Below are 57,169 nucleotides of genomic sequence, written 5' to 3' on the forward strand. Positions count from 1 at the left end.
CATCGTCATTCCTCCTGCTATCTTTTTCTATTATTCTACCTTATTTGATAGTAGATTTAAAACTTTGCAACAGAACCCATAAAACTCCTTTCGCACTACGATACATCGAACTTCGATACATAAAGTGTATCGCATCTCGATATATAAATCAAGAAAAAAATCAGAGAATATCCCTGATTTCATTTCTTGATTGTTTTAGAAAATGGTGTTTTATGTGTCGTGATAAAGTTCTCAAGCCAGCTAGCATCATCGCTCTCCGTCGCTACTTCTTCCCTTCCCTCATCCGTGTCCTGTTCTTCATCGTCTGAAAAATCGACTTTCCCAAACAGAACTACCTTGTCCTCCGTTTCAGCACTTGCTGAACTGCTATTAGTTGTTAGAAGCCCAAAAGTTACAAAACCTAGCATTGCAAGAGCACCTAAAACAAGTAATTTCTTCATCATTATTCCCTCCAAGATAATTAAGAAACTGTATTCACAGTTCAGCACTTCTAGCTAAGGCTAGTTTTTCAGCTTCTCACCGCTCGTTTTTTTCAAAATACAGTTAGTATTCCCTCAAAAAACTGCCTTGATTAGCGAAAAACCATCTCTTCTCTAAAAGCACTTTTCTTGTGAATACAATTTCTAAACATTGTTTTGTAAAGTTGTAAAACTCACAAGTATTATCTTACAGGAAATGACGAGCCGCTTAAAATTCATTACATATCTGTAACTTTCTCAATTTCCTTATTGACCTGGTGGATTAAATCATAGCAATCTAAAAATTTGGCAATATGCAGGCATTCCTTCATTATTTCTAGGCCACCATCATTTCCATTCATGTAGGACAAGCGTGCTTTTAGGAGCTTAAGCAGCAAACGATCTCGCATATTCTTTTCCATGATATTGACAGAGTCAAGAATTTTGAGAAAGCGAATCGCAGCAATCTCCTCTCCCCTATCTAACAAACTACTCGAAATATTGATGAGTACCTTATAGACATTGTCTCTGTTTTCTGTGATGTCCATATAAAACTTTGTTCGATTGAGAACTTCCATTCCCAACACCTCTAACATCTTGCTAGGAAGACCTCTGCTACAATTTCCGAAAATCCAGAGTTCAAATTTCCCCCAATCATCTATGGACATTAAATAGTCCGATAGAATAGCTTTTTCATCCTCTGAAACATCATAATCAGGATCGCACCATTGCTGCTTGAAGATGTGAAAGGCCGCGACCATCACCCTATCAAACTGACGACCATCCCTATCATACTCTGCTTGATGGTACAAAATTTTATCATCCATATACTGAGCGTTGTGACTATAAACTGCACGGACAAATTCTTCTGAAGAAAACAAATTATCTATCTGAAAGTAGGACTGGTAGAGGGTAGAAAATTCGCCCTCTACCACATTCATCCGTCTCAAACAATTAAAAAATGTATCTACAGAAAGATTACTCTTTCCATTTTCAAAGCGTGATAACTGAGCAGGTGTCACGAAATCCCCAGCCACTTCTTTTAGAGACATATTTTTTGATTCACGAATGATTTTAAAAATTTTTCCGTAAGTTCCCATTATATTCTCCACTCGTTACATTTATGTAACGAAATTTGCTAACTTTTGAATCTAGTATATCATAGATTTATCATTTTTTTATAGAAAGGCAGGTAGTTATGGCATCTCTCTTATCTACCCAAGAATTATCAAAGCAATACGGGAAACAAAAGGCCGTTCATCAGGTTTCTTTAACGATTAATAAAGGAGAAATATGTGGCTTAGTCGGTGAAAATGGTGCTGGGAAAACAACGCTTCTCAGAATGTTATCTGGCCTCATTTCCCAAACTTCTGGTACCATTACTAGCTCAAAAAATTGTCGTATTGGAGCTTTAATTGAATCCCCTGCTCTACAACCCAATTTATCTGCGATCGATAATCTTCGTTACATGGCTCTACAGTTAAACCTTAAGCAAGCTGATGAAAAAATCTTAGAAGCATTAGCAATTGTTGGTTTAGAAGATGTGGATCCTAAGAAAAAATCCAAAGATTTTTCACTGGGAATGCGTCAACGTTTAGCTATTGCCTTAGCTATTCTAGATAAGCCTGATTTTTTAATCCTAGACGAACCGATTAATGGTCTTGACCCTGTTGGAATCAAAGAAATGAGAAGCATTATTTTAAATCTTCGCAATCAATATGGGATGACCATCCTTATCTCCAGTCATATCCTATCGGAGCTTGAGATGGTGGTTGATCGATACATTATTATGCATAAAGGCCTTGTTGTCAAAGAATTCTCAAAACGAGAACTTGAACAAACCTTAGCAGAACAACTCTATCTACAAACGAACAACCATCCTAAGACCTTTACTATCCTTGAAGAGCAGGGCATCGCTTACAAAATAGATACGGATTATATCAGTCTGTCATCAGATACGAATGTTATGAGCCTCATTCATCTCTTGATAAACCATGAGATTGAGGTCAAAGAATTTTTTAAACAACAAATGTCATTTGAAGATTATTATCTGACATTGCTTCAAGAAGGAGAAGAGCATGATACATTACTTTAAAGCTGATTTATTTAAGATTCAAAAAGAACAGAGATTAACGGTTTCATTGGGAGTCTTGGCTTTCCTGTCCTTTTTATCCGCTTTTTTGCTACATGGCAACGAAGATTTCACTAGCTCTCTGATTCAATTGCTTTCTCAATTTATCACACTATTTTTTATCGTCCCAACAAACCTGTTCTTTGGAGAAGATTTTACTTACCGTACCATCAATCATATTATTATCAAGCAACAAACAAGAAAAGGAGTATTTTTCTATAAAGTCTTAGCAACCCTTGTCCTAGATCTCGCTTATATCCTTCTAGCCTATTTATTGAGTAGCAGTGTTGGTTTACTTCTAGGTGATCCTGTTGATTTTGCTGCGATAATACAAAGTTTCATTGTTCAGACACCTTTATTTATCTGTATCTCTCTGTTGTCCATCCTGATATTTGTCAAGTCTAATAAGGTCAATCAAGCCTATCTTGCCTTTAGTTTAATTAGCCTTCTTTTTGACAATATCTCCAACCTCATTACTAGTAACCTACTCCATATGAAATTACCAACAGATTATTTTCTATTCCTTTCCCTCCAACAAGGGGAAAATATTTCAAGGCTATCCATGAGTGTTAGCTTTATGGCTACTATACTATATCTCTATCTGAGTTACTTTATCTTCAGCAGGAAAGAGTTAAAATGATGTAACTTAGATTTCATATATAAAAAACATGTATGTCACACATCAGAAAAAACGTATGACATACATGTTTTCATTTCTTTATTTCCCTTGGGCAATCAACTCGGCTCCACGTTTTCGGTAGGATAGGTCGCCAACTGCTTCAATTAAAAGCTTGCCATTTTCGTATTTGAGGACGGTGATTGAGCCGTTATCGAGAAAGACATTAGCACCACGCTCTGGCTCCAACAGATGAGCCAGGGTTGCAATAGTCATACCGTGGCTGACCACAAGGGCATTGCCTCCGCCTTGTTTTTCCAAGTCTTGGGCGATGGATTCAAAACCTGTTAAGATACGATTGCTCAAAACCTCCCACGATTCCGCCCAGCCAGCGGTGTCTGCCTCTTGGATACCTGCTGCGATTTCCGCAAAGGACATACCCGTCGCATCAACTGTCCCTTTCAAACGAGGCAGGACACCTTGGAAAAGCTCAGCATCGTACATGCCTTCAAAACTACCAAAGCACCATTCACGGATACGCTTGTCTTGGTAATATGGGATTTTCCCCAAAATTCCCAACTCACGCTGGGCAATGGTCATGGTCTGAACGGTCCGCCCCAGGTCACTAGAAACAGCTAGCTTAAAATCAATACCCGCATCCTTTAGCCCCAAGCCCAGTTCACGAATTCCTTCCTCACCAGCCTTGGTCAGCGGTGTGTCACACCAGCCCTGCACGCGCCCAATGGTATTGAACATGGTTTTCCCGTGACGAGAAATATATAATCTTACATCTGCCATTCGTTTTTCTCCTTGTCATTTCTTACTATTAGTATAACAAAAAACCGACTGCTTGTGACAATCGGTCTACGTTTTTTAGTTCTTAAAGCTATGAATCGGTGCCGGAATCTGTCCGCCACGGTTGATAAAATCCACAGACGAAGCCTGATTGACCTTCATGACAGGAGCTGTTCCAAGTAGTCCACCGAATTCGATCATGTCTCCTTCTTTTCCAAGTGGAATGATACGGACCGCAGTCGTTTTCTGGTTGATGACCCCTATCGCCGCTTCATCCGCAATCATAGCTGCAATGGTTTCAGCAGGCGTTGTTTCTGGGATGGCAATCATGTCCAAACCAACAGAACAGATAGCCGTCATGGCTTCCAATTTTTCAAGGTTAAGGGAGCCATTTTGCACCGCCGCAATCATGCCCTCGTCCTCAGAAACAGGGATAAAGGCACCTGACAAGCCACCGACTTGGTTGCAGGCCATGACCCCACCCTTTTTGACTGCGTCATTGAGCAATGCCAGGGCAGCAGTCGTTCCGTGCGTACCTACGGTTTCTAAGCCCATTTCCTCCAAAACCCGTGCCACTGAATCGCCAACCGCTGGCGTTGGAGCAAGCGACAGGTCCACGATACCGAACTTGACACCCAGGCGTTCACTGGCCATATTACCAACCAACTGACCGATACGGGTAATCTTGAAGGCAGTCTTTTTGACGGTTTCCGCCACCACATCAAAGCTCTCACCACGCACTTTTTCAAGGGCACGCTTGACCACACCTGGCCCAGATACGCCAACATTGATGACCACATCCGCCTCACCGACACCATGGAAGGCACCCGCCATAAAGGGATTGTCCTCAACCGCATTGGCAAAGACCACCAGCTTGGCCGCCCCCATATCAGAAGCTTCCGCCGTCTCCTTGATGATCCGCCCCATATCCCGCACAGCCGTCATGTTGATGCCCGTCTTGGTCGAGCCGATATTGACCGACGAGCAGACCTTAGAGGTTTGGGCCAATGCCTGCGGAATGGAGTTGATGAGGATTTCATCACCTTTTTGGTAACCCTTTTGAACCAGAGCTGAAAAACCTCCGATAAAATCGATGCCGATCTCATGAGCCGCCTTGTCCAAGGCATGAGCCAAGGGAAGATAATCCGTGGCATCTGTCGCCGCACCAATCAAGGCAATAGGCGTCACCGATACCCGCTTGTTGACAATGGGAATTCCTAATTCCGCCGCAATCTCATCACCGACCGCTACCAAGTTCTTGGCCTTGGTTACAATTTTGGTGTAAACTTTCTCAGCAGCCTTATCAATATCCGAATCGATACAGTCCAAAAGGGAAATCCCCATGGTAATGGTCCGAATATCGAAGTGCTGTTCCTCGATCATCTCAATGGTTTCTCTAACCTGTCTAATATCCATGACCGCTCTCCTTACAAGTTGTGCATAGCATCAAAAATCGCCGCACTTTGAATGTTGATTTTCACGTTCAAGGACTGACCAAAAGCATCCAATTCTGAACGCAACTGAGTGAAATCTTTCTTCTCATCTGATGATACCACCGCCATCATGGTAAAATACTCATCCAAAACTGTCTGGGAAATATCATCAATATTCAAACCCAACTCCGCAATCTTAGTCGCAACACCTGCCACGATACCTGTCTTATCTTTTCCTACAACAGTAACAATTGCTTTCATGTTTCTACCTCATAAAATTTTCTCCTATTTTACCACAAATAAGAGGAAAACGGAATTGCTAGGACATATTGACCTCGAAATGTTCGCCTCTCCAGTTTATCTGAAAGACAAGGACAATCTCAAAAAATAGTCCTCATGGCTACTTACTTTCCTTTTTCTGAATAGTATGTTACACTGGAATGTACATTTATAACCTGTATGACTCCACAGTCTGGGGAGAGACTGTTGGAAGTTGGAGAGGGAGCGAACAGAGTCCGTATCATTCGTTATGACCGGTTCGGAGCCTATAACGCGAATAAACGGAGTTTGCTACGCTACCTCAATCTCTAACAAAAAACAGGAACTATCCGTTGGAGTCTTAGAAAGGATATCCAACCTTTATTTTGCCCAAACTCTATGAAATAAAAGAAAGGATGATTATGAAAATTGTCAAACAACTCTGGTGGTTTTTTAAGCTAGAGAAAAAGCGCTACCTCCTTGGCATTATCTCTCTGTGTCTGGTCAGTCTCCTCAACCTGCTGCCGGCCTATATTATGGGAGAAATCATTGACCAAATCGACAGCCGTGCACTGACAGGACAGGGACTCCTCTTGGGCGTACTGGGGCTTATCCTATCTGGCTTTGGCATGTACGCCCTCCGCTATGTCTGGCGAATGAATATCCTGGCCACCTCTTTTCGTCTAGGAAAAATTATGCGGGCTCGCCTCTTTGAGCATTTTATGAATATGTCGCCCTCATTTTTCCAAAATCACAGGACCGGTGACCTCATGGCCCATGCCACCAATGATATCAATGCCTTGACCCGTCTCGCAGGAGGCGGTGTTATGTCCTTCGTCGATGCGACTGTGACCGCTGTGGTGACCCTGGTAACCATGAGTTTTCTGATTTCTTGGCAAATGACCCTGGTAGCTATCCTGCCCCTGCCCTTCATGGCTATGACGACCAGCTATCTGGGCCGCCGCACTCATGAAAATTTCAAGGCCTCTCAAGCTGCCTTTTCAGAGCTGAACAATAAGGTCCAGGAATCTGTGTCTGGTATCAAAGTCACCAAGTCCTTCGGCTACCAAGAGCAGGAAAGCAAGGCCTTTCAAGAGGTCAACCAGGCAGCCTACCTCCAAAACCTCAAGACCATGCGCTACGATTCCCTCTTCGACCCAGCTGTCCTCTTCTTTGTCGGACTCTCCTATGTTCTCACCTTGATTTTTGGCTCCCAATTCATCGCCCAAGGCCAGGTTACCTTAGGGCAATTGGTCACCTTTATGACTTACCTGGACCTGCTGGTCTGGCCCCTCATGGCTATCGGTTTCCTCTTTAATATTACCCAGCGTGGTGCTGTTTCCTACGACCGCATCCAGAGTTTACTGGATGTTCATTCTGATGTAAAAGAGGCCAGCAAGCCTCTGTCAGCACCAGAAAATGGACAAATCTCCTACAAGGTCGACCGCTTTTCTTACGATAAGGATTCTGAGCAGCCTACTTTAGAAGATATTCACTTCAGCATTGAAAAAGGTCAGACTATCGGCCTGGTTGGTCCAACAGGTTCTGGTAAGACCAGTCTCATCAAGCTCCTCCTACGGGAATATGATGTAGACCAGGGCGCTATTTCCCTAAACGGGCAGGATATCAAAAACTACCGCCTGGCAGACCTGCGTGCCCTTATGGGCTATGTTCCCCAGGACCAATTTCTCTTTGCGGCCAGTGTTGCGGACAATATCTGCTTTGGCGACCCTGATTTGGAATTGCAGCACATCAAAGAGGCGGCCAAAACTGTCCATGTCTATGCAGACATCGAAGACATGCCTGACGGCTTTGCGACCATGGTCGGTGAGAAAGGGATTTCCCTATCTGGTGGGCAGAAACAACGTCTAGCCATGGCCCGTGCCATGATTCTCAACCCTGACATCCTGATTTTGGATGATTCCCTATCAGCAGTCGATGCCAAGACAGAACATGCTATTATCGAAAATATCAAGAGCAGCCGTCTGGACAAGACCACTATCATCACAGCCCACCGGCTCTCAGCTGTAGTCCATGCTGACTTGATTTTGGTTATGGAAGACGGAAAAATCGCCGAGCGGGGTACCCACCAGGAACTCTTGGAAAATCAAGCCTGGTACTACGACACCTACATGATGCAACAACTGGAAATGGAGGAAGAAAATGCAAGCTAAATCAAAAGAAAAAGGCGTTTTCTGGCGCCTCCTATCCTATCTCAAACCCTACTCGCTCCTAACTGCTGCAGCCCTGACCTTTCTCTTGCTGACGACTGTTGTTCGCAGCATCATTCCCCTTCTAGCCTCCCACTTTATTGACAATTATATCGGCCATATCTCCCAGTCTGGGACCATGATTCTGGCTGCCTACTTTGGGCTTTATCTGGTGCAGATGTTCTTTCAGTATCTAGGCAATATTTGGTTTGCCAAGGTTTCCTATAGCGTAGTCCGAGATATTCGTCGGGATGCCTTTGGCAAGGTCCAATCTCTAGGCATGGCCTATTTCGACCAAACACCGAGCGGTTCTATCGTGTCTCGCCTGACCAATGACACAGAGAGTATCTCAGAGATGTTCTCAGGAATCCTATCCAGCTTTATTTCAGCCCTCTTTGTCATCGTGGTTACTCTCTATACCATGTTTGCCCTGGACTGGAAATTGACCTCCATGCTGGTACTTTTCCTGCCCGTCATCTTCATCCTGGTCAATCTTTACCGCAAAAAATCCGCTCCTGTCGTCGCTAAGACACGCAGTCTCCTCAGCAACATCAACAGCAAGCTAGCAGAGTCTATCGAGGGCATCCGGATTATTCAGGCCTTTTCTCAGGAAAAACGTCTAACTGAGGAATTTGAGGCTATCAACCAGGAACACCTGGCCTATGCTAGCAAGTCTATGGCCCTGGACAGTCTCTTCCTCCGTCCTGCCCTATCGCTGATTAAGATTTTGACCTATGCCCTGCTGATTAGCTACTTCGGCTTGGACTGGTCAGACGCTACTGTATCTGCTGGGATGATTTACGCCTTCATCCAATATGCTAACCGCCTCTTCGACCCGCTTTTGGAGGTCACCCAGCATTTCTCTACCCTGCAAACCTCCATGGTTTCGGCCGGTCGTGTCTTTACCCTTATGGACCAGACCATTGAGGAACCCCAGCAGGTTGACCAGGGAGCCTGTATCAGCCAGGGAGATATCGTTTTTGAGGACGTTTCCTTCTCCTACGACGGCAAACGGAAAATCCTTGACAAGGTTTCTTTTCAGGTCAAGAAAGGCCAGACTATCGCCTTTGTCGGCGCGACCGGTTCTGGAAAATCGTCTATTATCAACGTCTTCATGCGTTTTTACGAATTTGAATCCGGGCGGGTTCTGATTGACGGTCAGGATATCCGAACCTTCCCTGCCCAGGAATTGCGGTCAAATATCGGTCTGGTCTTGCAGGACCCCTTCCTCTATCACGGAACCATTGCCTCCAATATCCAGATGTACCAGGATATCAGTAGAGAGCAGGTCGAGGAGGCAGCCCGTTTTGTGGACGCTGCTCCCTTTATCGAAAAATTACCAGACGGCTATGACCACCTGGTTACCGAAAAAGGTTCCGCCTTCTCAACTGGACAACGTCAATTGCTGGCCTTTGCTCGCACCATGGCCAGCCAGCCTAAAATCCTGATTTTAGATGAGGCCACAGCCAATATTGACTCCGAAACCGAGCAAACTGTCCAGTATTCCCTGGAAAAAATGCGACAAGGACGGACAACCATTGCCATCGCCCACCGCCTATCCACCATCCAAGATGCCGATTGCATCTATGTCTTGGACAAGGGCAAGATTATCGAGTCGGGCAACCACGAACAACTCTTGGCCATGAAAGGCACCTACCAACGCATGTACCAATTGCAAGCAGGCCAATTGGCAGAGTAAAGATTGTAAAAGGAGCACCTCAGCCAGGTGCTCCTCTTTCTATTCTATTATATTCCATAAAAATCAATCTAGCCTATCTCCCTCCGAGTCTTTCAGTCACCAAGGCTCTCGACAAGGATAAGATGATTTTCTAAGAGTATTATTTTTCTGCTGACCGTCTTGCATAGGCCGTCCAGTCAATACCACGTGCCTGACACCAATTCTGCACAGCCGGTGCTAGAATCAGGTCGGTCTTTCTCAAGTCTGCCACAGTTTTAGCACCCAGCATGGTCATGATTTCCGCAATCTGTGTCTGGTAGCGGTCGATAGCCTGCATGGCCTCTTCCAGGCGGTCTGCCTTGCCGTCTTTTACAAATTGCAGGAAGTGATTGGACATCCCGACCAGGTCAGCACCAAGGGCTAGGGCTTTGACAATATCTAGCGGATTTTTAATACCACCTGAGGCGATGACCTGAGGACGACGGTCAGCCGGCAGAGACATGACCTCCACCAGAGATACCACCGTCGATTGGCCCCAACCCTCCAGGTAGTCGTAATCATGAAAGGCCCGACGGGCATTCTCAATCTTGGCAAAATCCGTCCCACCAGTCCCCGAAATATCAACTGTCTGGACACCAACCGAGGCCAATTTTGCCACCGTTTCCCGGCTCATACCAAAGCCAACTTCCTTGGCAATGACAGGCACATCCAGCTCTCGCACCAGGATCTCGATATTCTTCAACCACATAGAGAAATCTCGGTCCCCCTCTGGCATAACAATCTCCTGAGGAGCATTGACATGAATCTGAATGGCATTGGCCTCCAGCAAATCTACAGCCCGCTTGGCATTGTCCACATCGTGGTGGGCACCTAAGTTAGCAAAAATGATTCCGTGAGGATTTTCTCGACGCATGACAGAAAAGGTCTCCGCCACAGAAGGATCCTTAATGGCCGCACTAACAGAGCCCGACGCCAGCGGAATCTTCCCAAAGCACCCCAAAATCCCCAGCATTTGATTGATTTTCCCAGTCCTTTCACTTCCGCCAGTCATGGCATTGATGAAAAATGGGTGGGCAAAATCCAAACCAGCCACACTGGTTGCAAGGGACACATCCTCCAGCTTAAGCTCTGGCAAAGAATGGTGCACAAAACGAGTCTGGGCAAAGTCCGACGCCGACTGACTACTATACTGCTGGTTGGCCAGCCCCACATGCTGGTCCTTACGATCCAAGCCAAATTGTCCAAAATAATACATAAAATCTCCTTATTCACGCATGGCGATGTTTAGTTGGAGTGGAAGAATCCCGGCTTGTCGCCAAGCCATCTCAATGATCTCTTTTTGTTCCCTACTGTCTACCAGGCAGATGCCGCAGTCACCTCCACCTGCACCTGAGGATTTGGCCACCGCCCCATAAGCCTGGGCCCGATTAGCCAGTTGACTCAGTATAGGCGTCTCGATGACCAGGCCCATATCAGCCGAAAAATCCTGCAAGAGCCTGCGATTTTCTGCCACAGCCTGCTTGACCGCTGCCACTTGTCCTGTCTGACAGGCCAGGATAAACTGCTCCACACAGGCCTTTGAGTCGGCCAGAAACTGGCTATGGATACGATCCTTCTGCTCCTGGCTTTTCTGACTTTCCAGCTGCTGGACCAAACTGTCAGTCGAGGCCGCCGACCCCGTCCAACCAACCAGGAGTTGCAGGGGAGCGGGTAGCTGGATGGATTCAATCTTCAGGCCCAGCCAATCAGAGACTAACAAGTCCTCCAAGGACTGCTCTACCATTGCCTGCAAAAGCCAAGCCCGGTCCAAAGAATGGTAGGCCACAAGTCCCCCAAAGCTAGAAGCTGCCAGGTCACCAAAGGAACCGGTCATGCCCAGTTGGGTCTGGGCCAGGGCAGCCAACTTGTAGACCAAGAGGGGCTCAGCTGACTGTTGGTAATAGGCCAAAACCGCCTTGACCGTCGCCACCGTAACCGCACCTGAAGAACCCAGTCCGTACTTGGTACCTGATACCTGGTCGTCCAGGTCTGACTGGATGCCTAGGGCATAAGCTCCTTGACAGGTCAAGCCCTTGGTCCGCAGATAAACCTCGGTCACCTGCATGGCCATCGTAATCAGTGGATAGGGATTTTCCCCATGGGTAACAATAGTCGCTCCCTGACGGCTCCAAGGCAGATAGAGGTCTGCCTGCTGGCTAGAATGAATACTGGCCTGGTCTGACGTTTGAACGGTCACGGTCAGATACTGGTCCACTGCCGCAATGACAGCTGGCTGACCAGCCTCGACCACCGCATATTCCCCTGCCAGAAAGAGCTTGCCTGGTGCTTGTACTTGTACCTGCATCCTAAGACCTCTCTTCAAATGCCTGCTGGGAGCCTTGCCAGTCCTCATCTGTCAGAACATAGGCCGCAGGACCTGGTAGGCTGGTAATGATTTTTTCTTTGGGGAGGTACTGAGATAGGCCATCGACCAGCTCTGCCATTTGACTGGCTCTGCAAAGAACCTTGACATTTGGTCCCGCATCCATGGTCATGTAGGCTGATAGGCCGCTTTCCTCACGGACCTGACGAACAGCCTCCTGGGCCAGCAAACTATCTGCCGACCAATAGGTAAACGGCGGATTGGCAGACAGGGTGGTAGCATGCATCTTCATGCCATTATGCTCGGTAATCTGACCGACCTGTTCAAAATCCCGGTCCGCAATAGCCTGCTTAATAGCCTGCAAATCTTCCTTAGCAGTGTCCATCCAGGCCTGGTAAAAGGGGGACGTTGCGACCGTATGGTCCATGCCTTCACGGCTGGCAATCTTTTTCTGACCTGTATTGACCGCAAGAACAATCATGCCAATATCCCAGTCCGCATCATCGATGGGATGGGCCATAGAATCTGCCGAACCTGTCCCCATATCCCACTCGACAAAACCTCCGAAAAGGCTACGGGTGCTGGAGCCTGAACCACGACGGGCAAGGGTTGACAATTCCTCTCGACTCAAATTCAGACCTAGAGCTGTCGCGGTAGCCAAGGTCAGGGCCGCAAAGGCTGAGGCTGAGCTGGCTAATCCTGCCGCAGTCGGAACAAAATTGAGACTTTCCACTCGGGCAAAAGTCCTCTCACCTATATATTCGCAAAATAAATCCAAAAATCGCGAAATTTTTAAAATTTCTTTTGAATCTTGCAAGATTCCATTTAAATAAAACTCATCAGCCGTCAAATCGCTGTCAAAAATCACCTTGGTATCTGTGTAAAAGGCATCCAGGGTCAGTGACAGGCTGGAGTTCATGGGCAAGAAGAGTTGCTTGTCTCGCTTACCCCAGTATTTGATCAGGGCGATATTGGTATGGGCACGGGCAATGCCGATTTTCTGGCTCATCTTATTCTCCTAAGTATTGGATCCAGGTTTGCTTGGCACCTGCTTGGGCGAGGATGCAGGCCAATTCCTGGGCTTTTTGTTCTGTTTTTACAAGGGCAATCATACAGCCGCCACGGCCACCTCCGGTCAGCTTGGCTCCTAGAGCTCCATGGGTCTGGGCTAGGCTGACCAGTTTATCTAGGCTGGGGTCTGACACGCCTAATTTTTGTAAGAGGACATGGGCTCGACTCATCTTTTGACCTAGAAGCTCTGCCTGATCATGGGCTAAATCCTCTCGAGCAGCCTGGGTTAAAGAACCTAGTTCTTCCACTAGCTGAACGGCCTTTGGCTCATTTTCCAAAAGAGTCGCAACATCAAGGATAGCCTCAAGGGTATTTCCGGTAACGCCGGTGTCAGCCACGACCAAATAGGCATGGAGGTTGAGGGTCAAAGGTTGGATGGGCTGGTTTTTGACGAAATAAATGGGGAACTTGCCGCTAGTCGTCGCTGCATCAATTCCTGAGGGGTTACCGTGGGCAATCTTTTCCGAGGACTGGACGATGTCCCAGAGCTCGCTGTCGGTCAGCTCCTTTTGGTAGTAGGCAAAGAGGGCGCGTGCCACCGCTACTGCCACTGCGGCACTGGAGCCCATGCCCCGCTCTGCTGGTATAGTGGAACTAATCTGGATATGAATGGCCGGGTCGGTCGGTGCTCCGATGCGGTAGAGGGAAAAGCGAATGGCGTGCTTAAGACTCTCCCAAATCTTGGGCATCTTGTGGACAAATCCCTGATAAAAATCACAGGTCACGGTTAGAGCAGTCCCTTGGGCCGCAACGGTCGCAGTAATCTGGACAGCAGAAAAAGGCATGGCAATGGCCGGCTGACCGTACACCACCGCATGCTCTCCCATTAAAATAATCTTTCCTGCCGAAGCTCCTACTGCTGTCATATCTGCCTCCTTGTCAATCAGCTCTATTATACCACTTTTTTAAATCAATAGAAAATGTGAAAACAGCCGACCATCGCCGACTGTTTTCCAGGAGATTATATGAAAAAGATTTCGCTATTTCTAGCTTGACTATAGTATACCCCTTCAAGCTTAAAGAAAGCTAAAGCCATTTTTTATAACAAATATACAAAAATCCAGCCCGAAAGGCATTGTCCAGGATAGTCGCAATCCAAATGGCATCTAATCCTAGCTTGAAAACCTTGAACAAGATTAGGGCGCCAAGTATCCGCACCAGCCACATGCCGAGACTAGTGGCAAAAAATGGGAGCTTGGCATTGCCCAATCCCTGACAAAGAGCCGTCAGAATCAGAGTAGCCGCCGTAACCGGCACACCGAGCAGGGAATAAAACAAGACAGTCTGACTGGCTTCCGCCACTAGAATGTCTTCGGTATAGAGTCTAGTAAGCTGCGGGCCAAATAAATAGGCTAATCCAGCAACCAAAACCATACAGCCGACGGACAAGAACAAACCTGCTTGCAACAATTGAGCAACCTGTGTCTTATCCTTACGGTATCTAGCCGTCAAGATGACCAGGGCCGTCGCCAGTCCCATGGCTGGTATGTAGTTAAACTGGGTCAGGGTTTCCCCGATAGCATTTCCCGCTAGAACAGCCGTCCCCAGACTGACAATAAGGCTGACCACCACGACATCCCCCGCCCGCATCATCAGCCTTTCTCCAGCAGCGGGTAGGGCAAGTCTGACCAAATCCTTATCCATGGATCAGGTCCATTCTGCCAGGGGAACTGGCAACTGCGACCAAAGGAGCAGGCAACCTATGAGACGAGATAGAACTGTTCCGACAGCAATTCCAGCCACGCCGGCATGGAGCACAAAAACGGCGAAAGCGGAGAGCAGGATGTTGAGGAGATTGCTCAAGAGGCTGACATACATGGGGAGGGCAGGCCTACCAAGAGACCTGAGAATGGCGCTGAGGCTGGTCATAAGACCTAGAAAAACGACAGCACCGCCGACTAGGATCAAATAGAGACCGCCCGTTTCTACGACCGCTGCCTCTACTCCCAATAGAGCCAGCAAGCTAGGGCCTGCCAAAATAGCGACTAAACCCAAAATACCGCTGACAAGTAGGGTCAATTTGAGACTTTCCGTCATCCTGGTTCCGACCACTTGCTCACCTTGGTTGCTGGATTGGGCCAGACGTGCAGAAATAGCAGCAGCCAGGGCGATGAAAAGGGCCTGGTAAATAGCCAGAATATTGTTGGCGACGGAAACACCTGACAGGGCAACCATCCCCAGACCTGCCACCAGGTAGGAATCTACCATTCCCATCAGCATCTGCAGGACATTTTCTCCCATGGCAGGTAGGGCAATAGAGATTATTTCTTTATAAATTTTTTTCATAAGGCATAGAAAAAGGGAGTGGGCAAGAACTCGACAAAGCTAAGAAGAGTTCGTCTGCCCACCCCCGCACAGCTCCAACGGTTTGGGGAACCTTTGGAGGTTGAAAATAGAGCGAACAAAGTTCGCATCATTCATTAGGTCTGATCCGGAGCGTAAAACGCGAACGAAATGAGGTTTGCTACGCAATCCTTATTTCCAACCTTTCACAGTTCCCCAAACTGTGAAAGCCAATCAACCACTGCGCTGAGATGTTGACATGAACTATAAAAATCGAGTCTAGGCTTTTGCCCACTCCTTGAATATTCCAATTATACTCCCAAATAACGCTCGACTTCGACCTGCATATCCGCTGCTGCAACGATTGTTGTGTGGCGGACAGGAGCTATTTCTAAGCCGTCCACCGCCGGTGGCAAGGCAACACCTGAAATTTCATGGAGTTTAGCCAGCGCCTCAAAGTCTGATAGACCTGTTTCCCCTGTCACAGACTGGACTGCCACAACTGGGAACTTGTAAGGACTAGCTGTAGAGGCGATAACTGTCGGTGTCTGGTCGCCTGTTTTCTCCACATACTTCTTATAGACAGCGGAGGCAACAGCCGTGTGTGGGTCCTCGATATAGTCTGACTCTTCATAAACACGCTTGATTTCCGTCGCTGTCTCCTCTTCCGTCGCAAAGGCGGCATCAAAGAGAGATAGGATAGACGCGTCAGCCCCTTGGATGTCATACTGGCCATCTGTAGCCAAACGATCCATAAGCTCAGCTGTTTTTGCTGCATCATTTCCAAAGAGATGGAAAATCAGGCGCTCCAAGTTAGACGATACCAGGATGTCCATGGACGGGCTAGTCGTCACGCGGAAGGTGCGTTTCTTGTCGTAAACACCGGTCGTGAAGAAATCAGTCAGGACATTGTTGTCGTTGGACGCACAAATCAGTTTGTTAATCGGCAGGCCAATTTGCTGGGCATAGTAGGCAGCCAGGATGTTTCCGAAGTTACCAGTCGGTACAGTAAAGTTGACCTTGTCGCCAGCCGCAATCTCGCCAGTCTTGACCAGCTGAGCGTAGGCGTAGACATAGTAGACAATCTGTGGCACCAGACGGCCGATGTTCATAGAGTTGGCTGATGAAAATTGTAGTTTCTTTGCTGCCAATTTTTCACGCAAGTCCACATCGTTGAACATGTATTTGACCGCTGTTTGGGCATCATCAAAATTACCGTCAATAGCTACAACATGAGTATTATCACCAGTCTGGGTCGTCATCTGCAGCTCTTGCACCTTGGAAACACCGTCACGTGGATAAAAGACCACGATACGGGTGCCAGGCACATCCGCAAAACCTGCCATGGCCGCCTTCCCAGTATCGCCAGAAGTCGCGGTCAGGATGACAATTTCATTTTCCAGACCATGCTTTTTGGCGGCCGTCGTCATCAGATAAGGCAGGATAGACAGAGCCATATCCTTAAAGGCAATGGTCGAACCACGGAAGAGCTCCAGGTTGTATTGGCCCTTTAGTTTTACCACTGGGGCAATGGCTGGTGTGTCAAACTTGCTGTCGTAGGCATTGGTGATACAGTAATCCAGCTCATCTGCGGTAAAATCATCCAAGAAAGCCGACAAAATCAGCTCAGCCACTTCTTGGTAGGAAGCGTCCTTGAGCTGGTCAAAATTCAAGTCAACTGCTGGTGCAGAAAGCGGTGTAAAGAGACCACCGTCTGTCGCCAAGCCCTGCAAGATAGCCTGGCTGGCAGAAACACGGTTGTTAGCATCTCGGGTGGATTGGTAAACTAAAGTCATGGGCGAATATCCTCTAAAAATCTATTTCCCCTATTCTACCATAAATTGACAGAAAATTGGAAAGATTTGAGAAAAAACCGAACAGCGGTTCGGTTTTCAGGCTTTATTTGTCCTTCAACAAGGCCAAGCCTCCGAAGAAAGACCAGTTGAGGAGGGACAGATAGGCTAGCCCTCTCAAAAGTCGAAGGCTGCTGAGCGTGTCAAAATCGATACCATCTTTAACAGCCAGCAGCCAGTCCCCAGCAAATAAAAGATAAAGTGCCCCAAGACAAGCTACGGCAATTAAAATAAAACCAAGTTGCTTCTTCATATCCTTCCCCCTCCTATCCTGCCTTATAAAATGGCTTCCGCAATCAAGCGGTCAAAGCGTCTGATATCAATTCCTTTTTTCAGATTTATCTTGATATGACCTGCCCTAGTCCAGAGTTCAACTTCCGCATTGAAATCTAGGAATTTTCCTGCATTTTCCGTTGACCACATATTGATAGAACTGTAAGGGAGCGAGTACATCTCTACTTTTTTACCCGTTAGCCCCTGTGCATCACGGACAATCAAGCGACGATTGGTAAAAATAGCACTGTCTCGTATGGTTGCATAGGCAGCCTTGGGCTCCTCACCCGGCAATAAAATCTCAAAAACATCAGCTGGCACTGGACATTCACGGACAAAAGTCCAGGCTAAAGGGGTTAATTCTGCCATAGGAGGCCTCCTTGTTTTTATTTTAGTATATCATAATATAAATATTTCCTCAATAACCAAAAACACCAGCCTACCTTGTGTAAACTGGTGTTTGAGAAAGTTTTGGAGGCTGGTCCATTTGTTTATACAACGGTTGTTGAGGAACGATTTTCTAAACGAACCTAGATAGATTACCGAAACCGTTCTAGCCCTAAGTCTTTCTAGGCAGATAGACGAAGACTAAGCCTATTCAGTTTTGAAATCAGTTTTTCCTAAGAGAATCTAGGCGGCGAAGGTGACGGTTGAATTCAAGTTCACCTAGTCAACAACGAAGATATCCCAAATCATCAAGGAATGATTTTCTAAATGAGGCGAGGCAAAGCGACGCAGGCGTAACTGAAGTTAGGCAAGGAGCTTTAACGACGGATCATGACGAAAATCATTACTTGATGCGACCTGGACGTTCTTTGTAGCCGTAATACGCATCTTCGATGATTTCTTGCATATGGTCAACCATGGCCAAGCGTGGGTTAGCAGGTGTACATTGGTCTTCATAAGCAAGCAGCGCCAATTCACGAGAGTACTCTTTGAGTTCTTTCTCATCAACACCTTGGTCTTTCAAGTTCATTTGGATACCGATACGCTCACCCAATTCGTAAACTGCTTTCGCGTAAGATGCCACACCTTCTTCTGGTGTTGAAGCTGGAAGTCCAAGCATTTTAGCGATGTCTTGATACTTCTCGTCCGCACGGTAGTAGTTGTACTTAGGCCATGTAGCGGTCTTAGCTGGACGAGTACCGTTGTAACGGATAACGTATGGAAGCAAGATAGCGTTGGTACGACCGTGAACAGTGTGGAAACGTCCGCCAAGTTTGTGGGCCATTGAGTGAGAAATACCGAGGAAGGCGTTGGCAAAGGCCATACCTGCCATTGTTGAGGCGTTATGCATTTTCTCACGAGATTCCCAATCTGCTTCTTTGACAGATTTTTCAAGGTTTTCAAAGACCAACTTGATGGCTTGAAGAGCCAAACCGTCTGTGTAGTCATTGGCAACTGTTGATACGTATGCTTCTGTTGCGTGAGTCAATACGTCCATACCTGTATCTGCTGCTACAAAGTCAGGCACACTCATAACGAATGCTGGGTCAACAATGGCAATGGTTGGTGTCAATGAGTAGTCAGCAAGTGGGTATTTACGGTTGTTTTTCTTATCAGAAATAACGGCAAATGGCGTAACTTCTGAACCGGTACCAGATGTGGTTGGGATACCAACATATTTTGCTTTTTCACCCAATTCTGGGAATTTGAAGGCACGTTTGCGGATGTCCATGAATTTTTGAACAAGATCACGGAAGTCCACTTGTGGTTGCTCGTAGAAGAGCCACATGATTTTCGCAGCATCCATTACAGAACCACCACCGATAGCGATGATTGTATCTGGTTTGAAGGCTTTCATGGCCTCTGCACCGCGTTCAACTGTTGTGATATCTGGATCTGGTTCGATGTCTGAGAAGACAGTGTACATGACTTTGTTTGAGCGAAGTTGCAATTGTTCAATTACACGTTGAACAAATCCAAGTTTCACAACGACTTCATCAGCTACGATCATGACTTTCTCAACATTTGCCATTACTTGCAAGTATTGAATGGAGTCACGTTCGAAGTAAATTTTTGATGGAACTTTAAACCATTGCATATTATTTCTCCGTCTTCCTACTTTCTTGATGTTGAGCAAGTTAAGAGCACTTACATTGTCACTCACAGAGTTGCGTCCATAAGAACCACATCCCAAGGTAAGAGATGGAAGGAAGGAATTGTAAACATCACCAATACCACCGAAGGTTGATGGAGAGTTCCAGATAACACGGATAGCTTTTACACGCGTACCGAACTCTTTTGCCAAATCTGCATCCGCTGTGTGGATAGCTGCTGAGTGTCCAAGACCATGGAATTCAACCATTTGACGTGCTGCTTCCAGACCTTCTTCACGACCTTCTACTTTCAAGACAGCGATAACTGGTGACAATTTTTCACGTGTCAATGGCTCTTTTTCACCGATTTCAGCCACTTCAGCCGCCAAGATGTTGGTCCCTTCTGGTACTTTGAAGCCAGCTTGCTCTGCAATCCATGCAGCTGGACGACCTACGATGTCCGCATTCAATTTTCCTTCTGCACAGTTTTTGCTGTTAGCCTTCACGCCAAAGCAGAATTCTTCCAGAAGGGCTTTTTCTTTTTTATTGACAAAGTAAGTGTGGTATGATTTGAATTCTGCCACGAATTCATCATAGATGTCTTTATCCACGATAACCGCTTGTTCAGAAGCACACACCATACCGTTGTCAAATGACTTAGACATGACGATATCATGAGCAGCTTGACGGATGTTTGCTGATTTTTCAACATAGGCAGGAACGTTACCCGCACCTACTCCAAGTGCTGGTTTGCCGCAAGAGTAAGCTGCACGCACCATTGCGTTACCACCTGTCGCAAGAATTGTTGCGATACCGTCGTGCTTCATCAACTCTGAAGTTGCTTCCATCGATGGTTTTGTAATCCATTGGATACAGTTTTCAGGTGCACCTGCTGCTACAGCTGCTTCATAGACAACACGGGCCGCGTGTGCTGATGATTCTTGTGCAGATGGGTGGAAGGCAAAGACGATTGGGTTACGTGTTTTAAGAGCAATCAATGATTTGAAGATGGCTGTTGAAGTTGGGTTGGTTGTTGGAGTAACCCCACAGATAACCCCTACTGGCTCAGCAATCAAGGTCAAACCAGTTACTTCGTCGTCTTCAATCACGCCAACAGTTTTGACACCACGCATGTTGTTCACAACGTGTTCGCAGGCGAAGAGGTTTTTAGTCGCCTTGTCTTCAAAGACACCGCGACCAGTTTCTTCATGGGCATGCATAGCCAAGACGCCGTGTTGATCCAAGGCAGCTACTGACGCTTTCGCAACGATGTAGTCAACCTGCTCTTGATTGAGAAGACGAAATTCTTCCAGAGCCACAAGCCCTTTTTGTACAAGCTCATCAACGTGTGCACGAGCTTCTGCCAATTTTTCTTCTGGTGATACTACTTTTTTATCAGCCATGATATTCCTCCAAAAATTCCGTTAATCATTTTGTTAACTTTTTCACAATGTTATTGTACACTAAGTTTTTTGTTTTGTAAAGTCTTTTTGTTAAATTTTTCACAAGTTTTTTAAAAAATTTTTGAAATAGTAAAGAAGGACAAATTATTTCTGGCTAGACATTTAATTGAGCAACAAAAAGAGCCAGGCAACTAAGCCAAGCTCTTCATCTAAAATCTTTCTTAATCGTGCTAAAAGCCGTCTTGTTCTTCTTTATTTTTTAACAGTGTGACTTTCCAAGCCTTCTTCTTCCAAGAAGATGCGGAATGGCACCAATTCTTCTGCTTCGTAGCGTTCTTTGAAGGCTGCGATTTCTTCTTCAGAAGCGAGAGCTGGGTCCAACTTCATGGACTCTACAGGTATTGGACGTTCTTTGGTAATTTTGGCATCAATGACGACCGTTTTACCGTTTTTATTGTCCTCAACCGCCTTGCGCATGACTTCGTCCATTTCTTCAATCCGACGAACAGTGTAACCAACGGCACCTTGGGCTTCACCAATTTTGGCATAATCAACATCAATAAAGTCTGTACCGAAGAGGTGTTTGTTGGTGTCCTCGTATTTATTCTTAATATATCCGTACTCTGTATTAGCAAAGACAATATTGATGACAGGCAGATTGTACTGAACGTTGGTCACGACGTCTGGATAAGACATGTTGAAGGCACCGTCAAAGAATTCGGCATTTTCCCAGAGGATGTTTACAAAGACCAAAAGGTGACGGTGACTGACGACAAGCAGAGTCTTACCGTTGGCAATAAAGACAGCAAAAATAAATTGACCATCACCGCCACAAACGGTACAATCAATCTTGGAAGGAAAATAATTCCCTAATGAATAAAGGAGGTAAAGTCTTTTAGTTTACTTTTAGTACTAGGCAGCGAGGTGTAGGCATAACTGGGGTTAGGCAAACCGAGCTAACGAAGTAATAAAAGAAAAACTAAATGACGTTAATAAGATGAAAACACAAGCACTAACCCTACTAGACGAACGTGGCGTACCACTCGAGCGCATTGCCGAATTGGTCATGCACCTGCAAAACAAATACATTCCTGATTTGGAATTTGCGGAGTGTTTGGAAAATGTTCAGGCCGTCCTAGAAAAACGCGAGGTACAAAATGCTATCGTGACGGGGATTGAAATAGACAAATTGGCTGAACAGGGCTTGGTATCCCAACCCCTTCAATCCGTCCTCATGAATGACGAAGGACTCTACGGAATTGATGAAATCCTCGGTCTCTCCATCGTCAATCTCTACGGGACTATCGGTTTTACCAACTATGGCTTTCTGGACAAGTCCAAGCCTGGCATCATCTCTGAACTTAATAGCAAGGATGGCCAACATTGTCATACCTTCCTAGACGACATTGTCTGTGCCATTGCTGCGGCAGCAGCCAGTCGGATTGCCCACAACGACCCCGATAAAAGTGCTATTACCAATCAAAATTAACTGAAAAACCAACTGTTCAACACATGGAGCAGTTGGTTTTCTAATTATTCATTATTCTGATTATAAATCAAGAGACCTAATCCCATGAAGCCTATTAAGAAGAGGCTCAGCATCCAAACTTGATGACTGCTATTTCCAACCATTGAAATGGTTTGACGAAGTCCTGAAACAGAATAGGTCATTGGAAGATAGGGCTGAATGACTTGGAAGAAGCGTGGGCTAAGTTCGATTGGGTAGGTACCTGCGCTTGATCCAAGCTCTAGTAACAAGAGAATTAAGCTGGCAAAGGATCCGAAACGATCGTTCCACCCCACCAGGGCTGTAACGAGGGCCATGAAGGTCCAAGAGGCTAAGAGGATTAATCCCAAGGTTGCCATAGGATGAGCTGGATCGATTCCAATCAAGCGAAGAACACCGTACAGAATCACTGCTGCTAGGCTGGCTATCGTACCATTCAGTAACAATTTCCCTTTAGCCCAATCCCAACGATTCTTGTAGGAACGATTATCAAGATGTTTAACGAAAATAACATTCGCTGATAAGGCTACAACCATCAGTGCGACTGATACCATATAAGGAGCCATTCCGACACCGTTGGTCTTCACATCATCTTGGTCGCTGTGTTCCAAGGTGACTGGTTGAGAAACTGCTTGTGCATTTTTGTCTTCTACAGAGACGACTGATAGTTGTTGACTGGCTGAGCTGAGTGAATTCGTTAGGGTTTCACTACCTGTACGAAGACTGGAAATACCGCTTGTAAGGGTTTGACCGCCACTAGCCAACTGTTCTGCACCAGAAATCAATTGCTGACTACCAGAAGCCAGTTGTCCTGAACCACTGACAAGTTGACTGGAGTTGGATGCTAAGGTTGCCAATCCTGATGTTAACTGGCTACCTCCTGATTGGATGCTGCTATTGTTTGCAACCAACTGGGCTCCACCTGCTGCTAATTGGGAAACACCAGCGGTATAGGCTGTTACTCCTGACATGAGCTGACTTGCTCCATTTGATAATTGCGTTTGAAGTTGACTCACACCACTCGTCAAGGCTTGAGTTCCTGGTAGAACTTGTTGGTTCAAGGCGGTGTTGACCTGACTCAAGCCACTTGATAGGTTTTCAATGGCTGTTGTGGCGCCTGGCAATGCTTGATTGGCAGCCGTGTTGATCTGACCGACAGCTGATTGTAGCTGGCTCATTTGTGTTGCCATGCCAGAAAGACTTTGCAAGCTTGATAGGGCTTGACTGAGTTGCGACAATTGACCCAGAATCGTTTGGGCTAATGTCACTGTTGTCGAAGGTGAATTTTGAAGGGCACCAACCAATTCAGCTTGCTGATCAGCTGTCAAGTTTTGATAGGTAGCCGTTGCTTGCAAGGCTTCAATGCTGGCTGTTTTATCCGCTTGCGCTGCTGTCAACAATCCTTGAGTTTGGCTCCCCATCTCTGTCAAGAGATTGGATAAACTGCTTGTATCTACTGTAAGTCCTCCGATACTTGATAGGCTATCATTTAATTGATTGATGGCCGCCTGCAACTGTGGAAGCCCTGTCAAGAGTGCTTGTATCTGACTAGACTGTTCAGCAGACAAACTAGTTGAACTAGCGAGTTGCTCCAAGCCTGTCTGCAATTGATTGGCCCCTGTTACCAGTTGTTCAACCTGACTTGCTCCTGATTGCAATTGTCCCACTCCAGCGATGAGCTGAGAGGAATTGGCATTTAATTGCTCCGCACCTGAAGCAAGACTAGCTACCCCATTTGTGTAGGTGGTTAAGCCACTGGTCAGTGTTTGACTTCCCGTTGCAGCCTGATTGACTCCATCTGTATAAGACACTACTCCAGTGGCCAATTGGTTTGCTCCTGTCACGAGTGCTTGACCCGAAGTCGTTAAAGTAGTCAGTCCATTTGAGAGTGTTTGACTGCCTGATTCCAATTGAGTAGCACCATCTGTTAATTGTTGGCTACCATCTGCCGCCTCGACCATGCCATTTTGAATTTCTCTCATACTATCAAAAACGGCAGTTGTGTAGGTTTCAGTAATCGTCTCTGAAACAGATGTCTTTAATTTCTCCATAGCTGATTCACCCATCTTAGAAGCAACAAAGCTGTGACCTTTGGAGGTTTGATAGGAAATCGTTAGTGGTTTAGGCTGATCCGTCAAGAGACTGGAGGCTTTTTCCGATAAATCTTCTGGTAGGGTAATGACCATATAATAGTCCCCTTCTTCCAAGCCTTTTTCCGCATCTTTTTCTGATACAAAGTGGAAATCCAGGCTCTTGCTCTCTTTCATATTATCCACCATATCATCACCAATGGTGAGGGTTTTATCTTGAAAGCTCGCCGACTGGTCTTGATTGACAACTGCCACAGGCAACTGGTCTAGTCGCCCGTAAGGGTCCCACATAGAGGTTAGGAAACTAATGTTATATAAGGCTGGGACACAGGAAACACCGAGAATGGTGATCAAGGTCATTGGTTTTTTGAAAAAATTCTTTACTTTTTCCGACATAAGAAACTCCTTTAGACATCCTGTCCAAAAACTGATAAAATATATTATACAAGTATCATTTTTAAAATCAAGTAATAAGAATCATTTTTTGGACAATGTGTCTAAAAATGTTCAAAAGGAGAAAATATGGGAACAGATAATCGAAAAGAACGGACACGTCAAGCCATTTTAGAAGCAATGGTGACTTGCTTAGAAACTCAAGGATTTAACGAGATTACAACCACTCATCTCGCTCAGACAGCAGGAATTAGTCGCTCAAGTTTTTATACCCATTATAAGGATAAGTATGAATTGATTGACTCCTACCAACAAGGCTTATTTCACAAGTTAGAGGCCATATTTGATCGCTATGATGGAAATCGACAGTCCTCTTTCTTAGAAATTTTTGAATTGCTCTACCGAGAAATATTACTCTCATCCTTATTGACCCATAATGGTACTCAAGAAATACAGAGTTTTCTAATAAATAAAGTCCGATTACTTATCGCAAATGATTTGTCCGAGCGTTTGGGAAAAGAAGATTTATCACCACTTGAAAACGAGTACCGTAGTATTTACTTTTCGCATGCCTTCTTCGGAATTACACAAGCATGGATAAAAAATGGGAAGCAAGAATCTCCTCAATATATGACCGATTTTTTCTTGAAAATGCTACCGCGAGAATGAAGAAAAGCCACTCATTTGACTGGCTTTTTAGTGTGTTTGTAAAAATTCTTCGATAACCTGCAAGACGCCACTGTCCAAATGGCTGGGAGCGCGGTATTTGGCAACGGCCTTGACCCTATCCGTCGCATTTTCCATAGCGTAGGAATAACCTGCCTGCGCCAGCATTTCAAGGTCATTGTCAGAATCGCCGAAAGCCATAACCTGAGCCATTGTAATGCCCAACGGTTGGATGACCTGCTCGATGCCCCAAGCCTTGTGAATACCAACTGGCAGGATGTCAATAGAGCCATAACCGCTGGTCACAGCCGTCAACCTACCCTCAAATGCCCGATTAAAGGCTGAGGTCAGAACCTCGACCTTACCTTCCTCCACCCAAATGCCAGCCTTGTAGATAGGCTGTTCAGCTGGCAACTGGCTCAAATCCGCTAGGAAGGTCACCTTGTCCAAGAAAGCCTGCATTTGCTCTGGAGCAATCGGCAAATCAGAACCTGCGAAGGGCTGATTGGCCCCCTCCTGCATAAAAATGGTCTGATCATTGGCTAGCATCAAGCACACCTCTCCCCAACTACCTCTAAAGTAGTCCAGAATAGCTGCCACCAGGTCCCGGTCCAACATATGCCGCACCCTGGTTTCCCCTTTTTCAACCACACGGGCCCCGTTGTCCGATACAAAAATCAAGCGGTCCTCAAAGCCCTGACACAATTTCAAGAGCCGGGCCATACCATTGCCGCTAGCGATGACAAAGGGGATGTCACGCGCATCTAGCTGGTCCAAGATTGCTGAAAAGCGCGCTCGGTCAATCTGACCATTCCCATCTAAGAGGGTTCCATCCATATCTGTTGCTATTAGTTTTATCATACATCAATCCTTTCCCTTTCAATGGAATTTCAAATCAAAGGCCCACAATTCTTACCTCATTATATCAGTTCTTAATCTGTGCTTTACAATTATAATACAGAAAACTCTCTTTTGTTACTTAATAAATTTATAAAGTAATGCATTTGTAGTAAAATATGATAAGAAAGAGGTGTATCAAATGGCCACAAGTCCAACTCAAATCAGAATTGAAACAACCGTTAAAGAAGACGCTAATGCCTTGTTTGCAAGACTGGGCTTAGATATGTCCAGTGCAGTGAATATCTTCTTACGCCAATGCGTATTGCGTGGCGGTTTACCATTTTCCGTAGAGCTACCAAAATACAATCAAGAAACCTTGGAGGCAATGGAAGAAGCACGAAAGATTTCACGTGATCCAAATGTACTAAGTTATGCAACTGTCCAAGATTTATTTAAGGCATTGGATGAAGAATAATATATCAAATAAAGTTCACGAACAAATTCAAAAAAGCTACAAGTTAATGAAGAAACGTGGATACGATCTGGGTTTGTTGGAAGAAATTATTACGAAACTAAGCCAAGGTATCCCACTTGAAGACAAACATCAAAATCATATGCTGACAGGAAATTTTTCCGGATATTATGAGTGCCATATTAAACCAGATTGGCTCCTAATCTATTTAATAGAAAATGATATTCTAAGCTTGACCTTGATTGATACTGGCACACACTCAGATTTATTTTAGTCACTCATTAGAGTGGCTGTTTTTATTTTATAACTCATTCCAACTAGTCGACTAGATAAAATCAGCCTGTATAATTTCTGAAATAGCACTGCAAAGCTGGTCAAATGTTTTTGGATAAGCATTCGAACCTTCAATTCTCAACGGCGCATTTCTTTTAAATAGAATGTCTACATACCATTGAGTGCCATCTAGAACGTATGGATTTATGTATTCTTCGTCCCACTCAAGCAGTCTACAATTTTCTAAATCGTGTTTAAATTGAGAGGCTGAAAAACTTAATTCTAGCTCACTCCTTGAATCATGGTCATCTATATGAGTATAAATAACTTCTTCATCTTCAAAATCCATTTCAACAAAATTAATCGGACCGAAATATCCTCCAATCCAAACCCTCATACATTGTATATCTTGATAGCCCCTACTCATGTTTAACTCCTTCTTATCTACAGGAATTTCAGACTATACCTATTTATCTTATAACTGTCTGGCATCGTTTTGCTGAACCTTACTTGGTCAACTGCAGATGTTCTTCATTCAGAATTTAGATAGACTCTACTATTCCTTCTCCTCAGTTACCCAATCCAAAGCCATAAATTCATTCATCTCAGAATAGGCTAAATCTACCCGCTTCTGGGTTACTGCATCCAGTTGACCATAATGCTTGCCACCCTGGACAAAATCTTCCAAAATCAGGGTTTGATAGGTATAGAGCTCGTAGCCTTCCGGTGAAAAACGTCCCTTAGGTTCCTTGCTGACCCAGGTCGGATGGGCCTGGGCTGTTTTGATGCGGGTCACACCGTCCTTCTTCTCTATCGTCACGTCCATCAGCACCCCACGCTCGGTCCACTGGGCATTGGCAACACCCGCCATGGTCTCAATCCGCTGGTTAGAAATAAAATTCCCCATAGAGTAGATGATTAACTTCTTCTCACCGTCTTTTTCAACCGTCTCAGAAGGCTCCGCTACATGGGGATGCCCGCCAAACACCAGGTCTGCTCCCCAGTTAATCATGTCATGATAGAGACTAACCTGCTCCTCCGTCGGCTCCAGCTGGTATTCGACACCCGTCTGAGGCATGACGATAGTAATGTCCGCCTCTTTCTCAGCCAGTTCAATCTCAGCCTTCATCTTCTTGCGGTCAAAATCCGACAGATAGGCATTGTATTCTTCCTGGGTCAATGATGCCTCCATCCCATTGAATCCATATGCATAGGCAAGAATTGCTACCTTGATACCATTGACATCACGAATATAAATGGGAGCTGTCGCCCGATTGCCCTCCGCATAGACACCAACTGCATCTACATTGACATTCTTAAAGGTCTCCACTGTGGAAATGAGGCCCGACAACTGCGAATCCAGAATATGATTATGGGCCAAATCCACCACATCATAGCCTGCACCACGAATATCCTTTGCCACCTGGGCCGGCGCATTAAACAAAGGATAGCCAGCCAAAGGAAAATCAGGAGAAATAGTCCCCTCAAAGTCCGCAATAGCCAAATCAGCCTGCTCAATCCAGGGTTTCACATAGGTAAAATTCTCAGAAAAATCATAGGTCCCATCCGCCTGGAGAGCACTCCAATAGAGGATATCATGGTAAAGCAAGTCCCCATGAGCCATGATACGGGCGGTCTGCACCTCATCCTGCTTGCCTGAAAACCAAGAACCTATCCCAGATGATTGCTGGCTGGTCCTATCCGCCTTACCAAACAAGGGCAAAACATGGTCATGCACGAGAATAATGGACAGGATGACCGCAGCCAAAAGGCAGATAAACATAAATTGGCGCTTGTTCCGTGCCTTTCTAGCAAGTTTCCGACGTTCCTGTAATGATGTTCTAGACATAGAAGGCGACCTCTCTCTTTCCTATAATCCCTTTCATTATACGCCTTTTTACCTCAAAAATCCAGACAATACCTGTAGACTTTTACAAGAATTTTACACATATTTCTAATAGATTACCTGGTTAATCTGTCAATTTATGATAGACTGAAATAAGAATAGATTTGGAGAACACTATGCCGCAACACATACAAAACAAACAATTTTTAAAAGATGTCTTTCTCTGTTCACTAGCCTCCTACGGCGGGCCCGAAGCTCACTACGGTGTCTTTAGCAGGGAATTGATTGACAAAAAGAAGTATATCAGCCAGGAGGAGATGACGGAACTCATCGGAATTTTTTCGCTCTTGCCTGGACCTTCCAGTACACAAACCATTACTGCCATCGGTTATCGTGTAGGCGGGCCATGGATTGCCTTGGCTAGCTTTCTCATCTGGATTCTTCCTGCCTTAGTCATCATGACCAGCTTAGGAATCGGTCTGGAATGGGTAGCTCAAAACCAGGCTTGGAACAAGCTACTGATTTTCTTACCTGCCGTAGCAGTCTCCTTCATTCTCTACGCAGCCATTCAACTGACCAGGAAGGTCGTCACGTCCAAAAAAGACCTCATCCTATACATCTCTTTCTGTCTTCTGAGTTTTGTTCTTATTCCACTTTCTAGCTGGTCTATTCTCTTGCTTCTACTTGCAGGAGGTCTAGCAGGCTTGGTGCCCGTCTGGGGGCAAGCCGGACAAGAATTGCAAAATATCCCCAAAACCAACAAGGTCAGATGGCAATTACCAGCCACCATTATCATCCTAGCTATTCTATTTTCTGCAATGGCAAACTATTTTGGTGGCGATAGTCGCTTGTTTGCATCTATTTATCGCTATGGCTATTCCATCATTGGCGGTGGACAAATCATGATTCCGCTAATGATTCAAGACCTGGTCAAACAAGAAGGATTTCTCAGCCAGGCTGATTTTCTAGCGGGCTATAGCTTGGATCAGGCAGTTCCTGGGCCACTCTTCAGCTTTGCTTCCTTTGTCGCTGACCGCTCTGTGACAGGAGGAATAGTGGTAAAATTCCTAGCTGGCCTATTGGGTGGAGGACTCATTTTCCTTCCTGGAATCCTGCTTGTCTATTTCGCAACCCCCCTTTGGCAGGTCTATCGTCAGTTACATTATGTTTCCTCATTCTTAAAGGGCATCTCCTGGGCAGTCGCTGCCATCATCAGCTGGACAGCTTTGAATCAGTTGCAGGGCCTATCATCAGGAGGGGAGTGCTTCATCTGTATTCTGGCAACCCTACTCCTCCTATCCAAACGCATCCCGTCTCCACTACTAGTCATCGCCGTTATGCTATTAGGATTTTTCATCGGTTAAAAGTGTTGGGTAATGACTAATTAGTGATATAATAAGAGATAGATAAAACTCGACTTGAGGTGCATGAGTCCCAAGCAGTCACGAACGGAGGTCTATTATGTTACACATTCGGTATTATCAATCACAAATTGCCCATCCATCAGAAAAGCAGTATGAAAGTCCAGAAGAATTTCTGATGCTACAATCTCGGGAAGTTCCGCAACTACAGGATTTCTTCGTGATTGAAAGTGTCACCCTTGATGGCCAGGAGCTAGTGAATATGCACCAAAAAACCATCGGTGATTTGTTTAATTATTTTAACCGTAAGTAAAAGAGTTTGGAAGCCCCAAACTCTTTTACTGTTTCTTTTTTACGTAAGGTCATCCAAATGGTGCAATTTCCCACGGAAATCTTCAATGGTTTCATAGCCTTTTTCAGCCATAATGTCTCGGAGTTCTTGGGTAATACGGTCAAAGGCTGCTAGCCCTTCTTTTTGCAGAGTTGTCCCGATTTGAACCATGCTGGCACCGCAGAGAATGTGTTCAAAGGCATCGCGTCCTGTCAAGACACCACCCGTTCCTACGATTTGAATTTCTGGCTTAAGGCGTTGGTAAAAGGCATGGACGTTTGCCAAAGCAGTCGGCTTGATGTATTCGCCACCGATACCACCAAATCCATTTTTAGGCTTGATAATCACGCTCTCATCTTCTATATAAAGACCGTTGCCAATCGAATTCACACAGTTGACAAACTTGAGCGGAAATTGATTGAAAATCGCAGCAGCCTGGTCAAAATGCACAATATCAAAATAAGGTGGCAACTTGATGCCCAGCGGTTTGGTGAAATAGGCAAAGGCTTCCCGCAAGATGGTTTCTGTCGTTTCAAAATCATAGGCAATCTGCGGTTTCCCCGGAACATTCGGACAAGAAAGATTGAGTTCAACTAACCCTTGAAAGGCACTATCCTGCACTTTTTTGAGAATGGTGTGGGTCTCATCTGGCGACATGCCTACTAATGAAAGAACAAAGGTACGTTCTGGTTCTTCTTCCTGTAACTCCAAAAGATAATCTAAATAATAATCTAGGCCTTGATTGGGCAAGCCCATGGAATTAATAGACCCCAGCGGTACATTTTTGTAGCGCGGCTCTGGATTCCCCTCCCGGTATTCCAGTGTAGCGGTCTTGGTGACAAAGGTTCCTGCTGCTGAGGTTTTCACACCATCCAACTCTTCCTTGGTCATGCACCAGACACCTGCCGCATTCATCAAACAATTGTCAAAAGAAAATCCACCCAATGTCGTCGCTGTTGAAACCATTCTATAACTCCTTTTTGCGTTTTCTAGCTTGATTATACCATAGAAAACATACGGATTTTCCCTATTTACTGCCATTGTTCGGCTTTTATCAGGGAATTTTGAAAATTTTTAAAAAATTTTGCATTTTCTTCTTTACATTTAAAAATCATAGTGCTATAATAATTTTCATAAATTAAATTGTCAGACAATTTAATAAATAAAAAAGAAATCAGGTGGCCCTATGTCAAATGCAAAAGCTTATATTCAAGCTTCTTTTGAAGCAGTCAAAGCCCGCAACCCTCACGAAACAGAATTCCTCCAAGCGGTTGAAGAACTCTTCTCAACACTTGAGCCTGTTTTTGAAGCACATCCAGAATACATCGAAGAAAACATCCTGGCTCGTATCGTTGAGCCAGAACGTGTAATCAGCTTCCGTGTTCCTTGGACTGACAAAGACGGCAATGTGCAAGTCAACCGCGGCTACCGCGTTCAATTTAACTCAGCTGTAGGTCCATACAAGGGCGGTCTTCGCTTCCACCCAACTGTTACACAGTCCATCTTGAAATTCCTTGGTTTCGAGCAAATCTTCAAAAACGTCTTGACTGGTCTACCAATCGGCGGTGGTAAAGGTGGATCTGACTTCGATCCAAAAGGCAAGACAGATGCTGAAATCATGCGTTTCTGCCAAAGCTTCATGACAGAATTGCAAAAACATATCGGCCCATCACTTGACGTGCCTGCTGGTGACATCGGTGTTGGCGGTCGCGAGATTGGTTACATGTACGGTCAATACAAACGCCTCCGCCAGTTTGATGCAGGTGTCTTGACTGGTAAGCCTCTTGGCTTCGGTGGTTCATTGATCCGCCCAGAAGCAACTGGTTACGGTTTGGTTTACTTCACTGATAACATGTTGGCAGCAAACGGTAAATCCTTCAAAGACCAAACAGTCCTTATCTCAGGTTCTGGTAACGTTGCCCAGTTCGCTGTTCAAAAAGCAACAGAGCTCGGCGCAAAAGTCATCTCTGTCTCAGACTCAAATGGTTACATCATCGACGAAACTGGTATCGACTTCGACCTTCTTTGCGACGTCAAAAACAACCGTCGTGCTCGTTTGACTGAATACGCTGCAGAAAAAGCAACTGCCACTTACCATGAAGGCTCTGTATGGAATTACGACGGCAAGGCTGACATTGCCCTTCCATGTGCGACTCAAAACGAAATCAACGGCGAGCAAGCTGCTGCCCTTGTGAAAAATGGCGTTTACTGTGTGGCTGAAGGTGCCAACATGCCATCTGACCTTGATGCTATCAAAGTTTATAAAGAAAATGGCGTTCTTTACGGTCTTGCAAAAGCTGCCAACGCTGGTGGTGTAGCCGTATCTGCCCTTGAAATGAGCCAAAACAGCCTCCGTCTTTCATGGACTCGTGAAGAAGTAGACGGTCGTCTCAAAGACATCATGGCAAATATCTTCAACACAGCCAAAGAAACTGCTGAAAAATACGACCTTGGTACAGACTACCTCGCAGGTGCTAACATCGCAGCCTTCGAACAAGTTGCAGATGCTATGATTGCCCAAGGTTTGGTATAATCACACACATATTTCATGATAAAAATACACCACAATTGACGTGTCAATTGTGGTGTTCTTTTCTTCTAAGAGACTTCCAGACATGGAAAACCTCCAAAAATCATATTAAAGATTATCAACTTATCTTGACGGGTGAAAAACTTCCGCGAAGATTATCTGCCTATTGACTTGCAAACAAGCCAGTAACTGAGTTCAATTATCGACTTGTTGTAGCCAACAGGATTACCATATTTCTTCCAACCTCCCAGTCCCCAGACTGTGATAAATTTCCATTAAGAGCCACATTTCTCTTATCAAGAATGGAGAAGCATGGACCAGAGATGCAAAGGATAAGAAAAGCAGGCTAGTTCAACTAACCTGCTTTGTAATCTTTATTCTTATTTACCAAGAGCTGCTGCCATTGTCGCTGCAACTTCTGCTTCAAAGTCATTTGAAGCTTTCTCGATACCTTCACCCACTTCGAAACGAGCAAATTCTACAACTGAAGCGTTGACTGAGTTCAAGTAAGCTTCAACTGTTTTGCTGTCGTCCATGATGTAAACTTGAGCAAGAAGAGTGTAAGCTTGGTCAACTTGAGTGTTGTCAAGCATGAAGCGATCCATTTTACCTGGGATAATTTTGTCCCAGATTTTTTCTGGTTTGCCTTCTGCTGCCAATTCTGCTTTGATAGCTTCTTCAGCTGCTGCAATCACTTCGTCAGTCAATTGAGCTTTAGAACCATATTGCAAGAGTGGCAATGCTGGTTTGTCAACCATTGCACGGCTTTCGTTATCTTGTTCGATTTTGTGGTTGATTTGTGCCAACTCATCTTTAACGAATTGCTCATCCAATTCAGTGTAAGAAAGAACAGTTGGTTTCATCGCAGCGATGTGCATTGAGATTTGTTTTGCAAGAGTTTCGTCGCCACCTTCAACAACTGAGATAACACCGATACGGCCGCCGTTGTGTTGGTATGCACCAAATGCTTGAGCATCTGTTTTTTCAACCAAAGCAAAGCGACGGAATGAGATTTTCTCACCGATTGTTGCAGTTGCGTTTACATATGCTTCTTCAAGGGTTTCACCTGAAGGCATTGTCAATTTAAGAGCTGCTTCGTTGTCCGCTGGTTTACCTTCTGCAATTACTTTAGCAGTAGTGTTTACCAATTCAACGAATTGAGCGTTTTTCGCAACAAAGTCAGTTTCAGCGTTCACTTCAACAACTGCTGCTACGTTACCATTCACGTAAACACCAGTCAAACCTTCAGCTGCTACACGGTCAGCTTTCTTAGCTGCCTTAGCCATACCTTTTTCACGAAGCAATTCGATTGCTTTTTCGATATCACCTTCAGTTTCTACCAATGCTTTTTTCGCGTCCATAACGCCAGCACCTGATTTTTCACGCAATTCTTTAACGAGAGCTGCTGTAATTTCTGCCATGTCTATTCTCCTTGTTTGTATTTATAAAATAGAGGAGCGGGCTCAGCCCTGCCCCTCTAGGTTTTTACTTATTTACCTTCTACAACTTCAACCAATTCTTCGATTGATTCTGTAGATGCTGGCTCAGCTGCCAATTCAGCTTCAACTGCTGCTACGCTGTCTTCACCTTGGTTGCCTTCGATGATAGCATCAGCCATTTTAGCTGTGATCAATTTAACAGCGCGGATAGCGTCATCGTTAGCTGGGATGATAACATCAATATCATCTGGATCAGTGTTTGTGTCAACCATCGCTACAACTGGGATACCCAATTTTTTAGCTTCTTTGACAGCGATTTGCTCTTTATGTGGGTCAACAACGAACATTACATCTGGAATGCGTGGCATGTCAGCGATACCGCCCAAGAATTTTTCAAGACGAGCACGTTGTTTGTTCAACAATGCTACTTCTTTCTTAGGAAGCACGTCGAAAGTTCCATCTTCTTCCAGACGGTTGATTTCTTTCAAACGAGCGATACGTTTTTGGATTGTACCCCAGTTTGTAAGAGTTCCACCCAACCAACGGTGGTTGATGAAGTATTGACCAGCGCGGATAGCTTCGTCTTTAACAGCTTCAGCAGCTTGCTTTTTAGTACCTACAAAGAGGATAACTGCGTCGTTTGCTGCAGCGTCACGGATGAATTCGTAAGCTTGGTCAGCCAATTTTACAGTTTGTTGCAAGTCGATAACGTGGATACCGTTACGCTCTGTGAAGATGTATTTAGCCATCTTAGGATTCCAGCGACGAGTTTGGTGACCGAAGTGTACACCAGCCTCAAGAAGTTGTTTCATTGAAATTACTGCCATGAGTATTTCTCCTTTTTGTTTTTTCTCCTCTCCCGAACTTCGACTTGCAGCCCAACCTTTCGGCAACAAGACCACAATTGATTCAAGATGAGTATTTGTTGCACAGCAACTCTATCAGTATATCAGAATACCTGCCTATTTTCAAGTAAAATAGTAGATAAATTCGTCAAAATCCTACCTTTTCTCCTATTCAAAGTAGGTTTCAGCTACTACTGAATAAGACCCTGCAACAACATCCATTTTCTCTAACTGACCATTAGCATTGACACGGTAAAAGGCTGCTCCAGAGGAAACACTCCTATCCGCTCCTGCTGCCTGCATATTTGCACTATTATGGTCTTCTCGAACTTCAATGTAGGCCAAACCATCCGATGATTGATTGTTAGAAATTACTTGTGAGATGAAATCCGATTTATTATATGGACTTCCATATTCTGATGCTCGATGTGCCTTGGCCCAATTAGCCGCTTGCTCGACGGTCAAATTCTTGGTGTCTACTGAAGACTGAGTAGCCGTCGCTGAACTGGTTTCAGTCGCTGCAATCGAACTACCATCGAGAACCAAGTTTTCAAAGAAGGCTTGTAATTCCTGGTTTTTGGTTGGTCGGAAATACAAACGTTTTTCTGGATTGCCCTGATTTTGCTCGGTAATCCAAGCAATACCTTGGCCATCCTTGATAGTAAAGAGATAGAGGTGGGCTAATTGGGATTTTGATGCTTCAATATCTGAATAGATTCCGACCACAGCTGTCTGACCTGCCTCCACTTGACCATTCTCGCTCCAAACCAATTCCGGAGTCTCCCCTTGAAAATCGGGTGTCATTTGCTGACCAGGACCACTTAGAACCCCTGACGGCAAGCTCACCCCAAAAAAGCTTCCCTCATTTCTTGGATGATAGGATAAATAGTATTGAGGAGGCGAGAACGATGGTCCCCATTGGTCTATCACAAAACTTCTCAGCACTTCTGCTTTACCAGCATCCCACAAGCCCGTTTGGCTACTTGAACTACTGACTACAGAGGTGGTCGAAGAGGTGGTTGATATGCTAGAACTAGAACTAGTCGAACTTATAGAAGTAGATGAAGATGTCGGGGTTACTTCCCGCTTCTGACTACCGCAGGCCGCCAGCAAGCTGACACTCGCTCCCAAAAGTAAGCCTGATATAATTCTATTCTTTTTCATCCCATCTCTCCTAATCATCCACTCGATAAAAGACACCTTGGCTAAAGCTTTCTGTCGTTGCAACACTCTGGGTAGTAAAAATCCTATCCTTGCTAGTGTCCGTCTGATCGCAATGCCCTTCTAAAAATCCATAAGTATTCTGTACCCCTTTTGGAATCAGCAAAGTTGGTATGGTAGGTGACGCCATAGCATTTGGATTGGTAATTCCTGCTAAAAGAACTTCACCTTCAAACTTGGCATTTTGTACATCAACAAAGGCAGTATTGCCACCACCATTTACAGCCACATTTCCTTGACTATCAATCTCAATCCGATCACCGCGTTCATTGACCCACTCTCCTTCCAAACTAGAAAAGTTTCCAGCTAGGATTTGTTCCAAATTCATGGACTGGACACCATCTGTTTGATCTGAACTGCTCATTTCTGTTTCTGATTCTGTTCTGTCAATCTCAAATTCTTCCCAGTCAAATTGATTAGGATCTAGAATTTCTGACTCTGTCTTTCCAAAAACAGAAACAAGTTCATCTCTCATATGAAAATCTTGCGCGACTCCCTCAATCAATTGACCATTTGCATCTAACTTATTAAGCGTACCTACGGCATCTCCTGTCCCTGAACTCCAACCATAGCTAATAAATTCCCCATCATTGAACAACGCCACTGCGCTCCTTGCACCACCATGTCCAGCCACAAAACCTTCCGCCAACAATGAAACCTGACCATCAATAATCGCGTAGAATCCCGTTACAAATACTGACCCGTCTGTATTTTCAGATCCGATAAACAGTTCATGCTGACCATCCTGATTAAGATCATAAAAGGCATATCTTAAATGGGGAGCAGTTTTTACTGCACTTTCCATAACCCAAGAATTCATCGGAAACTGAAGTTCATTCAATACCGTTAGCACACCATCTACATTACTTGGATCAGCTGTAGCTGCAAATTCCACGATTTTCTGATAGTCAGCAAAGACTGCCTGATACAACTCTTTATCGTCTATCTTTAGCTCACTTGAACTGGTAGAACTTTCCTGACTTGTCGAAGAAGAGTTCTCTGTTTCAGCCGGAATGTTGGATTGAGCACAAGCCGATAAAGTCATCAAGCACACCAGACCTAGTAAAAAATGTTTTTTCATTCTAACCCCCAAAATAAAATATGCACCGACAAAAAATCGAAATCTTTTGTTAAACTCTCGGACTCTCTACATACGACATACTTCCAAACGCCAATTTCCTTTTTCAATAATATCTAAATATTGATTTTACCACTTGACCCTTTTCGCTTTTTAAGGTACAATATTCTTTGTTATGGCGGTATAGCCAAGTGGTAAGGCACGGCTCTGCAAAAGCTTGATCGTCGGTTCAAATCCGTCTACCGCCTTTATTATAGGATTTTATCCGAATTTATACAAGTCAAAAGCTCGATTTTTCGGGCTTTTTTGATTTTTTATTCGGTTAAATTCGGTTAAGTTTGGTAAAGTTGGTGGGCAAATGGTGGGCAAATTTTTCTTTGATTTATTAAAATGACTCTATTTACTCTTGCCATTTATCCCCAATCGACTTATACACAAAAAGCCCTCGGATTTCTCCAGAAGGCTCAATTCAACATACAATGATAGCGGTTGGGCGGCGCATCCAACATCTCAGGTACCCTCACAGGTGCGTCAGGATCCTTTCTGACCTCGTCATCATCCCAATACCTGGCTCTCCACTATATAGTATAGGAGCGCCAAATCCGTCAATTCCCTCAGCTGCAAGCCTGTCAATTCGAACCATTTGTCCAATCGGTACAGCAAGGTATTCCTATGAACAAACAAACTTTGCGCCGCCTTGGTCAACACTGCACCATTGTCCCAAAGTGCACGAATTACATCTTCCATCTCATGTTTCGCAATCATATCCGATAAAATGCGCATGATCGCCTTGTCCTTAGCCCCATCCAAAAAGAACAATTGACTAAAGGTTAAAAAGCTAGCAGAAAGATTCTTTTGCATCCAACTACGGAATAAATCCATTTCAGCCCTTATGGCATCTGGCCACCATTCTTGAACCTGACCCGGCCAAATTTGCCCCAGAAAAGCAGTCATCTTTATGCCAAAGTCATATTCCATGACTCCAATTGTATCTCTGAGAATCTCCTGATAGTCAATAAAAGGACGCTGATCCATGATAAATACAAAATAATCCGATGCTGAGGCATAGTGACTAACCAAATTCGGTAACAAGGTTTCCATGAATTCTAACCAGGCCTGCACAACCTCCTCGCTGGGATTGGACCATAACTTTATTTGAAGGACCTGCAACTGCCCAACCGAAGTCGGCATCGGACCTTGCCCATCAAAAAAATCTTGCCACGGAGCGCGAGGAATATTGTCCTGATTTTCCTGCAGAAGTTCCAACAAATAGCGCTCTCTATCTGTCAGACTGTTTAATTCTAGATTCAAGAAAAACCGTTCTCCCAAGCTCAAACTAGCCATCCCCTCCCTTTTCTGAGGAGAATCAGCAAGTGATGCCGTCGGAAAATATTGCTTTAACTTATTCTTATCCACACTTGCCTCCATGAAATAGTCCCTAGTCACTCTCCACCTGCGCGATACACCAAGCCACCAGCTCCTCCAGGCGCTCCAACTGATCGGTCATGTGCAGGTATCCCAAAACCGCCTCGAAACCTGTGGACATCCGGTAGGTCACTACATCTGCATTCTTGGCCTTGGTGTGGCTATTGGCATTGCGGCCTCGCTTGTAGATTTCTTCCTCTTTTTCGGTCAATAGCTGAGCTTCTAAGAGGGCAGAGATCAGACTTGCCTGAGCCTTGGCCGAGACGTATTTGTTAGCCTCACCGTGCAATTGATTGGGCTTGGTCAGCCCTTTGAAGATCAAGTGCCGTCTGATATACATGGAATAGACAGCATCCCCTTCAAAAGCCAGGGCAATTCCATTGATGAGATTGACATCTACTGCCTTAGTCACGTGCCCACCTCACACCATCTTTGGTATCCAAGAGCTTGATGCCCTGGGCTGCCAATTCATCACGAATACGGTCAGCCGTCGCAAAGTCCCGATTGGCACGCGCTGCTTGACGCTCTTCTATCAAGGCTTCAATCTCGCTGTCCAAGACTTCTTCTTCAAAGACAATACCAAAGACGGCGAGCATCTTGCCAAAGGCTTCTTTTACAGCTTCATCGTAATTGCCTGAGTTGATCCATTTGGCAAAGTCAAAGATAGCCGTAATCCCATTTGCCGCATTGAAATCATCATCCATTGCCGCTTCAAAGGCCGCCAGATGTAATTCAAGAGCTGACTTATCCACAGAGTTTTGCATAGGTTGTGTATAAGTATTTTTCAGATATTTGAGATTGATTTCCGCATCTGAAATCGCCTTTTCTGTATAGTTAAGCGGACGACGGTAGTGCTGGGTAGATAGGAAGAATCGCAAGACCTGACCATCAATTTGTTCCAACATATCATGTGCTGTCAGGAAATTGCCCAAGGACTTGGACATCTTCTCATCATTGATGTTGAGCATGGCATTGTGCATCCAGTAGTTGGAAAAGGTTTGACCTGTCTTGCACTCTGACTGGGCAATCTCATTGGTATGGTGAGGAAATTCCAAGTCCGCACCACCACCGTGAATATCAATGGTAGCTCCCAAAATCTCTGTCGCCATGACCGAGCACTCAATATGCCAACCTGGACGGCCTGCTCCCCAAGGACTTTCCCAAGATACTTCACCTGGCTTGGCAGTTTTCCACAGGGCAAAGTCGAAAGGATGTTCTTTCAGCTGACCTTCTCCCTCAACCCGGCCAGAAGCCCCAGCCTCCAAGTCAGACAGGGTTTTGTTGGCCAAACGAGCATAGTTTTCAGCCTTTTCCACACGGAAATAAACATCTCCAGAAGCTTCATAGGCGTAACCCTTATCAATCAAGACCTGCACAAAAGCAATGATTTCATCCATATAGTCGATTACCCGAGGGTTTTTGGTAGCTCGCTTGACACCTAACTTTGCCACATCTTCCTTGAAGGCTGCTATAAATTTATCAGACAGTTCCTTGGTTGTCATACCAGCTTCATTAGCAGCTTTGATAATCTTGTCATCCACATCTGTAAAGTTGGAGATGTAGGTCACATCAAAGCCACGATATTCAAAATAGCGGCGGATGGTATCAAAAGCCACAACGCTACGGGCATTACCGATATGGATATAGTTGTAAACCGTCGGACCGCAAACATACATCTTAACCTTACCCTCTTCCAAGGGCACAAAGTCACGCAGACTGCGGGTCATGGTATCGTAAATTTTAATCATAGTTTCTCCATTACTTCTGAGTATTCTTTAGGACTTGATACTTTTGATACAATTTTACTAGCCAATAAGCTGTCGCGGCCAACCAAATCATCCCTAGCTGCCAGTTTCCTTGGGAAAATTTAAGGATAAATAGAATTGTTCCACCGATGGCGGTCAACACATAAGGCCAGTTTTGTCTTACTAATTTTTTTAACATGATCTACTTTCTAATGTTCTTGCAATGGCCATGGCCACTTCAAAGAAGGTCATACTGTCAACCGTCCGTTCTTCCCGACGGGCATCCCATTCATTCTTGTGGTGGTCCACATAGTCCGCCGTGTAGAAAAACTGATAGACCTTGGCCTGACGATAATTGGCCCAAGCCATGATAGCAGAAGCCTCCATATCGACGACCATAGCACCAGCCGCTAGGCGGCGTTTGACCTTGGCAGCCGTTTCCCGATAGAAAGCGTCCGTGGTCCAGGTCTTGGCCCACACGTATTCGATTCCTGCTTGGTCCAAGGCCTTTTCCATGGTCAATAGCAGAGCAGGGTCATAGCTGATTTCCTCGCTAGCAGGAGCGTAGTGGTAGCTAGTTCCCTCATCCCGAAGAGCAGAGCTAGGAAGGATAATCTTATCCGCAGCAAGCGACTTATCCAGCACACCGCAGGAACCAAGAACTATAAAATTCTCAAAGCCACAGGCTTTCAGCTCTTCCAGATGACCAACTGCCATTGGAGCACCGATTACTGCCAACATGACCGCAACCTGCAGTCCATCTCTTTCCAAAATATACCAAGGATGACGACCATTTAGGGTCTGTAAATGACCACCTTCTCTGCTCTCAGGTAGCTGACGGACACAATCTACAATTTCCCCATTGAAGGAGAAAATCATGGTCTCACATACCTCACCGCCACCACGGATAGCCTTATCCGTCGGTTCAATAACAGCAGAGGTGTTTTCAAATTCTTCTAGTAGCATATCATTCTCCTTTTGGGTCTAGGTAAACTACTTGTGTCTGCTTTGTAAAACCGATAGTTTCATACAGCCGCTTAGCGATGAGGTTGTCATCTTCGACAGCGATTTGAAAAGGTTTGTCGTTTTTCCTGATAAGGTCATTGATGACAGCTTTGACTAAGTAAGTGCCGTAACCTTTTTGTTGCTGATCTGGTGCGATAGCTAAACCGTAAAGATAGTTATCATCGGTCGATATATCTACTGTGCAAGAGCCGATAACCGCTCCGCTATGTTCCAAAAGATAAAGCAAGCTGTCTGCATCAGCGATAGCCTCACGTGCGTAACGAAGAGCCACCTCATAGTCGCTATCAAAGACCTTTGTCTGGAAACACGCAATGTCGTCTGCATGGTGAGCCTGTGCCAAACTTACTGTGAGTTCAGCCTGTTGTGAGAACTGATAAGGCTCTCGCTCACGTCCCAGCCATGTCTCAGTATCCGTATCTTCGACCAAGTTCCATGCTGTCACAAGGTCTGGGTGCTTGTCCAGAAAGACACGTTCGGTCTGAAAGGTCACACTAGCGATAGGATAGTTTGCCGTCTTCATCTGGTAGCAATCATAAAGCTGGCGTGCCAGACCCTGTCTGCGGTAGTCTGGGTGTACGAGAATTGCAAGTTCTACATCCTCATCATCGGCATACACAGTCAAGAGCCCCACCAACTGTTCGCCTTGATAGGCCAAGAAAAAAGCTGGCATTTCAGGGTCAAAGTTGAGCATATTTGACAGGTAAGGGTCACGATAGGTTCCGTCATGGGATTGTACAGTACTTATCAGAGTTTTTGCTGCAGATAACTGCTGGGAATTTAGGACATTAGTGGCTATTATCATGCTTATTTTTCCTCTCTATGGCTAAATCACATAGAACTTACCATATGTGACTTTCCTACAAATGCGACGAACGGTGACTAGCCTCTCTCAACTCTGCTAATTTAGTCGTGTAGTGTTCACGGCCACCTTCCATGTCATGAATGACCTTCTCATCTTTTTGACCGTGTACACGGACGATTTTGGCTGGCATACCGACCACTGTCACATCTGCTGGAACATCGGCTAGGACAACGGCAGCTGCACCCACTTTAGCATTTTCCCCAATCTCAATAGGGCCAATGACTTGGGCGTGAGCAGAAACCAGAGCCCCTTTTCGCACAGTCGGATGGCGTTTGCCACAATCCTTACCCGTACCACCAAGCGTCACCCCGTGGTAAAGCATGACACCTGATTCAATAATGGCGGTCTCTCCGATAACCAAACCAGCTCCGTGGTCAATGAAGACCCCTGAAGCAATCTCAGCACCTGGATGAATTTCAATATTGGTCCAAAAACGCCAAAATTGGCTGTGCATCCTAGCTAGTAATTTAAAGCCTTTTTTCCACATCCAGTGGGACAGACGGTGGGCAGCCAAGGCCTTGACACCTGGGTAGGTCAAAAGAACTTCCAAGGTCGTCCGTGCTGCCGGATCTTTTTCTTTTACAATCTCAATGGTGTCCTTCCACCAACCCATAGTCACTCCTTCTAGCGAGAAGACAAGCCCGCTACCGAACTTGTCTACTCAGCTTATTTCTTTTCAACCTTGTGGAATTTGAATTCGCCAAAGTTGTTGTCTTTTTTCTCTTTGTGGTCTCTTGGACGGCGAGGTTTGTCAGAACGCTCGCGTTTTTCTGGCTCCACATAACCTTCTGGTTTTGGAAGAAGAGCCTTCATAGAAGCGTCAATACGTCCTTTATCATCAATCTTGATAACTTTGACATCAACAATATCACCAATTTCAACCAAATCTTCTGGTTTATTGACACGGGTCCAAGCCATTTCAGAAACGTGAACCAAGGCATCTGTCTTGTCAAAGAGGTTGACAAAGGCACCGAATTTCTCCAAACGAACGACTTTTGCTTGGAAGACTTCGTCCACTTTTGCCTCGCGAACAAGACCTGCGATGATTTCTTTGGTCCGCTCAATCGCATCGCGATCTGGTGAGAAGATAGCCACAAGACCGTCTTCGTCAATATCGATTTTCACGCCAGTTTCTGCAATAATCTTATCAATAGTTTCGCCACCCTTACCGATGACAATCTTGATCTTATCTACATCAATCTTGATGGTATCAATCTTCGGTGCAGTTGGTGCCAAGTCAGGACGAACTTCTGGGATAGTTGCTTCAATCACATCGAGGATTTCAAAGCGAGCTTTCTTAGCCTGTGCCAAGGCTTCTTCCAAGATTTGCGGTGTGATACCGTCGATCTTGATGTCCATTTGAAGGGCTGTGATACCGTCACGGGTACCAGCTACCTTGAAGTCCATGTCGCCAAAGTGGTCCTCAAGACCTTGAATATCAGTCAGAACAGTGTAATTGGTACCGTCTGAGATCAGACCCATGGCAATCCCTGCAACTGGTGCCTTGATTGGTACACCACCTGCCATGAGGGCAAGGGTACCAGCTGTGATAGAAGCCTGTGATGAGGAACCGTTTGATTCCAAGACTTCTGCTACCAAGCGGATAGCGTAAGGGAACTCTTCCAAGCTAGGCAAGACTTGCTCAAGGGCACGCTCACCAAGGGCTCCGTGACCAATCTCACGACGACCAGGTGCTCCATAACGACCAGTTGAGCCGACTGAATATTGTGGGAAATTGTAGTGGTGCAAGAAGCGTTTCTTGTACTCATCATCCAAACCGTCGATGATTTGGGTTTCACCCATTGGTGCCAAGGTCAAGACAGAAAGGGCTTGCGTTTGACCACGAGTAAAGAGACCTGAACCGTGAACGTTTGGCAAGAAATCTACTTCTGCGTCTAGCGGACGAATCTCATCCACACGGCGACCATCTGGGCGGACCTTGTCTTCTGTAATCAAACGACGAACCTCTGCGTGCTCCATGAGTTCCAAGATTTCATGAACGTCACGCATGATGCGGTCAAATTCTTCGTGTTCAGCGTATTTTTCTTCGTAAGCTGCGATGACCGTTTCACGCACCGCATTGGTCGCATCTTCACGGGCCAATTTTTCTTCTACCTGCACCGCTTTTTTCAAATCGTCATTGTAAGCTGCAACAATCTCAGCCTGCAATTCTGGATCCACTTGAAGAAGCTCCACATCTGCTTTTTCCTTGCCAACTGCTGCTACGATTTGATTTTGGAAATCAAGCAGTTCTTGAATGGCCGCATGACCTTTCAAGAGGGCTTCCAACATGATGTCTTCTGACAATTCTTTGGCACCCGATTCAACCATGTTGATAGCGTCCTTGTTACCAGCCACTGTCAAGTCAAGGAGGGACTCTTCCATCTGAGCCTTGTCAGGGTTGATGATGAGTTCACCGTTGACATAGCCGACCTGCACACCTGCGATTGGGCCGTTGAATGGGATGTCTGAGATTGCCAATGCCAATGAAGAACCAAACATGGCTGCCATTGGAGCAGAAGCATCTGGATCGTAAGAAAGCACTGTGTTGATGACTTGGACTTCGTTACGGAAGCCTTCCGCAAACATTGGACGAATCGGACGATCAATCAAACGGGCTGTCAAAGTCGCATCGGTTGATGGACGGCCCTCACGCTTCATCCAGCCACCTGGGAATTTCCCAGCAGCGTACATTTTCTCTTCATAGTTGACTTGGAGGGGGAAGAAATCACCCGTCGCCATTTTCTTGGACATAACTGCCGCAGTCAATACTGTTGAATCGCCATAGCGAACGACCACCGCACCGTTGGCTTGTTTGGCAACCTGGCCAGTTTCAACGACCAATTTCTTACCAGCAAAAACCGTTTCAAATACTTGTTTTGACATGAATTGTCTCCTATTTTTTCTGAAATTTTTCTTGCGTGTTTTCTACAAAAGACAATCAAACAAGCTTGTTTCACTCTCTTTTGCACAAAACCACGCATACCTCATATTTTATCATATTTGATGGAAAATGTGGGAAATTGAGAAAGTAATTTCTGCTAAAATAAGTTGAAAAACGAATGAGTAACTCAAAAAAGAGAAACAGAACTAAAAATCAATACCTTACACAACCTAAAAACGCGGAAAAATGAGAAAACGGGAAAACAAAAAAGAACCTGAAAAACAGGCTCTTGCTGAATTGAACTTCGGCTAGAAGCTGTGCGAAATAGATAAATTTTTGACAAGTAAACTTGTTGCAAAAATTTCCTAATTTCGCTGTGCTTCTCACGCCTCCGTATCTTATCTTAACGACGGAGTCCGAGTGAGTGAATCAATTCACGGTAACGGTTTACGTCTGTGCGGCGTAGGTATGCCAACAAGTTACGACGGCGACCGATTTTTTTCATCAAACCACGGTAAGTTGCGTGGTCTTTTTTGTGTTGTTTGATGTGGTCGTTAAGGTGGTTGATTTCCCAAGTAAGTACTGCTACTTGTACTTCAACTGAACCTGTGTCGCCTTCATGACGAGCATATTGTGCCATGATTTCATTTTTTTTCTCTTTTGAGATTGCCATGATATGTTCTCCTTTGTTTTTGAGCCTAATCCGAGTGACAGGTTGGCGACCTGTAACCAAGAAAAAGCTAGATTTGTCCTTTTGGACCTCATTTATTCTATCAAGGAATATCTCTTTTGTCAACTGATTTGAAAAATAGCTGAGCTGCTCTGCTATTTTTCCAAAAGACCTGCTTGTACCCTTGTGATAAGGGCATTTCTCCAAGCCTCCACCGCATCGAGATGCAGGGCAAAATCAAAATCCTTGAGGTTGACCTGAACCTGCAAGCTACCCTGCTGGTAGCGGGCCATGAAGAGGATTTGATCCAACCCCTGGCCCAGATACCAAAAGATTGCCTCCACCTTTGGGTTATCTGCCACATCTTCCTGCAATTGGGCCGCCACTTTCTCCAGACTAGCCTGGCTAGTGTCGAAAATCCGACCATAGGCATGTTCTGCCGTCAGATCTGTCTGGTACCAGATGTGGAGGGTGTTGCTGTAAACTTCTTTAGCTAATTCTTTCATGTTTGCTCCTTTTCACCCCTACTATATCATAATTCACCAAAAAGCCAGCTAGAGCTGACTTTCTGCTTGTATATCATCACATTTACTCAGCCTTTTCTGCCTTTGGCAAGATAAGGTTGAGGACGATGCCGACAATGGCTGAGAGGGCTGTTCCTGACAGAGTGATGGCACCGATGTTAAGCACTGCACCACCGAGGCCCAATACCAGCATTGAGCTTGCAATAATCAAGTTACGAACTTGACCGAAATCAACACGGCTTTCAATCAAAACCTTCAAACCGTTTGAGGCGATAACACCGTAAAGCAAGATAGACATACCACCAAGAACGGCACTTGGAATGGTTGAGATAAGGGCTGTAAATTTACCCAAGAATGAGAAGGCAATGGCAATCAGGGCTGCGTTACGGATAACAGATACTGATGCGATGCGGGTCATACCGATAACCCCTGTGTTTTCACCGTAGGTCGTGTTAGCAGGTCCGCCGATAAAGGCAGATACGGCAGTCGCCACACCGTCACCAATCAAGGTACGGCTGAGACCTGGATCTTTCAAGAACTGGCGACCACAGATTTGGCTGAGAACCGTGTGGTCTCCGATATGCTCTGCGATGGTCACCACTGCGATTGGCAAGATGGCAATCATTTCTGGACCGAAGTAGAAATTGTAGGATTTGAAAGTACCTGTTTCAAATGGTAGATAGAAACCTGGTAATTCAAACCAAGCTGCTTCCAAAACGGGTGTAAAGTCAACTAGTCCGAGGAAGATGGCAATCACGTAACCACCGACAATGGCAATCAAGAAGGGAACAATCTTGGCGAAGCCTTTCCCTTTGGTATTGACAAAAGCCGCAATCAAGAAGGTAGCAATAGCCGCTACGACATTTCTCCAGTCACCGTCTGCGACAAAACCTGCTGAAGTCACGGCAGAGTTGGCGAGACCCAGACCGATAACGATAATCATAGGTCCGATAACAACTGGTGGCAAGAGACTGTCAATCCACTTGGTGCCGATAACTTTAACAAGTGCAGCAATCAAGACATAAATCAAGCCGACAAAGAGAATACCTGTCTGCGCAGCTGACACATCGCCACCCATTTCCTTGATAGCAAGAGCCATAGCTGAGATGTAGGCAAAGGATGAACCCAAGTAAACCGGCACCTTAAACTGTGTCGCTACTTGGTAAATCAAAGTCCCGACACCTGAGGCGAAGAGGGCAACCGAAACTGGCATGCCGAGGATAAGCGGCACCAAAATCGTCGCACCGAACATGGCGAATACATGCTGGAAACTCAACAAAATCCCTTGAAGCGGGGCTGGTTTCTCATGGACATCAAACAAAAGATTGGCTTTTGTACTCATAAATCTCCCATTCTGGGCACACAAAAAGACCCAGACTTTCTAAATATACATAGTCATAGGCCCTTAATGAATTATCCTGTTGTCTTTCTCACCTCACGGGATGAGTTTAAAAACCTACGCTTTTGGTATTGTAGCATAAAGAGATAGTTTTTGGCAAGGAATTTTCGAGACTTTTTAGCGTTGCTCGGGAAAATAGCAGAGCAGTAACCTTAGCTATCACCTGCATCTCTTATCCGTTTCTTAATCTTCTGGCTAAACTCAATCATCCTCCGCTTTTCGTCTGGCCATATTTTAGTCACACGGTCCACGGCAATAATAAACACAATGACCACCGCATAGTCTTTGGCACTATCAATCACACCTAGGTTTTCCAAAATAGTCAAGAGCAGGTAAAAGCTAAACAAGATGGTCCGTTTGGGCAGAGCCATCAGGAATTCAACTCCAGCCTTGTAGCCCAGATAAATCTGCCGATTGAGCCCTCTGGCTTTTTCCAAACGACGATTTAGAAAGGAACGGATACGACTATAAAACCAATCGGACGTAAAAAAGAGGGACTGAATGGCGATAGCAATAAGCGCCAGATTGTTAGCATGTTTTTCAGTCATACCAGACACTCTGGCAATGATGTAAGTCCAATCCCCGTTATCAATCCACATCCAAATTGAAAGATAAACAACAGCACCTGCCACCACAATCAAGGGAAGAGCACGAAGGTATTTAAGCATGAGCAACTACTCCACTATCTTTTTTTCTATTATCAACCAAGAAACCAAACAAGTCAAGAAAAAAGAAGGAGACATCCCCCTCTTAAAACTTCCCTAGATTGGTCAAGTCTTTTTTGTCTGGCATAACTTCCTTGTTGTCCCAATGCTCGACAATTTTTCCGTCATTGAGGCGGTAGATGTCAAAGTGGGCGTAATCCTGACCTGCAATCCAGACTTTTGAATAAGCCACCACATAGTTACCCTGTCCCATCACTTTGAAGACAAAATCGTAGTTAATAGCCTTATCGACCAGATAGTTTTTATAGGCCACACCGCCTTGGGCAATCTCTTGGTTGTGCTGAATCAGGTCCGCTGCCACATAGTCGTCAAACTTGTCGATTTCCCCATTTTGAAGGACATCGACCAAGAAACGACGGACAATTTTCTTGTTGTCCTCGGTCTTGTCTAGGTCTGTCAACTCAAAGTCGGCATAAATCGGGTCTGTTTGGCCAATGTTTTTTGGATAGGCATCAATAACATCCCAATGCTCGACGATACGGCCGTTTTCATCTGAACGGAAAATGTCCGCCGTCACCCACTCATCCTCACCGTCATTGAGTTTCTGGTGGACATGGACAAAGACAAAATTTCCGTCTTCAATGGCACGAACAATATTTATTTCCCGCTTGGGATTGCGTTTGAAAAAGTCCTCAAAGAAAGTCGCAAAGCCCTCTTTCTCATCAGGCACACCCGTACTGTGCTGGGTGTAAGTAGCACCCATATAGTTTTCATGGACTTCCTTGATTTCCCCGTCGCGAATGCCACGGAGGTAAAGATTTTTAGCATTTTCTAGTTGATGTGACATGATTTTCTCCTATTTTAGTAGATTTTCTTTCTCGAGGTATTCCCTCGCCACTTGCTCTGCCGACTTGCCTTCCACATCGACCGCATAGTTCATCTGGGTCATTTCCTCGGTCGAGATTTTGCCTGAAAGAACCCCCAAAACTTGCTCCAACTCAGGGTATTTCTCTAGGGTTTCTTTGGACAATAGCGGAGCGGCCTGATAGGGTGGGAAAAGCTCTTTGTCGTCTTCCAGGATTTTCAGCTTGTAAGTGACCACCTTGCTATCTGTCGAGAAGGCCTCGACAATCTGTACATCTCCGTTTTTAATGGCTTCGTAGCGAAGGGCAGGCTCCATGGTTTTAACAGTAAGATTGAGCCCGTACAGATTGGTCAGACCGACATTCCCGTCCTCACGATCATTAAACTCCAAAGAGAAGCCTGCGACAGCTGTCTGCCGCACTTTTGCCAAATCCGAAATCTTTTCAAGACCATGATCTTGAGCATAGTCTTCCATCACCGCCAAGGCAAAGGTATTTTGAAAATCCGTCGGAGCCAAATAAACCAAATTATCCTGCTCCAAAATCGCCTCCTTGGCGTAGCTGTAAACCTCCTCAGGATTGTTGGACAGATCAGACGGTGGACTAGTCAAAAGAGTGGTCGTAATGGTGCCAGTGTACTCTGGATAAATATCAATCGAGCCTGACTTAAGGGCTTCGTATAGGAAGCTGGTCTTGCCAAAGTTTGGCTGCAGCTCCACATCGATATCTGTTTGATCTTCAATCAAGAGCTTGTACATATTGATAAGAATTTCAGGCTCTGCCCCTAGTTTCCCAGCGATGACTAGCTTTTTCGATGAAGACTGGTTGAGCGGAACATAGCTAACTCCGACTGCCAAAAGTGTCACTAAGAGAGCCACCAGAATGGTACGAGGCTTCTTGTCCTGCAAGAACTTGATGACCGAGCCAAAGAGGACTGCCAAGACTGCCGACGACACCGCCCCAATCAAAATCAGGGCCGAATCATTGCGGTCAATTCCAAGGAGGATAAAGGAGCCCAAACCGCCCGCACCGACCAAGGCAGCAAGCGTTGCTGTTCCAATAATCATAATGGCTGCCGTCCGAATGCCAGACATGAGAATAGGCATGGCCAGAGCCAACTGGAATTTACGCAGTTTTTCCAGCTTGGTCATTCCAAAGGCTGTCGCAGCCTCTTCTAGCGAGGGATCGATTTCCGAAAGTCCGGTCAAAGTCCCCTGCAAAATGGGGAAGATGGCATAAATAACCAGGGCCACCACCGCAGGCAGCGTTCCGATACCCATAAAGGGAATAAAGAGCCCCAGAAGTGCCAAGGAGGGAATGGTCTGGAAAACGCCTGTCACCTGCAAACTCCACTCGGTCAGCTTTTTCTTGTTGGACAAGACCAAGCCCAGTGGCACCGCAATGGCAATGGCGATAATCAAGGCCAGAAGGGAAATCCGCAGGTGCTCAAAGAGGGCAGTCAGCCAGTCCGACTTGCGTTCTAGAAAGGTTGCAATCAACTGATCCATTAGGCACCTCCCCGATTTTTCATAAACTCGCTGACAAAGGCATTGGCAGGCTGGTTGCGGAGTTCATCAGGTGTCCCCAGCTGAACCACTTCCCCTGCCTTCATCAAGCAGATACGGTCTGCCAGCTTGACTGCCTCGTCCATATCATGCGTGACGAAAACTGTTGTCATCTGGAATTCCTCGTGCAAGTCTTTGATTAAGTCCTGCAACTGCCCTTTACTAATAGGGTCTAGGGCTGAAAAAGGCTCATCCATCAGCAAGACCTTGGGGTTGGCAATGATGGCTCGCAGAATCCCAATCCGCTGTTTTTCTCCTCCAGACAAGTCCTTGGGCAAGCGGTCCAAATAGCTGTCCGGCTCCAAACCCACCTTGGTCAAGAGTTCCCTGGTTTTGGCTAAGATTTCAGTCTTGTTCAAACCCTTCATCTCAGGGATGAGAGCGATATTTTCAGCCACGGTCATGTTTGGAAATAAAGCAATCTGTTGCAGGACGTAGCCGGTCTCCAAGCGTAGCTCACGTAGGTCAAAGTCTTTCAGCCGCTTGCCCTGAATCCGAATATCTCCGTCTGTCTGCTCAATCAGGCGGTTGATCAGTTTCAGCGTCGTTGTTTTTCCGCTCCCGCTTGGTCCAATCAAAACAAAGAATTCTCCCTCTTGAATGTCAAAGGTCAAATTTTTCAAGATTGGCCCGCTGACCTGACAGGTCAGGGACACATTTTGGTACTCAATCATTGGTTTCTCCTCCTAAGATTTCCGTCAAGGCCTGTCCATAGCGACCAAAGAGGTCCAGTAACTGCCCCTGTTCTTCCAAGCTGAACTGGGACAGGGCTGTTTTTTCTGCCTCTTCCAAGGGATCCAAAATCCGACTGGCATAGACACGGCCAGCCTCGGTCAGTTTGACCTTCTTCTGCCGTTTGTCTGCTGGATTTTCCTCAAAAAAGACATAGCCCTTATCAAGAAATTTCTTAATAGTCGCATTGACCACTTGCTTACTAGAGTAAGTCTTCTTACTGACCAAATTCTGTGTCAAACCTCCGGGATTATAATAAAGCCACATAAGGATCGATAGGCACTTGCCGTTGAGGCTCTGCCGCCGTGCATAACCCTCGTAGAGCCCGACCTGCTGGTCAAAGATACGGGCCAAGTTCTTACTCCGCTGTCTCAATTCTGTCATCGTCTTCCTCCCTATTGAGCACAATCACCTTGCCAAAAGCCTCCGCCCCCTCTAAATAGCGGTGAGCCTCCTGTATGGTATCCAAACTAAAAATCTTCTCAGGCCCAACTGGCACCCGATAACGAGCTAGGTAGTCAAACATCTCCTGCAACTTGTCCTGATTGACATTGCCCGAATAAAAAGTAGTCAAATAGACATTCTGCCGCAACTGCTCAATGGGGTCAAAGTCCTCCAGATACCACTTGCCACCCAGCTGCCCCGTCGAGCAGCTGATACCACCCTCCTCCAGATGAGCCAGGGAATCCGCTAGAGTAGCAGGACCAACCAGCTCAAGAATCTTGCTGAAGGTCAGGTCCGTCTGCAATCGCCCCTCTTTTTCGAGGATGACTTGGCTGAAACCAGAGGCAAGCAGCTGATCGGTCTTTTCTAGCTTGCGGACAGAAGCGTAGATAGGTAGGTCTGGAAACTGGCTCCGCACCAATTTGACAAAGGCCTGTCCAACCCCGCTAGCCCCCGCACGCACCAAGATTCGATCTGACGCTTCCAGCTTGAGATTTTTCATGGAACCGTAGGCAGTGTAGTAGGTTTCAGGGACGCTAGCTAGCTCCGCCCAATCCAAATCGCTCTGGACAGGGTAGAGGATTTGATTAGGCACCAAGGCATACTCTGCGTAACCACCGTCAAAGGCTCGACCCAGCTCACCCATGATGGATACAACTCTTTGTCCAACTGGCAACCTGTCTGGCTCCGTCGTTTCCTCAATGACGCCGACCAATTCAATCCCTAAAATTCTCGGAAAGACAACACTTGGTGACAGACCCTGTCTAGTAAAAATCTCCGAATGATTGATACCAAAGCCCTTGATGTTTACCAAGGACCAACCTGGTTTCACCTGCGGTTTGGCAACTTCTTTTACTTCCAAAACCTCTGGCCCACCAGCTTTTGAAACCACAATAGCCTTCATAGGAACTCCCTTTCATTAGTCAATCTTTTTTACTATTATAACAGAAAAAGAAAAATAGTCAAGTTTTTTGACTATTTACTTCCCAGTAATTCTAAGCTGTTTTCTATTTTTAAGACTTGAGCTCAGCCTCTTTTGTCAAACTGATTTCATTTTGACAAACTACTTATTTTTCCTTCAAGACAAGATTCAAGACAAGTGCAGCCAGGGTCCCTGTTGAAATACCTGATGAGAAGACCATTTGAAGAGCCGACGGAAGATGACTCAATAATTCTGGACGAACGGTCACTCCAATCCCCAGCGCAAAGGCAATGGAAATAATCAAAAGCTCTCGGTCTCCAATTTTAATCGTTGCAAGAGTCTTAATCCCTTGGGCAGCAACCAAACCGAACATGATAACCCCAACACCACCAAGAACAGGCTGCGGCATGATGGAAATCAAGGCAGATAATTTTGGAAAGACACCAAGTAGGGTCAAGATAATACCTGCTAAAATCATAACATGACGACTAGCAACTTTTGTCAAAGTAATGAGGCCAACGTTTTGTGAGAAGGCTGTATTTGGACCAGCACCAAAAATACCTGCAATTAAGGAACCAACACCATCTGCCAGAACACCATTTGCTGCCCGCTCAGAAGAAATCTTTTGATTTGAGGCTTCTCCAATGGCCATCATAATTCCGACCGTACCGATCAAGGATACGACATAGGCTGGAATGAAGGCTAGAATAGAAGATAGGTCAAATTTTACACCATGATGGAAAATTTTAGGAAGAGCAAACCAGGCTGCTTCTCCAACAGCAGACATATCTACTTTTCCAAGCAGAATACAGAGGACATATCCAAAGACCATACCGAAGAAGACTGACGCTGTTTTCAGCATTCCTTTACCATAATGATTCAATGCCAGAGTAAAGACCAAGACGATAAAGGCAATACTGATATTTTCAACTGAAGCGTAGTCTGATGCGCCAGCTCCACCAGCTGCCCAGTCCATACTCACTGGCATGAGGGTAATACCGATGAGGGAAACAACAGTCCCCGTAATCAATGGCGGAAAGAAGCGCATCAAGGGTTTGACAAAACGACTGAGAGCAATCTCTACAAATGAACCAGCAATGGTTGCTCCTACAATACCAGCAATTCCCAACTGACTACCAACGCTGATTGCTGGATTGGCAAAGGTAAAGTCCGTCCCCATCATACCAGAGACACGTGAACCAATTGGCCCCAAACCTTTAGATTGCAAAATGGTGGCAATCCCAGCAACAAAGATAGAGGCTGATACCATAATAGAAGTATCTTCTACCGATAAGCCCAAGGCACTTGCAACGACAAGAGGCACTGCGATAATTCCTGCAAAAGCTGCTAAAATATGCTGAAAAGCAAGCAAAACAGCCATCCCTTTTGGTGGTTGTTCATCAATTCCGTAAAGCATCTCCGAAGAATGTTCATTTGTTCTTTTCTGAGACATGATTTCTCCTTCATTATTCCTAAATAATGCTATTAGTCTATCAGAAAACACAACCATTTTCAATACATTTTGTTATAAATAGCACAAAACGTTCGTGTTCTTTGGCTGATTTTGTCAATATATACAATATTTCAACCCGAAAATTCGTTTATTGTTTTGATTTTATCAAAAAAATGCTATAATACACAAAAGTAGCATTTGGAGGAGAAGATAAACATGAAAGCTTTGGAAGCACGCATTTTAAAAGACGGTCAGGTATTAGGAGAAAACATCTTAAAAGTTGACTCATTCTTGACCCATCAGGTTGATTTTCACTTGATGAAAGAAATGGGGCAGGTCTTGGCAGATGCCTATCGCTCTAAAGAAATTACCAAGGTTGTCACGATCGAAGCCTCGGGTATTGCACCAGCCGTCTATGTTGCAGAGAGCTTAGATGTGCCAATGATTTTTGCTAAAAAACATAAAAATATTACCATGACCGAAGGCATTTTGACCGCCGAAGTCTATTCATTTACCAAGCAAGTTACTAGCACCGTTTCTATTGCTAGTAAGTTTTTGTCGCCTGAGGACCGTGTTCTAATCGTTGATGACTTTTTGGCCAATGGCCAGGCTGCTAAAGGGTTGATTGATATTATCCAACAAGCCGGAGCTCAGGTAATCGGGGTTGGTATCATCATCGAGAAATCCTTCCAAGATGGCCGCCAGCTCTTGCTTGATGCTGGTGTACCTGTTACTTCTCTCGCTCGTATTGAAAAATTCCAAGATGGACAGGTTGTTTTTGCAGCTGCGGATATTTAAAAGGACTTGCTTCCAATCGGGAGCAAGTCTCTTCTATTTATCTATAATTCCACACCAAAGACTTCTAATTGCTTTAATTCGGCAGCAGTCAACCTGCGGTATTCTCCAAGCGCTAATTTTGGATCTAAGCGAAGTGGCCCCATGGTCAATCGTTGCAAGTCTGTCACAGTCTTTCCACAGGCCTGCACCATGCGTTTGACCTGGTGAAATTTCCCTTCTCGGATGGTGATGTCAACGAGCGAGGTCTGCTTAACTTCATCCATCTCCAAGATGGTCAACTGGGCTGGTTGACAGGTAAAGTCTTTCAGCTCAATTCCTGCCGCAAATCGTGCGACATCCTCTTGGGTCATGATCCCGTCAACCTGTGCACGGTAGCGTTTGTCCACATGTTTTTTCGGAGAAAGCATGGCATGAGCCAGCTGACCGTTGTTGGTCAAGAGGAGCAAGCCATGGGTATCAATGTCCAGGCGTCCAACTGGAAAAACTTCCTTCTGGCGAGCTGTATCATCTAGCAAGTCCAAAACAGTCCGATGGCGGTCATCCTCGGTGGCTGAAATAACTCCCTTGGGTTTGTTCAATACATAATAAACAAATGTTTCATGGCTCAAGACCTGACCTGCTACTGCAATCTGGTCTTGTTTTTCGTTAATTTGCTGTTTGGGTGATGTTTCAACTTGGCCGTTGACTGTGACTTGCTTGTTTTTCAGCAATTTCTTGACTTCTGTCCGACTGCCAACACCGCAATCCACTAAAAATTTATCTAATCGCATACGAGTTTCTTTTCCATTTTGATATATTCTGCTTGCTTTTCTCTTTCTGCAAATCCAAGAGCATGAAAGAGTTTTTGGGCAACTTGATGAGAGCTAGCAACTGTCAGTTTGATACTAGCTGGCTGAACATGCACTACTAAATAGTCTTCAATAGCCTGGTAGAAAGCTCTGCCATTTCCCTGACCGGTCAAAGAAGGTTTCATGCCCAAACGAATGTCAACGGTCTCGCCATCTTGGTCCATACAGAAATAGCCCATGAGGGCGGCATTGCGGATGACTGCAAAAAAGCGGTCCCCACGCGCCTCTGGTAAAATCATCTCAGCATAAGTCTCGGGGTTTGCACTAATCGTATAGGCATCCAAAGGTGGTTGATAGCACCATTGGTTAGCAATTTCCAATGCCAGATCCTGGGGCAGGGGCATGATGTAAAAATAATCCATCTTCCGAAAATTTTTAGACAAGTTTTTAATCCTGCGGTTTTGGGTGGCATAATTATCTGTTTGATAAACATAATCCACATAGCCTAGCTGATAAGAGGGAATCATGTCCTTAAAAATCAATTGAACATCCTCTGGAAAACGGAGTATTAATTCATTTAAGCGGTTGTTTTCTAACATAAGAATATTATACCAAAAAGGAGCGGAAATCCGCTCCTACTTCTTCAGTT

At 45.3% G+C, this 57,169-nt stretch carries 54 protein-coding genes, 1 tRNA gene and 3 pseudogenes (1 of these 58 cut by a window edge); 13 read left to right on the forward strand and 45 right to left on the reverse strand.

Going from position 1 to position 57,169, the window contains the following annotated elements; all coding sequences use genetic code 11:
• Positions 1-179: 179 nt before the first annotated feature.
• Both ACHBID_RS07570 and ACHBID_RS07575 read right to left on the reverse strand, forming a co-directional pair.
• Positions 180-443, reverse strand: a complete 264-nt coding sequence (locus ACHBID_RS07570) for a hypothetical protein (RefSeq protein WP_394732026.1) — start codon at positions 441-443, stop codon at positions 180-182.
• A gap of 254 nt (positions 444-697) precedes the next feature.
• Entirely contained in the window at positions 698-1,558 is an 861-nt protein-coding gene (locus tag ACHBID_RS07575) for a helix-turn-helix domain-containing protein (RefSeq protein WP_394732024.1), read from the reverse strand.
• A gap of 98 nt (positions 1,559-1,656) precedes the next feature.
• Between ACHBID_RS07575 and ACHBID_RS07580 the strand changes: the two genes are divergently transcribed.
• Both ACHBID_RS07580 and ACHBID_RS07585 read left to right on the forward strand, forming a co-directional pair.
• Positions 1,657-2,553 carry an ATP-binding cassette domain-containing protein gene (locus tag ACHBID_RS07580; RefSeq protein WP_394732022.1) on the forward strand — a complete coding sequence of 299 codons (897 nt, stop codon included), beginning with the start codon at positions 1,657-1,659 and terminating at the stop codon, positions 2,551-2,553.
• Positions 2,537-3,229, forward strand: coding sequence for an ABC transporter permease (locus tag ACHBID_RS07585; RefSeq protein WP_394732020.1), 693 nt, complete (start codon positions 2,537-2,539; stop codon positions 3,227-3,229). Before ACHBID_RS07580 ends, ACHBID_RS07585 begins: the two co-directional genes overlap by 17 nt.
• Positions 3,230-3,307: 78 nt before the next feature.
• Here ACHBID_RS07585 and ACHBID_RS07590 read toward each other — a convergent pair whose 3' ends face one another.
• The 3 genes from ACHBID_RS07590 to ACHBID_RS07600 all read right to left on the reverse strand — a co-directional run bounded on the left by ACHBID_RS07590 (position 3,308) and on the right by ACHBID_RS07600 (position 5,694).
• Positions 3,308-4,003, reverse strand: a complete 696-nt coding sequence (locus ACHBID_RS07590) for a histidine phosphatase family protein (RefSeq protein WP_053867451.1) — start codon at positions 4,001-4,003, stop codon at positions 3,308-3,310.
• Positions 4,004-4,078: 75 nt separating this feature from the next.
• Positions 4,079-5,416: a PFL family protein gene (locus tag ACHBID_RS07595; protein ID WP_044689797.1), complete on the reverse strand. Its 1,338-nt coding sequence runs from the start codon at positions 5,414-5,416 to the stop codon at positions 4,079-4,081.
• An 11-nt stretch (positions 5,417-5,427) separates the two neighbouring features.
• Positions 5,428-5,694 carry an ACT domain-containing protein gene (locus tag ACHBID_RS07600; protein ID WP_394732018.1) on the reverse strand — a complete coding sequence of 89 codons (267 nt, stop codon included), beginning with the start codon at positions 5,692-5,694 and terminating at the stop codon, positions 5,428-5,430.
• Positions 5,695-6,113: 419 nt separating this feature from the next.
• Between ACHBID_RS07600 and ACHBID_RS07605 the strand changes: the two genes are divergently transcribed.
• The gene (locus ACHBID_RS07605) at positions 6,114-7,865 is read left to right on the forward strand and encodes an ABC transporter ATP-binding protein (protein WP_394732016.1); all 1,752 of its coding nucleotides are present in this window, start codon (positions 6,114-6,116) and stop codon (positions 7,863-7,865) included.
• The gene (locus tag ACHBID_RS07610) at positions 7,855-9,600 is read left to right on the forward strand and encodes an ABC transporter ATP-binding protein (RefSeq protein ID WP_394732014.1); all 1,746 of its coding nucleotides are present in this window, start codon (positions 7,855-7,857) and stop codon (positions 9,598-9,600) included. Before ACHBID_RS07605 ends, ACHBID_RS07610 begins: the two co-directional genes overlap by 11 nt.
• A gap of 139 nt (positions 9,601-9,739) precedes the next feature.
• Here the strand turns inward: ACHBID_RS07610 and fni are convergent, their stop codons facing one another.
• The 10 genes and pseudogenes from fni to ACHBID_RS07660 all read right to left on the reverse strand — a co-directional run.
• On the reverse strand, positions 9,740-10,834 hold the full coding sequence (fni, locus tag ACHBID_RS07615) for a type 2 isopentenyl-diphosphate Delta-isomerase (protein ID WP_172079314.1): 1,095 nt from the start codon (positions 10,832-10,834) through the stop codon (positions 9,740-9,742).
• Between the two features lie 9 nt (positions 10,835-10,843).
• Entirely contained in the window at positions 10,844-11,923 is a 1,080-nt protein-coding gene (locus ACHBID_RS07620) for a phosphomevalonate kinase (protein ID WP_105122136.1), read from the reverse strand.
• Position 11,924: 1 nt separating this feature from the next.
• Complete coding sequence (mvaD, locus tag ACHBID_RS07625; RefSeq protein WP_105110366.1) at positions 11,925-12,950, reverse strand: diphosphomevalonate decarboxylase; 1,026 nt, start codon at positions 12,948-12,950, stop codon at positions 11,925-11,927.
• A 1-nt stretch (position 12,951) separates the two neighbouring features.
• Positions 12,952-13,878 (reverse strand): mevalonate kinase, encoded by a 927-nt coding sequence (gene mvk, locus ACHBID_RS07630; protein WP_105160403.1) that lies wholly within the window; start codon positions 13,876-13,878, stop codon positions 12,952-12,954.
• 160 nt (positions 13,879-14,038) lie between these two features.
• A pseudogene (locus ACHBID_RS07635) lies at positions 14,039-15,298 on the reverse strand (MATE family efflux transporter).
• Between the two features lie 308 nt (positions 15,299-15,606).
• Positions 15,607-17,091 (reverse strand): threonine synthase, encoded by a 1,485-nt coding sequence (gene thrC / locus ACHBID_RS07640; RefSeq protein ID WP_257104052.1) that lies wholly within the window; start codon positions 17,089-17,091, stop codon positions 15,607-15,609.
• A gap of 103 nt (positions 17,092-17,194) precedes the next feature.
• Positions 17,195-17,401 (reverse strand): hypothetical protein, encoded by a 207-nt coding sequence (locus ACHBID_RS07645; RefSeq protein ID WP_105122132.1) that lies wholly within the window; start codon positions 17,399-17,401, stop codon positions 17,195-17,197.
• Between the two features lie 23 nt (positions 17,402-17,424).
• The gene (locus tag ACHBID_RS07650) at positions 17,425-17,790 is read right to left on the reverse strand and encodes a PH domain-containing protein (RefSeq protein WP_105122131.1); all 366 of its coding nucleotides are present in this window, start codon (positions 17,788-17,790) and stop codon (positions 17,425-17,427) included.
• A gap of 421 nt (positions 17,791-18,211) precedes the next feature.
• Positions 18,212-20,863: a bifunctional acetaldehyde-CoA/alcohol dehydrogenase gene (gene adhE, locus ACHBID_RS07655; protein WP_105122130.1), complete on the reverse strand. Its 2,652-nt coding sequence runs from the start codon at positions 20,861-20,863 to the stop codon at positions 18,212-18,214.
• A 252-nt stretch (positions 20,864-21,115) separates the two neighbouring features.
• Positions 21,116-21,574: pseudogene (locus ACHBID_RS07660) on the reverse strand (thiamine pyrophosphate-dependent enzyme); the annotation flags it as partial.
• A 286-nt stretch (positions 21,575-21,860) separates the two neighbouring features.
• On the opposite strand from ACHBID_RS07660, the gene ACHBID_RS07665 reads away from it, so the two are divergent.
• Positions 21,861-22,352 carry a phosphatidylglycerophosphatase A gene (locus tag ACHBID_RS07665; RefSeq protein WP_105110693.1) on the forward strand — a complete coding sequence of 164 codons (492 nt, stop codon included), beginning with the start codon at positions 21,861-21,863 and terminating at the stop codon, positions 22,350-22,352.
• A 44-nt stretch (positions 22,353-22,396) separates the two neighbouring features.
• Here the strand turns inward: ACHBID_RS07665 and ACHBID_RS07670 are convergent, their stop codons facing one another.
• Positions 22,397-24,856: a YhgE/Pip family protein gene (locus tag ACHBID_RS07670; protein ID WP_394732011.1), complete on the reverse strand. Its 2,460-nt coding sequence runs from the start codon at positions 24,854-24,856 to the stop codon at positions 22,397-22,399.
• Between the two features lie 126 nt (positions 24,857-24,982).
• Between ACHBID_RS07670 and ACHBID_RS07675 the strand changes: the two genes are divergently transcribed.
• On the forward strand, positions 24,983-25,522 hold the full coding sequence (locus tag ACHBID_RS07675) for a TetR/AcrR family transcriptional regulator C-terminal domain-containing protein (RefSeq protein WP_172060034.1): 540 nt from the start codon (positions 24,983-24,985) through the stop codon (positions 25,520-25,522).
• A 27-nt stretch (positions 25,523-25,549) separates the two neighbouring features.
• Here the strand turns inward: ACHBID_RS07675 and ACHBID_RS07680 are convergent, their stop codons facing one another.
• Positions 25,550-26,380: a Cof-type HAD-IIB family hydrolase gene (locus ACHBID_RS07680; protein ID WP_394732008.1), complete on the reverse strand. Its 831-nt coding sequence runs from the start codon at positions 26,378-26,380 to the stop codon at positions 25,550-25,552.
• A gap of 178 nt (positions 26,381-26,558) precedes the next feature.
• On the opposite strand from ACHBID_RS07680, the gene ACHBID_RS07685 reads away from it, so the two are divergent.
• On the forward strand, positions 26,559-26,834 hold the full coding sequence (locus ACHBID_RS07685) for a type II toxin-antitoxin system RelB/DinJ family antitoxin (RefSeq protein WP_394732007.1): 276 nt from the start codon (positions 26,559-26,561) through the stop codon (positions 26,832-26,834).
• Positions 26,834-27,105, forward strand: a pseudogene (locus ACHBID_RS07690) (type II toxin-antitoxin system YafQ family toxin). The gene ACHBID_RS07685 and the pseudogene ACHBID_RS07690 overlap by 1 nt, the downstream one beginning before the upstream one ends.
• A 51-nt stretch (positions 27,106-27,156) precedes the next feature.
• Here ACHBID_RS07690 and ACHBID_RS07695 read toward each other — a convergent pair.
• Positions 27,157-27,531: a hypothetical protein gene (locus ACHBID_RS07695; protein WP_394732005.1), complete on the reverse strand. Its 375-nt coding sequence runs from the start codon at positions 27,529-27,531 to the stop codon at positions 27,157-27,159.
• Positions 27,532-27,660: 129 nt separating this feature from the next.
• Positions 27,661-28,953: a CapA family protein gene (locus ACHBID_RS07700; RefSeq protein WP_394732004.1), complete on the reverse strand. Its 1,293-nt coding sequence runs from the start codon at positions 28,951-28,953 to the stop codon at positions 27,661-27,663.
• A 173-nt stretch (positions 28,954-29,126) separates the two neighbouring features.
• Here ACHBID_RS07700 and ACHBID_RS07705 point away from each other — a divergent pair, with 173 nt between their 5' ends.
• Positions 29,127-30,314, forward strand: coding sequence for a chromate transporter (locus ACHBID_RS07705; protein WP_394732000.1), 1,188 nt, complete (start codon positions 29,127-29,129; stop codon positions 30,312-30,314).
• A 97-nt stretch (positions 30,315-30,411) separates the two neighbouring features.
• Positions 30,412-30,624 (forward strand): hypothetical protein, encoded by a 213-nt coding sequence (locus ACHBID_RS07710; RefSeq protein WP_172079308.1) that lies wholly within the window; start codon positions 30,412-30,414, stop codon positions 30,622-30,624.
• Between the two features lie 39 nt (positions 30,625-30,663).
• Here ACHBID_RS07710 and ACHBID_RS07715 read toward each other — a convergent pair whose 3' ends face one another.
• Complete coding sequence (locus tag ACHBID_RS07715) at positions 30,664-31,608, reverse strand: dihydroorotate oxidase (RefSeq protein WP_394731999.1); 945 nt, start codon at positions 31,606-31,608, stop codon at positions 30,664-30,666.
• Between the two features lie 220 nt (positions 31,609-31,828).
• Between ACHBID_RS07715 and gdhA the strand changes: the two genes are divergently transcribed.
• A complete protein-coding gene (gene gdhA / locus ACHBID_RS07720) occupies positions 31,829-33,175 on the forward strand; it encodes an NADP-specific glutamate dehydrogenase (protein ID WP_394731997.1) in 1,347 nt (448 codons plus the stop codon).
• A 377-nt stretch (positions 33,176-33,552) separates the two neighbouring features.
• Here gdhA and tsf read toward each other — a convergent pair whose 3' ends face one another.
• From tsf to ACHBID_RS07740, 4 genes are all read right to left on the reverse strand, one after another.
• Positions 33,553-34,593, reverse strand: coding sequence for a translation elongation factor Ts (gene tsf / locus ACHBID_RS07725; protein WP_394731995.1), 1,041 nt, complete (start codon positions 34,591-34,593; stop codon positions 33,553-33,555).
• Positions 34,594-34,661: 68 nt separating this feature from the next.
• Positions 34,662-35,438: a 30S ribosomal protein S2 gene (gene rpsB / locus ACHBID_RS07730; RefSeq protein WP_172021128.1), complete on the reverse strand. Its 777-nt coding sequence runs from the start codon at positions 35,436-35,438 to the stop codon at positions 34,662-34,664.
• Between the two features lie 186 nt (positions 35,439-35,624).
• Positions 35,625-36,620, reverse strand: coding sequence for a DUF4767 domain-containing protein (locus ACHBID_RS07735; RefSeq protein WP_161948231.1), 996 nt, complete (start codon positions 36,618-36,620; stop codon positions 35,625-35,627).
• 10 nt (positions 36,621-36,630) lie between these two features.
• On the reverse strand, positions 36,631-37,758 hold the full coding sequence (locus ACHBID_RS07740) for a DUF6287 domain-containing protein (protein ID WP_105160309.1): 1,128 nt from the start codon (positions 37,756-37,758) through the stop codon (positions 36,631-36,633).
• Between the two features lie 174 nt (positions 37,759-37,932).
• On the opposite strand from ACHBID_RS07740, the gene ACHBID_RS07745 reads away from it, so the two are divergent.
• Positions 37,933-38,003: transfer RNA gene (locus ACHBID_RS07745), tRNA-Cys, on the forward strand.
• 307 nt (positions 38,004-38,310) lie between these two features.
• On the opposite strand, the gene ACHBID_RS07750 is transcribed toward ACHBID_RS07745, so the two are convergent.
• The 18 genes from ACHBID_RS07750 to ACHBID_RS07835 all read right to left on the reverse strand — a co-directional run bounded on the left by ACHBID_RS07750 (position 38,311) and on the right by ACHBID_RS07835 (position 54,934).
• Entirely contained in the window at positions 38,311-39,171 is an 861-nt protein-coding gene (locus tag ACHBID_RS07750; RefSeq protein WP_161943060.1) for a helix-turn-helix domain-containing protein, read from the reverse strand.
• A gap of 22 nt (positions 39,172-39,193) precedes the next feature.
• Positions 39,194-39,592 (reverse strand): Mini-ribonuclease 3, encoded by a 399-nt coding sequence (locus ACHBID_RS07755; RefSeq protein ID WP_394731992.1) that lies wholly within the window; start codon positions 39,590-39,592, stop codon positions 39,194-39,196.
• Positions 39,585-40,928: a cysteine--tRNA ligase gene (gene cysS, locus ACHBID_RS07760; protein ID WP_394731989.1), complete on the reverse strand. Its 1,344-nt coding sequence runs from the start codon at positions 40,926-40,928 to the stop codon at positions 39,585-39,587. Before cysS ends, ACHBID_RS07755 begins: the two co-directional genes overlap by 8 nt.
• A gap of 10 nt (positions 40,929-40,938) precedes the next feature.
• Entirely contained in the window at positions 40,939-41,124 is a 186-nt protein-coding gene (locus ACHBID_RS07765) for a hypothetical protein (protein ID WP_024418656.1), read from the reverse strand.
• Positions 41,118-41,891: a nucleoside phosphorylase gene (locus ACHBID_RS07770; RefSeq protein WP_394731987.1), complete on the reverse strand. Its 774-nt coding sequence runs from the start codon at positions 41,889-41,891 to the stop codon at positions 41,118-41,120. Before ACHBID_RS07770 ends, ACHBID_RS07765 begins: the two co-directional genes overlap by 7 nt.
• 1 nt (position 41,892) lies before the next feature.
• The gene (locus ACHBID_RS07775) at positions 41,893-42,753 is read right to left on the reverse strand and encodes a GNAT family N-acetyltransferase (protein ID WP_394731985.1); all 861 of its coding nucleotides are present in this window, start codon (positions 42,751-42,753) and stop codon (positions 41,893-41,895) included.
• Between the two features lie 55 nt (positions 42,754-42,808).
• The gene (gene cysE / locus ACHBID_RS07780) at positions 42,809-43,426 is read right to left on the reverse strand and encodes a serine O-acetyltransferase (RefSeq protein WP_024383941.1); all 618 of its coding nucleotides are present in this window, start codon (positions 43,424-43,426) and stop codon (positions 42,809-42,811) included.
• A 53-nt stretch (positions 43,427-43,479) separates the two neighbouring features.
• Positions 43,480-45,699 (reverse strand): polyribonucleotide nucleotidyltransferase, encoded by a 2,220-nt coding sequence (pnp, locus tag ACHBID_RS07785; protein ID WP_248042577.1) that lies wholly within the window; start codon positions 45,697-45,699, stop codon positions 43,480-43,482.
• A gap of 401 nt (positions 45,700-46,100) precedes the next feature.
• Positions 46,101-46,370, reverse strand: a complete 270-nt coding sequence (gene rpsO / locus ACHBID_RS07790) for a 30S ribosomal protein S15 (protein ID WP_002938849.1) — start codon at positions 46,368-46,370, stop codon at positions 46,101-46,103.
• 152 nt (positions 46,371-46,522) lie between these two features.
• A complete protein-coding gene (locus ACHBID_RS07795; RefSeq protein WP_105111390.1) occupies positions 46,523-46,873 on the reverse strand; it encodes a hypothetical protein in 351 nt (116 codons plus the stop codon).
• Positions 46,874-46,955: 82 nt separating this feature from the next.
• Positions 46,956-48,233: a uracil-xanthine permease family protein gene (locus tag ACHBID_RS07800; RefSeq protein ID WP_394731983.1), complete on the reverse strand. Its 1,278-nt coding sequence runs from the start codon at positions 48,231-48,233 to the stop codon at positions 46,956-46,958.
• 209 nt (positions 48,234-48,442) lie between these two features.
• The gene (locus tag ACHBID_RS07805) at positions 48,443-48,958 is read right to left on the reverse strand and encodes a hypothetical protein (protein ID WP_394731981.1); all 516 of its coding nucleotides are present in this window, start codon (positions 48,956-48,958) and stop codon (positions 48,443-48,445) included.
• A gap of 82 nt (positions 48,959-49,040) precedes the next feature.
• Positions 49,041-49,802, reverse strand: coding sequence for a nuclear transport factor 2 family protein (locus ACHBID_RS07810; protein ID WP_394731979.1), 762 nt, complete (start codon positions 49,800-49,802; stop codon positions 49,041-49,043).
• Between the two features lie 9 nt (positions 49,803-49,811).
• Positions 49,812-51,326 carry an ABC transporter permease/substrate-binding protein gene (locus tag ACHBID_RS07815; protein ID WP_394731977.1) on the reverse strand — a complete coding sequence of 505 codons (1,515 nt, stop codon included), beginning with the start codon at positions 51,324-51,326 and terminating at the stop codon, positions 49,812-49,814.
• Positions 51,326-52,057, reverse strand: a complete 732-nt coding sequence (locus tag ACHBID_RS07820; protein ID WP_318823762.1) for an ABC transporter ATP-binding protein — start codon at positions 52,055-52,057, stop codon at positions 51,326-51,328. The genes ACHBID_RS07815 and ACHBID_RS07820 overlap by 1 nt, the downstream gene beginning before the upstream one ends.
• A complete protein-coding gene (locus tag ACHBID_RS07825) occupies positions 52,050-52,499 on the reverse strand; it encodes a MarR family transcriptional regulator (RefSeq protein ID WP_318823763.1) in 450 nt (149 codons plus the stop codon). The genes ACHBID_RS07820 and ACHBID_RS07825 overlap by 8 nt, the downstream gene beginning before the upstream one ends.
• Positions 52,474-53,463, reverse strand: coding sequence for a zinc-binding dehydrogenase (locus ACHBID_RS07830; RefSeq protein WP_394731974.1), 990 nt, complete (start codon positions 53,461-53,463; stop codon positions 52,474-52,476). The genes ACHBID_RS07825 and ACHBID_RS07830 overlap by 26 nt, the downstream gene beginning before the upstream one ends.
• 163 nt (positions 53,464-53,626) lie before the next feature.
• Positions 53,627-54,934 carry a nucleobase:cation symporter-2 family protein gene (locus ACHBID_RS07835; RefSeq protein WP_394731972.1) on the reverse strand — a complete coding sequence of 436 codons (1,308 nt, stop codon included), beginning with the start codon at positions 54,932-54,934 and terminating at the stop codon, positions 53,627-53,629.
• 216 nt (positions 54,935-55,150) lie between these two features.
• Here ACHBID_RS07835 and ACHBID_RS07840 point away from each other — a divergent pair, with 216 nt between their 5' ends.
• A complete protein-coding gene (locus tag ACHBID_RS07840) occupies positions 55,151-55,732 on the forward strand; it encodes a xanthine phosphoribosyltransferase (protein ID WP_105179248.1) in 582 nt (193 codons plus the stop codon).
• Between the two features lie 41 nt (positions 55,733-55,773).
• On the opposite strand, the gene ACHBID_RS07845 is transcribed toward ACHBID_RS07840, so the two are convergent.
• The 3 genes in view from ACHBID_RS07845 to ACHBID_RS07855 are tightly spaced (at most 36 nt apart) and all read right to left on the reverse strand, a layout consistent with a single transcriptional unit that may run on beyond the window.
• Positions 55,774-56,502, reverse strand: a complete 729-nt coding sequence (locus tag ACHBID_RS07845) for a pseudouridine synthase (RefSeq protein WP_394731970.1) — start codon at positions 56,500-56,502, stop codon at positions 55,774-55,776.
• Positions 56,493-57,119: a GNAT family N-acetyltransferase gene (locus ACHBID_RS07850; RefSeq protein ID WP_394731968.1), complete on the reverse strand. Its 627-nt coding sequence runs from the start codon at positions 57,117-57,119 to the stop codon at positions 56,493-56,495. The genes ACHBID_RS07845 and ACHBID_RS07850 overlap by 10 nt, the downstream gene beginning before the upstream one ends.
• A gap of 36 nt (positions 57,120-57,155) precedes the next feature.
• On the reverse strand, positions 57,156-57,169 hold the end of the coding sequence (locus tag ACHBID_RS07855; protein WP_394731966.1) for an MFS transporter. The gene runs 1,150 nt beyond the window's last position; only the last 14 of its 1,164 coding nucleotides appear in the window; its start codon lies off the right edge, out of view; it ends in the stop codon at positions 57,156-57,158.

This window comes from Streptococcus sp. A25 (assembly GCF_043674095.1).
In the GTDB taxonomy this organism is placed as follows: domain Bacteria; phylum Bacillota; class Bacilli; order Lactobacillales; family Streptococcaceae; genus Streptococcus; species Streptococcus suis_V.

Bases quoted from the DNA above. Each gene is read 5' to 3' on its own strand.
- ACHBID_RS07570 (WP_394732026.1), bottom strand. From the start codon at position 443: ATGATGAAGAAATTACTTGTTTTAGGTGCTCTTGCAATGCTAGGTTTT.
- ACHBID_RS07575 (WP_394732024.1), bottom strand. From the start codon at position 1,558: ATGGGAACTTACGGAAAAATTTTTAAAATCATTCGTGAATCAAAAAAT.
- ACHBID_RS07580 (WP_394732022.1), top strand. From the start codon at position 1,657: ATGGCATCTCTCTTATCTACCCAAGAATTATCAAAGCAATACGGGAAA.
- ACHBID_RS07585 (WP_394732020.1), top strand. From the start codon at position 2,537: ATGATACATTACTTTAAAGCTGATTTATTTAAGATTCAAAAAGAACAG.
- ACHBID_RS07590 (WP_053867451.1), bottom strand. From the start codon at position 4,003: ATGGCAGATGTAAGATTATATATTTCTCGTCACGGGAAAACCATGTTC.
- ACHBID_RS07595 (WP_044689797.1), bottom strand. From the start codon at position 5,416: ATGGATATTAGACAGGTTAGAGAAACCATTGAGATGATCGAGGAACAG.
- ACHBID_RS07600 (WP_394732018.1), bottom strand. From the start codon at position 5,694: ATGAAAGCAATTGTTACTGTTGTAGGAAAAGATAAGACAGGTATCGTG.
- ACHBID_RS07605 (WP_394732016.1), top strand. From the start codon at position 6,114: ATGAAAATTGTCAAACAACTCTGGTGGTTTTTTAAGCTAGAGAAAAAG.
- ACHBID_RS07610 (WP_394732014.1), top strand. From the start codon at position 7,855: ATGCAAGCTAAATCAAAAGAAAAAGGCGTTTTCTGGCGCCTCCTATCC.
- fni (WP_172079314.1), bottom strand. From the start codon at position 10,834: ATGTATTATTTTGGACAATTTGGCTTGGATCGTAAGGACCAGCATGTG.
- ACHBID_RS07620 (WP_105122136.1), bottom strand. From the start codon at position 11,923: ATGCAGGTACAAGTACAAGCACCAGGCAAGCTCTTTCTGGCAGGGGAA.
- mvaD (WP_105110366.1), bottom strand. From the start codon at position 12,950: ATGAGCCAGAAAATCGGCATTGCCCGTGCCCATACCAATATCGCCCTG.
- mvk (WP_105160403.1), bottom strand. From the start codon at position 13,878: ATGACAGCAGTAGGAGCTTCGGCAGGAAAGATTATTTTAATGGGAGAG.
- thrC (WP_257104052.1), bottom strand. From the start codon at position 17,091: ATGACTTTAGTTTACCAATCCACCCGAGATGCTAACAACCGTGTTTCT.
- ACHBID_RS07645 (WP_105122132.1), bottom strand. From the start codon at position 17,401: ATGAAGAAGCAACTTGGTTTTATTTTAATTGCCGTAGCTTGTCTTGGG.
- ACHBID_RS07650 (WP_105122131.1), bottom strand. From the start codon at position 17,790: ATGGCAGAATTAACCCCTTTAGCCTGGACTTTTGTCCGTGAATGTCCA.
- adhE (WP_105122130.1), bottom strand. From the start codon at position 20,863: ATGGCTGATAAAAAAGTAGTATCACCAGAAGAAAAATTGGCAGAAGCT.
- ACHBID_RS07665 (WP_105110693.1), top strand. From the start codon at position 21,861: ATGAAAACACAAGCACTAACCCTACTAGACGAACGTGGCGTACCACTC.
- ACHBID_RS07670 (WP_394732011.1), bottom strand. From the start codon at position 24,856: ATGTCGGAAAAAGTAAAGAATTTTTTCAAAAAACCAATGACCTTGATC.
- ACHBID_RS07675 (WP_172060034.1), top strand. From the start codon at position 24,983: ATGGGAACAGATAATCGAAAAGAACGGACACGTCAAGCCATTTTAGAA.
- ACHBID_RS07680 (WP_394732008.1), bottom strand. From the start codon at position 26,380: ATGATAAAACTAATAGCAACAGATATGGATGGAACCCTCTTAGATGGG.
- ACHBID_RS07685 (WP_394732007.1), top strand. From the start codon at position 26,559: ATGGCCACAAGTCCAACTCAAATCAGAATTGAAACAACCGTTAAAGAA.
- ACHBID_RS07695 (WP_394732005.1), bottom strand. From the start codon at position 27,531: ATGAGTAGGGGCTATCAAGATATACAATGTATGAGGGTTTGGATTGGA.
- ACHBID_RS07700 (WP_394732004.1), bottom strand. From the start codon at position 28,953: ATGTCTAGAACATCATTACAGGAACGTCGGAAACTTGCTAGAAAGGCA.
- ACHBID_RS07705 (WP_394732000.1), top strand. From the start codon at position 29,127: ATGCCGCAACACATACAAAACAAACAATTTTTAAAAGATGTCTTTCTC.
- ACHBID_RS07710 (WP_172079308.1), top strand. From the start codon at position 30,412: ATGTTACACATTCGGTATTATCAATCACAAATTGCCCATCCATCAGAA.
- ACHBID_RS07715 (WP_394731999.1), bottom strand. From the start codon at position 31,608: ATGGTTTCAACAGCGACGACATTGGGTGGATTTTCTTTTGACAATTGT.
- gdhA (WP_394731997.1), top strand. From the start codon at position 31,829: ATGTCAAATGCAAAAGCTTATATTCAAGCTTCTTTTGAAGCAGTCAAA.
- tsf (WP_394731995.1), bottom strand. From the start codon at position 34,593: ATGGCAGAAATTACAGCAGCTCTCGTTAAAGAATTGCGTGAAAAATCA.
- rpsB (WP_172021128.1), bottom strand. From the start codon at position 35,438: ATGGCAGTAATTTCAATGAAACAACTTCTTGAGGCTGGTGTACACTTC.
- ACHBID_RS07735 (WP_161948231.1), bottom strand. From the start codon at position 36,620: ATGAAAAAGAATAGAATTATATCAGGCTTACTTTTGGGAGCGAGTGTC.
- ACHBID_RS07740 (WP_105160309.1), bottom strand. From the start codon at position 37,758: ATGAAAAAACATTTTTTACTAGGTCTGGTGTGCTTGATGACTTTATCG.
- cysS (WP_394731989.1), bottom strand. From the start codon at position 40,928: ATGATTAAAATTTACGATACCATGACCCGCAGTCTGCGTGACTTTGTG.
- ACHBID_RS07765 (WP_024418656.1), bottom strand. From the start codon at position 41,124: ATGTTAAAAAAATTAGTAAGACAAAACTGGCCTTATGTGTTGACCGCC.
- ACHBID_RS07770 (WP_394731987.1), bottom strand. From the start codon at position 41,891: ATGCTACTAGAAGAATTTGAAAACACCTCTGCTGTTATTGAACCGACG.
- ACHBID_RS07775 (WP_394731985.1), bottom strand. From the start codon at position 42,753: ATGATAATAGCCACTAATGTCCTAAATTCCCAGCAGTTATCTGCAGCA.
- cysE (WP_024383941.1), bottom strand. From the start codon at position 43,426: ATGGGTTGGTGGAAGGACACCATTGAGATTGTAAAAGAAAAAGATCCG.
- pnp (WP_248042577.1), bottom strand. From the start codon at position 45,699: ATGTCAAAACAAGTATTTGAAACGGTTTTTGCTGGTAAGAAATTGGTC.
- rpsO (WP_002938849.1), bottom strand. From the start codon at position 46,370: ATGGCAATCTCAAAAGAGAAAAAAAATGAAATCATGGCACAATATGCT.
- ACHBID_RS07795 (WP_105111390.1), bottom strand. From the start codon at position 46,873: ATGAAAGAATTAGCTAAAGAAGTTTACAGCAACACCCTCCACATCTGG.
- ACHBID_RS07800 (WP_394731983.1), bottom strand. From the start codon at position 48,233: ATGAGTACAAAAGCCAATCTTTTGTTTGATGTCCATGAGAAACCAGCC.
- ACHBID_RS07805 (WP_394731981.1), bottom strand. From the start codon at position 48,958: ATGCTTAAATACCTTCGTGCTCTTCCCTTGATTGTGGTGGCAGGTGCT.
- ACHBID_RS07810 (WP_394731979.1), bottom strand. From the start codon at position 49,802: ATGTCACATCAACTAGAAAATGCTAAAAATCTTTACCTCCGTGGCATT.
- ACHBID_RS07815 (WP_394731977.1), bottom strand. From the start codon at position 51,326: ATGGATCAGTTGATTGCAACCTTTCTAGAACGCAAGTCGGACTGGCTG.
- ACHBID_RS07820 (WP_318823762.1), bottom strand. From the start codon at position 52,057: ATGATTGAGTACCAAAATGTGTCCCTGACCTGTCAGGTCAGCGGGCCA.
- ACHBID_RS07825 (WP_318823763.1), bottom strand. From the start codon at position 52,499: ATGACAGAATTGAGACAGCGGAGTAAGAACTTGGCCCGTATCTTTGAC.
- ACHBID_RS07830 (WP_394731974.1), bottom strand. From the start codon at position 53,463: ATGAAGGCTATTGTGGTTTCAAAAGCTGGTGGGCCAGAGGTTTTGGAA.
- ACHBID_RS07835 (WP_394731972.1), bottom strand. From the start codon at position 54,934: ATGTCTCAGAAAAGAACAAATGAACATTCTTCGGAGATGCTTTACGGA.
- ACHBID_RS07840 (WP_105179248.1), top strand. From the start codon at position 55,151: ATGAAAGCTTTGGAAGCACGCATTTTAAAAGACGGTCAGGTATTAGGA.
- ACHBID_RS07845 (WP_394731970.1), bottom strand. From the start codon at position 56,502: ATGCGATTAGATAAATTTTTAGTGGATTGCGGTGTTGGCAGTCGGACA.
- ACHBID_RS07850 (WP_394731968.1), bottom strand. From the start codon at position 57,119: ATGTTAGAAAACAACCGCTTAAATGAATTAATACTCCGTTTTCCAGAG.